The organism is Myxococcus sp. AB025B, assembly GCF_006518215.1.
Lineage (GTDB): Bacteria > Myxococcota > Myxococcia > Myxococcales > Myxococcaceae > Myxococcus > Myxococcus fulvus.
In genome coordinates this window covers 1-42,100 of sequence record NZ_SRLW01000051.1, presented here as the reverse complement: position 1 = coordinate 42,100, position 42,100 = coordinate 1, and the positions used below count along the sequence as shown (strand labels likewise).

At 70.6% G+C, this 42,100-nt stretch carries 37 protein-coding genes; 21 read left to right on the top strand and 16 right to left on the bottom strand.

Going from position 1 to position 42,100, the window contains the following annotated elements:
- On the bottom strand, positions 1–922 hold a 922-nt coding region (locus FL311_RS11215), incomplete at its 3' end, for a general secretion pathway protein GspE (RefSeq protein ID WP_141325035.1).
- Positions 923–1,211: 289 nt separating this feature from the next.
- Between FL311_RS11215 and FL311_RS11210 the strand changes: the two genes are divergently transcribed.
- Positions 1,212–2,918: a serine hydrolase gene (locus FL311_RS11210; RefSeq protein ID WP_141325034.1), complete on the top strand. Its 1,707-nt coding sequence runs from the start codon at positions 1,212–1,214 to the stop codon at positions 2,916–2,918.
- Positions 2,919–2,979: 61 nt separating this feature from the next.
- Here FL311_RS11210 and FL311_RS11205 read toward each other — a convergent pair whose 3' ends face one another.
- Positions 2,980–3,738: a 2OG-Fe(II) oxygenase gene (locus FL311_RS11205; RefSeq protein WP_141325033.1), complete on the bottom strand. Its 759-nt coding sequence runs from the start codon at positions 3,736–3,738 to the stop codon at positions 2,980–2,982.
- 193 nt (positions 3,739–3,931) lie between these two features.
- On the opposite strand from FL311_RS11205, the gene FL311_RS11200 reads away from it, so the two are divergent.
- Together FL311_RS11200 and FL311_RS11195 are read left to right on the top strand one after the other, a co-directional pair.
- Positions 3,932–4,546: a TetR/AcrR family transcriptional regulator gene (locus tag FL311_RS11200; protein ID WP_194869160.1), complete on the top strand. Its 615-nt coding sequence runs from the start codon at positions 3,932–3,934 to the stop codon at positions 4,544–4,546.
- On the top strand, positions 4,543–5,676 hold the full coding sequence (locus FL311_RS11195; protein WP_194869159.1) for an FAD-dependent monooxygenase: 1,134 nt from the start codon (positions 4,543–4,545) through the stop codon (positions 5,674–5,676). The genes FL311_RS11200 and FL311_RS11195 overlap by 4 nt, the downstream gene beginning before the upstream one ends.
- Before the next feature lie 60 nt (positions 5,677–5,736).
- Here the strand turns inward: FL311_RS11195 and FL311_RS11190 are convergent, their stop codons facing one another.
- Entirely contained in the window at positions 5,737–6,612 is an 876-nt protein-coding gene (locus FL311_RS11190; RefSeq protein WP_228556813.1) for an oxygenase MpaB family protein, read from the bottom strand.
- Positions 6,613–6,892: 280 nt separating this feature from the next.
- Between FL311_RS11190 and FL311_RS11185 the strand changes: the two genes are divergently transcribed.
- The gene (locus FL311_RS11185; protein ID WP_141325029.1) at positions 6,893–7,144 is read left to right on the top strand and encodes a hypothetical protein; all 252 of its coding nucleotides are present in this window, start codon (positions 6,893–6,895) and stop codon (positions 7,142–7,144) included.
- The gene (locus tag FL311_RS11180; RefSeq protein WP_141325028.1) at positions 7,144–7,557 is read left to right on the top strand and encodes an Imm70 family immunity protein; all 414 of its coding nucleotides are present in this window, start codon (positions 7,144–7,146) and stop codon (positions 7,555–7,557) included. Before FL311_RS11185 ends, FL311_RS11180 begins: the two co-directional genes overlap by 1 nt.
- 75 nt (positions 7,558–7,632) lie before the next feature.
- On the opposite strand, the gene FL311_RS11175 is transcribed toward FL311_RS11180, so the two are convergent.
- Positions 7,633–8,841, bottom strand: a complete 1,209-nt coding sequence (locus FL311_RS11175; RefSeq protein ID WP_141325027.1) for an RICIN domain-containing protein — start codon at positions 8,839–8,841, stop codon at positions 7,633–7,635.
- Positions 8,842–9,181: 340 nt separating this feature from the next.
- Here FL311_RS11175 and FL311_RS11170 point away from each other — a divergent pair, with 340 nt between their 5' ends.
- Both FL311_RS11170 and FL311_RS11165 read left to right on the top strand, forming a co-directional pair.
- Positions 9,182–9,397: a hypothetical protein gene (locus tag FL311_RS11170; RefSeq protein WP_141325026.1), complete on the top strand. Its 216-nt coding sequence runs from the start codon at positions 9,182–9,184 to the stop codon at positions 9,395–9,397.
- An 18-nt stretch (positions 9,398–9,415) separates the two neighbouring features.
- Positions 9,416–13,450, top strand: a complete 4,035-nt coding sequence (locus FL311_RS11165) for a PPC domain-containing protein (protein ID WP_141325025.1) — start codon at positions 9,416–9,418, stop codon at positions 13,448–13,450.
- Positions 13,451–13,544: 94 nt separating this feature from the next.
- Here the strand turns inward: FL311_RS11165 and FL311_RS11160 are convergent, their stop codons facing one another.
- Together FL311_RS11160 and FL311_RS11155 are read right to left on the bottom strand one after the other, a co-directional pair.
- A complete protein-coding gene (locus FL311_RS11160; protein ID WP_141325024.1) occupies positions 13,545–14,252 on the bottom strand; it encodes a TetR/AcrR family transcriptional regulator in 708 nt (235 codons plus the stop codon).
- 93 nt (positions 14,253–14,345) lie between these two features.
- Positions 14,346–15,758, bottom strand: coding sequence for an amidohydrolase family protein (locus FL311_RS11155; protein ID WP_141325023.1), 1,413 nt, complete (start codon positions 15,756–15,758; stop codon positions 14,346–14,348).
- Positions 15,759–15,965: 207 nt separating this feature from the next.
- Between FL311_RS11155 and FL311_RS11150 the strand changes: the two genes are divergently transcribed.
- The 4 genes from FL311_RS11150 (at position 15,966) to FL311_RS11135 (ending at position 20,996) form a co-directional block, all read left to right on the top strand.
- Positions 15,966–17,612, top strand: a complete 1,647-nt coding sequence (locus FL311_RS11150; protein WP_141325022.1) for a serine hydrolase — start codon at positions 15,966–15,968, stop codon at positions 17,610–17,612.
- Between the two features lie 99 nt (positions 17,613–17,711).
- Entirely contained in the window at positions 17,712–17,882 is a 171-nt protein-coding gene (locus tag FL311_RS11145) for a hypothetical protein (RefSeq protein WP_153882678.1), read from the top strand.
- Between the two features lie 49 nt (positions 17,883–17,931).
- A complete protein-coding gene (locus tag FL311_RS11140) occupies positions 17,932–18,273 on the top strand; it encodes a PadR family transcriptional regulator (protein ID WP_141325021.1) in 342 nt (113 codons plus the stop codon).
- A gap of 17 nt (positions 18,274–18,290) precedes the next feature.
- Complete coding sequence (locus tag FL311_RS11135; RefSeq protein ID WP_141325020.1) at positions 18,291–20,996, top strand: ABC transporter permease; 2,706 nt, start codon at positions 18,291–18,293, stop codon at positions 20,994–20,996.
- A gap of 7 nt (positions 20,997–21,003) precedes the next feature.
- Here the strand turns inward: FL311_RS11135 and FL311_RS11130 are convergent, their stop codons facing one another.
- On the bottom strand, positions 21,004–21,870 hold the full coding sequence (locus FL311_RS11130) for a hypothetical protein (protein ID WP_141325018.1): 867 nt from the start codon (positions 21,868–21,870) through the stop codon (positions 21,004–21,006).
- 81 nt (positions 21,871–21,951) lie between these two features.
- Here FL311_RS11130 and FL311_RS11125 point away from each other — a divergent pair, with 81 nt between their 5' ends.
- A complete protein-coding gene (locus FL311_RS11125; RefSeq protein ID WP_228556812.1) occupies positions 21,952–22,359 on the top strand; it encodes a helix-turn-helix domain-containing protein in 408 nt (135 codons plus the stop codon).
- On the opposite strand, the gene FL311_RS11120 is transcribed toward FL311_RS11125, so the two are convergent.
- Both FL311_RS11120 and FL311_RS11115 read right to left on the bottom strand, forming a co-directional pair.
- Positions 22,337–24,163 (bottom strand): aspartyl protease family protein, encoded by a 1,827-nt coding sequence (locus tag FL311_RS11120; RefSeq protein WP_141325014.1) that lies wholly within the window; start codon positions 24,161–24,163, stop codon positions 22,337–22,339. The two genes, FL311_RS11125 and FL311_RS11120, sit on opposite strands and share 23 nt — an antisense overlap.
- Positions 24,160–24,990 (bottom strand): TrmB family transcriptional regulator, encoded by an 831-nt coding sequence (locus FL311_RS11115; protein ID WP_141325012.1) that lies wholly within the window; start codon positions 24,988–24,990, stop codon positions 24,160–24,162. The genes FL311_RS11120 and FL311_RS11115 overlap by 4 nt, the downstream gene beginning before the upstream one ends.
- Before the next feature lie 212 nt (positions 24,991–25,202).
- Here FL311_RS11115 and FL311_RS11110 point away from each other — a divergent pair, with 212 nt between their 5' ends.
- Positions 25,203–26,132 carry a DUF808 domain-containing protein gene (locus FL311_RS11110; protein ID WP_141325010.1) on the top strand — a complete coding sequence of 310 codons (930 nt, stop codon included), beginning with the start codon at positions 25,203–25,205 and terminating at the stop codon, positions 26,130–26,132.
- 221 nt (positions 26,133–26,353) lie between these two features.
- On the opposite strand, the gene FL311_RS44030 is transcribed toward FL311_RS11110, so the two are convergent.
- On the bottom strand, positions 26,354–26,515 hold the full coding sequence (locus FL311_RS44030) for a hypothetical protein (protein ID WP_194869162.1): 162 nt from the start codon (positions 26,513–26,515) through the stop codon (positions 26,354–26,356).
- 3 nt (positions 26,516–26,518) lie between these two features.
- On the opposite strand from FL311_RS44030, the gene FL311_RS44025 reads away from it, so the two are divergent.
- Positions 26,519–27,034 carry a hypothetical protein gene (locus FL311_RS44025; RefSeq protein WP_194869161.1) on the top strand — a complete coding sequence of 172 codons (516 nt, stop codon included), beginning with the start codon at positions 26,519–26,521 and terminating at the stop codon, positions 27,032–27,034.
- 181 nt (positions 27,035–27,215) lie between these two features.
- Positions 27,216–27,494, top strand: coding sequence for a hypothetical protein (locus FL311_RS11095; RefSeq protein WP_141325004.1), 279 nt, complete (start codon positions 27,216–27,218; stop codon positions 27,492–27,494).
- Between the two features lie 95 nt (positions 27,495–27,589).
- Here FL311_RS11095 and FL311_RS11090 read toward each other — a convergent pair whose 3' ends face one another.
- Positions 27,590–27,919, bottom strand: a complete 330-nt coding sequence (locus FL311_RS11090; RefSeq protein ID WP_153882677.1) for a hypothetical protein — start codon at positions 27,917–27,919, stop codon at positions 27,590–27,592.
- On the opposite strand from FL311_RS11090, the gene FL311_RS11085 reads away from it, so the two are divergent.
- Positions 27,912–29,312 carry a hypothetical protein gene (locus FL311_RS11085; RefSeq protein WP_153882676.1) on the top strand — a complete coding sequence of 467 codons (1,401 nt, stop codon included), beginning with the start codon at positions 27,912–27,914 and terminating at the stop codon, positions 29,310–29,312. The two genes, FL311_RS11090 and FL311_RS11085, sit on opposite strands and share 8 nt — an antisense overlap.
- A 44-nt stretch (positions 29,313–29,356) precedes the next feature.
- On the opposite strand, the gene FL311_RS11080 is transcribed toward FL311_RS11085, so the two are convergent.
- Positions 29,357–30,244, bottom strand: coding sequence for a sigma-70 family RNA polymerase sigma factor (locus FL311_RS11080; protein ID WP_141325000.1), 888 nt, complete (start codon positions 30,242–30,244; stop codon positions 29,357–29,359).
- 53 nt (positions 30,245–30,297) lie between these two features.
- Between FL311_RS11080 and FL311_RS11075 the strand changes: the two genes are divergently transcribed.
- The gene (locus FL311_RS11075) at positions 30,298–33,450 is read left to right on the top strand and encodes a tetratricopeptide repeat protein (RefSeq protein ID WP_141324998.1); all 3,153 of its coding nucleotides are present in this window, start codon (positions 30,298–30,300) and stop codon (positions 33,448–33,450) included.
- A 105-nt stretch (positions 33,451–33,555) separates the two neighbouring features.
- Complete coding sequence (locus tag FL311_RS11070) at positions 33,556–34,620, top strand: hypothetical protein (RefSeq protein ID WP_194869158.1); 1,065 nt, start codon at positions 33,556–33,558, stop codon at positions 34,618–34,620.
- Positions 34,621–34,787: 167 nt separating this feature from the next.
- Here FL311_RS11070 and FL311_RS11065 read toward each other — a convergent pair whose 3' ends face one another.
- Positions 34,788–35,765 carry a hypothetical protein gene (locus FL311_RS11065; protein ID WP_141324996.1) on the bottom strand — a complete coding sequence of 326 codons (978 nt, stop codon included), beginning with the start codon at positions 35,763–35,765 and terminating at the stop codon, positions 34,788–34,790.
- Positions 35,762–37,045 carry a radical SAM protein gene (locus tag FL311_RS11060; protein WP_141324994.1) on the bottom strand — a complete coding sequence of 428 codons (1,284 nt, stop codon included), beginning with the start codon at positions 37,043–37,045 and terminating at the stop codon, positions 35,762–35,764. The genes FL311_RS11065 and FL311_RS11060 overlap by 4 nt, the downstream gene beginning before the upstream one ends.
- Before the next feature lie 119 nt (positions 37,046–37,164).
- On the opposite strand from FL311_RS11060, the gene FL311_RS11055 reads away from it, so the two are divergent.
- Complete coding sequence (locus FL311_RS11055; RefSeq protein ID WP_141324992.1) at positions 37,165–37,542, top strand: hypothetical protein; 378 nt, start codon at positions 37,165–37,167, stop codon at positions 37,540–37,542.
- Positions 37,543–37,795: 253 nt separating this feature from the next.
- A complete protein-coding gene (locus FL311_RS11050) occupies positions 37,796–38,041 on the top strand; it encodes a DUF1272 domain-containing protein (RefSeq protein WP_141324990.1) in 246 nt (81 codons plus the stop codon).
- A gap of 98 nt (positions 38,042–38,139) precedes the next feature.
- On the opposite strand, the gene FL311_RS11045 is transcribed toward FL311_RS11050, so the two are convergent.
- Complete coding sequence (locus FL311_RS11045; protein ID WP_141324988.1) at positions 38,140–39,045, bottom strand: LysR family transcriptional regulator; 906 nt, start codon at positions 39,043–39,045, stop codon at positions 38,140–38,142.
- Between the two features lie 101 nt (positions 39,046–39,146).
- Between FL311_RS11045 and FL311_RS11040 the strand changes: the two genes are divergently transcribed.
- Positions 39,147–39,551 carry a RidA family protein gene (locus tag FL311_RS11040; RefSeq protein WP_141324986.1) on the top strand — a complete coding sequence of 135 codons (405 nt, stop codon included), beginning with the start codon at positions 39,147–39,149 and terminating at the stop codon, positions 39,549–39,551.
- A gap of 67 nt (positions 39,552–39,618) precedes the next feature.
- On the opposite strand, the gene FL311_RS11035 is transcribed toward FL311_RS11040, so the two are convergent.
- Positions 39,619–42,060 carry an excinuclease ABC subunit UvrA gene (locus FL311_RS11035; RefSeq protein ID WP_141324984.1) on the bottom strand — a complete coding sequence of 814 codons (2,442 nt, stop codon included), beginning with the start codon at positions 42,058–42,060 and terminating at the stop codon, positions 39,619–39,621.
- Positions 42,061–42,100: the final 40 nt, after the last annotated feature.

Here is a 42,100-nt window from a genome sequence, read left to right as displayed (position 1 = left end):
GGACGGGGGCCGCGCGGGCTGTCGGCGCGGGGGGCTCGTAGAGCCGGGTGACGCCCCGTTCTCCGAGCGACGCGAAGAGCGCGCGCAGCTCCACCTCCGCGAGCTGGGTGATGAGCGACAGGTCCGACAGCGACGTGTGCCCGTCGACGAGGGAGAGCACATACGCCTCGAAGGGGCTGAGCCGCAGGTTCGTCACGCTCAACCCGCCGACCAGGAACGGCCGGGCCTGTGAGCCCTCCTGGGCCGCGTCGAACGGCGCCAGCCGCGTGGCCTCCGACTGTGGAGTGCGAGGGGTGCCCGAGGTGCCCTGTCGCTCGGGCTGCGTCAGGAGCGCGCGGACCAGGGAGACGTTGTCGCGGGGCGGCAGGTCCTCGACGTGGCGCACCAGCAGCAGCTCACAGCGGGGGCACTGGAAGTCCTTGGGGAGCGTGGGCGCACCGCAGTGGGGACAGGCCTCGTCCTCCGGCGGGTGCTCGAAGGCGTCCGCCACCGCGTAGTAGTGCTTGCGGATGGCCGCGCGGATGGACCTGCGCACCGCGATGAAAGGCAGCACCTGCGTGACGCCCACGGTGCGGACAATCTCTTCCAGCGCGCGCTGGCGCTGCGGCTCCGCGATGGCCACATAGAGAACGCCTTGCGCCAGTCGCAGGGGCATGAAGTCGAAGCCCTCCGCCAGGCGCACGGAGACCTTCTCCAGCAGGGCGGGGTCCACCTTCGCCAGGCGGAGCTTCTCGGTGGAGACGAAGCGCGTCGAGAGCGTCTGCGCCAGCAGCCGCAGCACCGGCGTCTCGTCCACGCCCAGCCGCACCAGGCACTCGCCCAGCTTCTGGCCCGTCTCCTGTTGATGCGCGAGCGCTCGCGACAAGAGCTCCGGCGTCAACACGCCATCCAGCACCAGCCGCTCGCCGAGTCTCCGCGTCATGCGGCGGATTCAAGGACGGCATCCCTCGTCCCGTCCACCTCGGAGAAGGTCTTGTCGTCGGAAGGATGGGGGAAGGGGCCTTCCTGAATCGTGACTCAGGTCTCACCCGAGGGGCTCCCTATGATTCCGCGCGCTTATGGGCAGCGGATTGGGGGACACCTGGGCGGGGCCGAGGGGACTCGCCTCCAGGGGGAGTCGTCCACCGCCGGAATCGAGGCGCTCACCGATGCCGGGCGGCGCTTCGCAGATGGGCGGCACCTGGCGGAACGGCTTCCGGAATCCTCCGTGCATGCGACCTTCCCTTTCCCTAATGCTGTGGGTGGCCCTCGTCTCGTGGGGCCTGGTGGCTCCTGTCGCCCGCGCCCAACCGGCGCGAGAGACACGCGCCCAGCGTCACGCCCGTGTCGATGCGCTCTTCGCGACCTGGCGTGGCAAGGCGTCGCCCGGCTGTGGCGTGGGCGTCTCGCGCGACGGTGTGCGCGACTACGTGAAGGGCCATGGCCTGGCGAACCTGGAGTTCGGCGTGCCGCTCACGCCTCGCTCCTCGTTCAACCTGGCGTCCATCACCAAGCAGTTCGTCGCGTTCTCCATCGGCCTGTTGGCGCAGGAGGGGAAGCTGTCGCTGGATGATGATGTGCGCAAGCACGTGCCGGAGCTGCCCGACCACGGCAGGCGCATCACCGTCGCGCACCTGATGCACCACATCAACGGGCTGCGCGAACAGGGCCAGCTGCTCTCCCTGGCGGGATGGCGCGGCGAGGACCTGTACACCGAGGAGGATGTCCTCTGGGTCCAGTCGCGGCAGCGCGGGGTGAACTTCGCGGCGGGCGAGGAGGTCCTCTATGGCAATGCCGCGTACTCGCTGCTGGGTGTCATCGTGCGGCGCGTGTCCGGCAAGTCGCTGCGGACGTTCGCCCACGAGCGCATCTTCAAGCCGCTCGGCATGGCGGACACCTCGTTCCGCGATGACCAGGCGCCGCCCATCCCCCAGCGCGTGACGGGGTACATGCCCCGCGCGGAAGGGGGGGGGCGGTTGAGCTCGGCGGACCTCGGGTACAAGGGCACGAGCGCGGTGTATTCGTCGGTGAACGACATGCTGACGTGGCAGCAGAACCTGCTCGATGGCCGCCTGGGTGGAACGGCGCTGCGGGACCTGCTCCAGACCTCGGGTCGATTGAACGACGGCCGGGAGACGGGCTACGGCGGCGGGCTGCGGCTGGGGGCGTATCGGGGTCTTCGCACGGTGACCCATGACGGGTACGTGGCGGGCTTCCGTACGGAGAGCATCCTCTTCCCCGAGCAGAAGCTGGCCATCACCGTGTTGTGCAACGACGGGAAGGTCGACCCGACGGTGCTCGCGCGGAAGGTGGCCGAGGTGTACCTGGGCAACCTCCTGAAGGACACGACTCCGCCCGCCGTGGTGGTGCCCGCGGAGGAGCTGGCGGCGCTGGCCGGCAACTACTGGAGCCCCCAGACGGACGAGGTGGTGCGGCTGGAGGTGAAGGACGGCGCGCTGCGCGAGGTGGGCTCCTCGGCAGCGCTGACGCCCATCGGCCAGGGGGCGTTCCTGCCGGCCGAGCCGACGCCCGGGGTGTGGCGCTTCAACGCGTCGGCGGCGCCGGGTGTGCCCGTGCTGGGCATCCAGGACTTCTGGCCGACGACGCGAGAGTTCGTCCGGGTGCGCGAGCCGATGCCCACGGTGGGCGAGCTGGAGGCCCTGGTCGGGAAGTACCGCAGCGACGAATTGGACATGACGTACACGGTGCGGCTCGTCGACGGGAAGCTGGCGCTGAGCTGGTTCCGTCGGGACGACCTCCTGCTCGAGCCCGTGGGAGGCAATCGCTTCGTGAGCTCGTTCGGCGCGGTGTCCTTCACGAAGGGGGCGTCAGGCGGCGTCGATGGCATGTTGGTGAGCAGCCGGCGCCTGCGTCGCTTCCGCGCGGAGCGAATGCCCTCCGTGGCCGCCACGGCGACCAGTACCCCGGGCAAGCCCTGACAGGGGCATGGGCACGTGGAAGCCGGGTGGAAGAGGGCCGGTGGCACGCGCGGCCCCCTTGTCATGTGCGGGGCGTCACCCAGATGGCGCTGTGTGGCTCGGGCGCGTTCGTGGAGGCTTCCGCGGTGTAGAAGTAGGCGGCGACCGCGGCGCGACCTCGTCCCTCGGGACAGTCCAGTGGGGTGGGGTGGCCGTGCCAGTGGTCATCGCCATGGGCCATGACCACCAGCCGGTCGAGCACCGGTGAGATTCGCGTCTCGCATCGCGTGAGGTCGGCGTTCCACAGCTCCAGGTCGCCGCCCCAGGCGGGCTGCCAGTCCGGGTTCAGGTAGTAGAGGACGGTCAGTCGACGGGTGAGGGCTCGGAAGCGGTCGCGGTTGAAGTCGGCGTGCAACGCAAGGTGCCCGCCGCGCAGCGTGAGGTGCAGGCCGGCGCCTCGGAAGTGCGGGTCGGGGATGAGTCCCTGCACGCCGGTGACGGTCTCCAGGAAGTCGATGAACGACATGCCGGAGAACTCCGAGAGCAGGTGCCGGAGCGGGCCGGGGACGTCCTCGAACGCCTTGCGCTGGAGCTGACCCAGGCGGGCCGCCTGCTCCACGTGGTCCCTGCGCTTCCACTGCGCGTCGTTCGCTCCCGGGAAGACCGAGGCCAGCTCGGACGCCAACCGTGTCCCGAGGAAGCCGTCGATGACGACGTGGGGATGGGGCTTCGCGAGGCCGTAGCGGTCACGATGGGCCAGCGCGACCGCCCGCAGCGCCGTGCGGTCGAGAAAGAAGCTCGGCCCCCTGAGCGGGCCTTCTTCGAGGGTTGCGACTGTCACCCGTCCTCCTCCGCCCGAGCAGGTCGGGCACGGCGCATCCCTACCTCGCCGCCTCGCGAAATCCCACGCCGGCGGCACGCTCCTTCCTTCAACGCCCGGCGGGTCGCCAGCGCCTGCCCGTGTGGTTCCCGATGCGGTCCGGGGAGCGAACTCCTGGAAATATTGAACGCGTTCAATTATGAATCTGTTCAATATGTCCCTACGGGAGCGAGCCAAGAGCGAGAAGTGGGAGCGCATCCGGGCGGCGGCGAAGCGGCTGTTCGCGGAGCGTGGCTATGAGGGGACGACCGTGCGCGCCATCGCCGAGGCGGCGGGCGTCGCGACGGGCACGGTGCTGGTGTACGGCGAGACGAAGGACGCGCTGCTGCACGAGCTGTGGCGCGCGGAGGCGATGCCGCTCGTGGAGCGGGCGGTGACGTCGCTGCCGGGGGAGGGGCCCTTCGTGGACCGGTGCATGCACCTGTTCTCACCGCTGCTGACCCACTACGCATCGCAGCCGGAGCTGGCGCGGGTGGTGGTGAAGGAGCTGCCGTGGCTCACGGGCGCTGCCGAGGAACTGCATCGTCCGGCGCTGGCGAGGTTGGTGGGGGCGCTGGCGTCGGTCGTGTCGGACGCGAAGTCGCGAGGTGAGCTGAGAGCAGAGGTGGACGGCGAGCGGGCGGCGGAGCTGGTCTTCGGCGTCTATTACGCGGCGGTGATGCGGATGCTCGTGCCGATGGCGGGCTCCACGGTGGCCACGGCGCGAACACGCCTGCGGCGTGATTTGGAGATGCTGCTCGTGGGGCTGGGTTCGAGGAGGTCATCGTGAAGGTCCTCGTGGTGGGTGGAGGAATCGGTGGGCTCGCGCTGGGGGCCGCGCTGGCGAGGCGGGGCGTGGCGGCGGAGCTGGTAGAGCGGCGGCCCTCATACGGGGACGAGGGCGCGGGCATCGTGCTCGGTCCGAATGTGATGGCCGTGATGAAGGGGCTCGCGCTGCATGAGGAAGTTCTCGCCGCTGGGCATCCGGTGGGACTGGCGCGCATCACGGATGCATCGGGGCGTGTGCTCCAGCAGACGCCGTACTCCGTGCCGGGGCTGTCGCTGCCGGCGACCACGCTTCATCGGAACAAGCTGCTCCAAGTCCTGCGCTCCGTGTCGCCACCGCCGCGCCTGGGCGTGACGGTGATGGGCTTGCGGAGTGGGGCGGACGGCGTGGACGTCGAGTTCTCCGATGGAACCGCGGGACGCTACGACGTCGTGGTCGGCGCTGATGGAATCCGTTCCATCGTGAGGGAGCACGTGTGCGGTGCCGAGCTGCACCCTCGCTACTCCGGTTACACGTGCTGGCGCGGCGTGGTGGAGGGGCACTTCGAGGACGCGGTGGTGGAGATGTGGGGCACGGGCAGGCGCGTGGGAGTGGTGCCGTTGGGCGAGCGGAAGTCCTATGTCTTCCTCACGCTCAATGCCCCACGTCGCGCGCCGGCTCCGTGGAAGGACCTGTCCGGCTTCCAGGCGCTGTATGCCGGCTTCGCGGACCCGGCCCGCTCGGCGTTGGCGGCGTTCGATGGGCTCGACGGGCTGCTTCACAACGACCTCGAGGATTGCTCGGCTCAGCGATGGTGGAAGCCTCGCGTCGTGTTGCTCGGTGACGCGGCCCACGCGGTGACGCCGAACCTGGGGCAGGGCGCGGGGCTGGCCATCGAGGATGCCGCCGCGCTCGCGCAGCTCCTGGTGGCGATGGGCCCTACGGACGAGGCGCTGGCCCTGTACGAGCAGCTCCGTCGTCCGCGTGCGGAGCGGATTCGCGACCGCTCGTGGATGATCGGCCGGGTTGCCCAATGGGAGAACGGCTTGGCGCGGAGCGTTCGCGACACGCTGATGCGGTGGACGCCGGAGTCGGTGGCCCGCTCGGAGCTCGAGAAGGTCGTTCGCGACATGCCCGGTGTTCCCGTGGGGTGAGGTGGAGTGGCACCGAAGCCTCCGTACCCGCCGGACTCCCGGCGCTGACGGCCGACGAGGTCAGAACAGCGGGCGCCCCTCGGCCAGGCGCCGGCGCACGTCCCGCAGCTGACGGCGCAGCGGCGCCTCGCGTACGGCGGCGGGGACCAGACGCATGAAGCTCGCCAGACGCCGGTTGAACTTCTCGAATGCTCGGGCGTCGGCCTCCGTCCACGGCAACTGCATCAGCGCGCGGAACTCCGGCCCCAGGTAGCCAGCGACGAGTCGCTGCCGCAGCCGCAGGACGGGCGCGGGGATGCGGCGACCGAGGTACTCGAGTCGCACGATCCGGGAGAGGTAGTCGCGCGTGCGCTCGTCCATCGTGAGCCCCGCGACCTCTGCCTGCCAGTACGCCTCGAAGTCGTCGCGGGTCGGCGGCCACGATTCGGGAGGCATCTGCAGGGTCGTGCCGAACACGCTCCCCTGCTGGTAGAACCGCTCCCGGAACTCGCCCAGCAGCGGGCCGTGCACCCGTTGGTACGCGTCCTCCGCGCCGACGTACAGGCACGCCGTCACCCAGCGCTGGTGCGCGGGGTCGAACGCGTTGTAGCCGACCGGATGCCCGGGCTCGGAGCGGACGCGCGCGTGGGAGACGTTCGTCGCCCGGCGTATCGCGGCGCGCTCCTCCGCTCCGCCGAGCATCGTCACCGCGAGGTACGCCAGGGTCGTGCGGGCCCGCCGCTTCGGGTTCTTGAAGAGGTTGCCCTCTTCGACCTTGCTCTCCATGACGCCGTAGGCGACGGCTGGCCGGGAGAGCTGCATGATCACGTTCGCCGTGCCGGCGGCGAGGATGAACCAGTTGGCCGCCTGTCGAAGCGCATCGTTCTCCATGGCGTCCAGTTGCTGCCGCAGATGTGCCTTCGAGGTCGAGCCTTCGGCCTCATCGCTCATGGTCATGAACGCACCTTGGTGCATGGGTGAACCGCGATTCACAAGTCACGGTGCACGGGTCAGTCGCTCTTCGGCTCCACGAGCGTAGCCATGAACGGCGCGGTGCGCTTATTGGCAGTTCGATGCTCGAGAACCGCCGCGGGGCGGACCGCCGAGGGCAAAGCCCAGTTCACGCCGAGCGACTCATGGTGCCCATGATTTTCACGAACAGGCCCATCCAGGGGGCGTGCCGCGCGTGGTAGGAGCGCCGGGGCGTCACCGTCAAACCCCTACCCGGCTCGAACCCATGACCTTCAAGTACACGCGACACCAGGTCCCGCGTGGGACGCGCCCTGATGCGGAGATCAACGACAAGCTCTACTTGATAAAGAAAGTGTCCGTCCTGCGCGCGACCTACCAAATCCGCCTCCTGGCGTTCAGGGCGGTGGAAATTCGCAAGCGGCTCGTGCTGGTGGTTCCAAAGCACTGCAAGTTCCATTCGTCGCTCAAGACCCTGATCCGGACGACGGGACGAACCATCCAGCGGGAGGCGATGTAATGGGGCTCTATCTCTGTGTCTTCGAGGACGAGGAAGAACTGGAGGGCGTCGAGGTGGGCTCCTACGCGGACTTCGGCGAACTGCGGGACTACGTCACGCGCGAGCTGGAGGGTGGGATGCAGGGCTCCCGGTTTCCCACGCTCATCCTCCACTCGGACTGTGATGGCGAGTGGTCCGCCGCGGAGTGCCAGACGCTGCGGGATGAATTGACGACCATCGCCACGGAGCTGAGCGCTCGCCCCGTGGTCGCGTTCAATTCGGAGTGGCAACGGAACGTGGCGAAGTCCATCGGGCTGGTGCCGAAGAACGCGTTCGAGTCGTTCATCGACGTGGATGGGGAGTTCTTGCTGGAGCGGCTGCGGTGGCTGGCCGACTTCGCGTACCGGCAGCAGCTTCCCATCTTGTTCCAGTGATGTTGGCGCAGGCGCCCCCGTGGGGTGAGGCCGTCGATTCTCCGGCCCCACTCCACGAGAGTTGGGACTTGCCTCTCAGCAGCCCAGGTTGCCGCCAGGGCTCACGCCGAGCAGGTTGGCGATGTCCTGATACTTCTGGATGCGGCTCTGCACCTGTCCCGGGTTTCCACCGTTGCACTCCAACGCGCCATTGATGGTGCGGATGGTCTCACCGAAGCCAGCCCCGTTCACCATGGCGCTGTGCGGGGTCATGCTTCCGGCGCCCGTCTGGGTGGTCCAGAACCAGAAGGCGGAGCGCCACGAGGCGTTCGCGTCCTGGGCCAGCAGGTCGGGGTTCGTGTGCAGGGGCAGGTTCAGCGCGGCTCCGGCGGCGCAGTAGTTGCCGTTCCAGGACAACTGGATGGGCCCACGGCCGTAGTACTGCTTGCCCGCGACGCAGTTGCACCCCGGCGGGCCCCAGGTCCCACAGTAGGGGCCACGGGCAATCTCCTCGATGTAGACATAGTTCCCGGTCTCGTGCGCCGTGTTGGCGAAGAAGGCCGCCACCTCGCGCTTGCGCGTCTCCAGCGAGCCTGTATTGGCGAAGGCCGGGAAGGTGCTCGCGGCGGCGATGAGGCTGCTGTAGGTGTAGAAGGGGTTCCGGTTCGGGAACATGGCGTTGAACGTGGACTCGCTCAGGATGGCCGCCAGCCCCGTGCCGCCGCCTCCATCGACACGGTCGAACGTCCAGCGCTGGTTCGTTCGCTGCTCGTAGGGGTACTGCACCAGCTCCGTGCCGTTGGCCGTATTGCCCCAGTACACGTCGATGGCCATGTCCGTGTGGCGGGCGCGGATGCTGAACTCACTGCCCACCTCCTTCACGAAGCGGAACTGCTGGTTCGTTCCACCTCCATAGCTCCACTGGTGGACCAGCGCGTTCGCCGCGACGCTGGCCTCCTTGATGTCGAGCGCCTTGTTGCTGTTCACGTTGATGATGCTGAAGTAGCCGCCGGACGTCGGCGTGACGACGAAGCGCTGTGCATTGGTTCCATTGCAATCCCATTGCTGCACCTTGGCGCCGTCCGCCGTGCTCGACGAGGCGACGTCGATGCACTTGTTGGTCATCACCGAGCGGATGACGTAGGTGCCCGCGGTGATGGTGTCGACGATGGCGGCGCTCTCCACCTGGCCCACCGGGTCGAGGTCCGCGGACGCTGGCTCGGCGCGCTCACAGCCTCCCAGAACGCTCAGGCCCCCACAGACTCCCAGCAACGCCAGACTGCGTGAAACAAGATGGCCAGACATGATGGTGCTCCTTGTGGTCGACGGTTTCTCGGGCGCTCCACGCCAAGGGAGAGCGGAGGCGCTGGCTCCGGATGGCCGAGCCGCCAACATCATGCATAGACATGTAAAACAAGATTAAGCTAATTAAGCTGTTGAGCGAGGAGCGTTGACCAGCAGACGCGCTGTGGCGGCGCAGGTCGACTGATGAGCAATGCAAATGCCCTGGGGTCGCAAGCCACTTCGTGAGCGTTCACCGCTTCCTGCTGCAGCCGCGCGATGAAGTCGCCGGGCACGAGATGGCTTCCATGCCATGGCGCCCAGTCCGGCCTGTCGATGTCGCGCGCTCGGAAGTCCGGTGGAGATGGAGACCTCGAGAACCCGAGACGTCGAGGAGGTGGTCGTGTCCTCCGAGGGCGGCTCCGAGACCTCGTGGGTCCTCCTCGTCTGGAACGCCCGGTGGAAAATCCTCGCGGCGCGACGCGACAATCCGCGCCCGGGTCCGTTCGAGGGTGACGGAAGCAAGTGTCACCTGATTGCAAATTCCAGCGGCTTCGCGGCCCTCACCGCGAGGCCCTGACTCGATTCGAGGACCCCTGTGAAAAGTCTTCAACGCATCTTCCTGCTCGCGGGAGCGCTGCTCCTGTGGAGCGGCTGCAGTGGTGAGTCACGCGATTCGGACCCGGATTCCACCGACGGCCGCTCGCAGAAGCTGGTGGACGGGGTGCTCACCCCGGGCACCCCCATCCCCTTCATCGCGGCCCCCTTGGGCGGGCAGCGGCTCTACACCCTGGACGTCCCGGCCCACCAGAGCACGGTGACCTTCGCCACGACGGGAGGGCCCGGCAACCTGGACATGAAGGTGGCCTTCGGCGCCGCACCGACGGCCACCACGGGTGATTGCACGTCCGCGGGAGCCGACAGCGTGGAGCGCTGCACCGTGTCCGGCCGCGATGTCGCCGGGACCTGGTACGTGCTGCTCACCGCCACGAGCTCCTTCTCCAACGTGACGCTCACGGCCACCGTCTCCGCCTACGGCACGGGCACCAGCCCCGTGCGCGCGCTCACCAGCGGCCAGGCCATGACGGCTGTGTCCGGCGTCGTGGGCGACTGGCTCATGTACTCGCTCCAGGTGCCCGCGGGACAGACGCGGCTGAGCGTGGCGCTCTCGGACGGTACGGGCAACGCGGACCTCTACCTCCGGCATGGCTCCACGCCCGATCTCGCGAACTACCACTGCCGCTCCAACACCCCCGGCAACACGGAGGCCTGCGAGGTGTCGGCCCCCCAGGCGGGGACCTGGTACGTCATGCTGCGCGGCTACACGGCCTTCAGCGGTGCGAGGCTGGTGGGCACGGTGGTGCCTCCCGTGACGGCGCTCATCAATGGCCAGCCGGTGACGAACCTCTCGGCGGCCAAGGACGCCATGCTCTTCTTCACGCTGGAGGTGCCCGCGCAGCAGTCCTCCCTGAAGGTGACGCTCTCGGGAGGCACCGGCGACGCGGACCTCTACGTCAAGCGGGGCGGGAACCCCTCGACGACCAGCTATGACTGCCGCTCGTGGGTCACCGGCAACACGGAGACCTGCACGGTGACCGCGCCGGTGGCGGGGACGTACCACGTCATGGTGCGGGCCTACGCGGCGTTCAGTGGTGTCACGCTGCTCGCGCAGTCAGTGAGCCTGGAGCTGGCCGTTCCGCTGGTGAACGGTCAGGAAGTGTCCCGCCTCGACAGCGAATCGGGCGGGCCGTTCCTGTTCCGACTGGACGTCCCCGAGTCCGTCGCCACGCTCTATTTCGAGGTGCCGTCCCTCTTCTTCGGCTCCTTCCTGATGACGGTGAAGTACGGCAGTCCGCCCGAGGGCACCGACTACGACTGCAGCCGGTCGAGCACCGGGAGCCGCTGCACCTTCGAGGAGCCTCGCGCCGGTGCCTGGTATGTCCGGGTGGCTCCGGAGTACCCGTATCGCAAGTTCGAGTACCTCTCGGTCCTGGGCCGCTACAAGGGCGTGGTCAGCAACACGGCGCTCACGAACCTCCAACCGGTGACGGGCGTGGGCGGCCACAGTGATGACCGCCTCTACTACACGCTGGAGGTCCCACCGGGCCAGGCGCGGCTGGCCATCTGGGCCCAGGGTGGGACGGGCTCGGGCTACGTGTCCGCGCGACGTGGCAGCAGGCCCGTGCACGATGGTGGCTATGCCTGCAGGAAGCCCTTGCCGGGCTCGTGTGTCATCGATGCGCCGGCGGCGGGCACGTGGCACTTCTGGGTCGAGCCGAGCGGCTACGGCGACTTCGCGGGCCACACGCTCACGGCCGGCTACACCAGTGCCGTGCCCGTCTCCACCGGAGAGCTGGTGCTCGACCAGCCCTCGGCCCCGTTCTCCGGCATGCCGCTGGAGGACCGGCTGTTCACCCTCCAGGTGCCGCCCCACCAGGTGAAGCTCGAGTTCACCCTGAGCAGCCCCACCCTGGACGTCATGGTGGATGCACAGCCGGGCAGCCCGCCCCCCGCGACGGGCACCACGGGGTGCTTCATGCTCACGCCCTGTGTCATCGAGCGCCCCGCGGGTGGCACCTGGTACGTGCGCGTCCGCTCGCGCGCGGCCTTCACGGACCGCACGCTCACCGCGAAGGTGACCGCGCCGCTCCCCCTGTTCAACGGCGTCACCGTGAACGGCATCGCCGAGACCTTCCAGGGGACCTACTACCGCTTCGACGTACCTCCGGGGCGTACCGGCCTGACCTTCGTCACGCAGGGCTACAGCCAGGCGGACGCGAACCTCTACGTCAAGCGCGGCGCCCTGCCGACGAACACGGACTACGACTGCGCCTCCACCCAGTCGTACTCGTCCTACGAGCGGTGTGACTACTTCGACCCCCAGGAGGGCCCCTGGTTCGTGCTCGTGCGCGTCACCAGCATGTGGCCGCCTCCGGGCTCGGGCTCCAACGCCTCCCTCGTGGCGAGGCACTCGGAGACGGGGCCCATCTCCTCCGTCGTCGCCGACACCGCGACGCCCGTGCCGTCCTCGGCGAACGTCTTCCGGACCTACCGCCTGGAGCTCCCCGAGGGCCTGCCCTATCTCCTGGTGGAGATGCTGGGCCGCCAGTACCACGACTCCGTCGGGCCGGAGCTCTGGATCCAGCACGGGGCCTATCCGACCGAGTTCTCCTACAAGTGCAAGGCCTGGCGCTCCTGTGACATCCCCACCCCCGCGGGAGGCGTCTGGTACATCACCCTGTCTGGCAGTACCGCGTTCAACGGCGCCATGCGCATCACCACGACGAACCGGGAGGCGCGCGCGCTGGTCAACGGCATGTGGGAGCAGCCCGTCCAGAACGTCCCCGTGTCCACCATGACCGTCTATCGGCTGGAGGTCCCTCCGGGCGCGAGCCACCTCAACTTCAACCTGAAGGGCGAGGGCACGCTCACCAGCGACGCGAACCTCTACGTGCGCTACGGCGCTCCGCCGACCACCTACAGCTACGACTGCGCGTCGAGGAACGCGATGGGTAGCGAGGAGAACTGCGACTTCGTCCAGCCTCGCGCCGGCACGTGGTACGTGGGGCACTGGACGCAGACGGTGACGAACCTGTCGTCCATGGCGCGCCTGTCGGGGACGTACTCGATGACGCAGGCGGAGGGGATTGCCCCGCTGTCGTCCCACGTCGCGCTCTCCGGGCTGACGGCGGAGGGCGGCTCGCAGCAGGTGTGGCGGATGGAGGTTCCTCCTGGCCAGGGCCTCTTGTGGTTCGGCACGGGGAACGGCGTGGGCAACCCGACCCTCAAGGTGAAGCTTGGAGGTCGGCCGGTGGGCAGCGTGAGCGTGGACTGCACCGGCTCCACCACCACCCACGGACGGGTGTGCGTCATCCCCAACCCGAGCGCGGGGACGTGGTTCGTGTCGCTCACGGGGACGGCGCGGTATCGCGGCCTGTCGCTCACCGGCGGCATGCTCGCCGCGCAGACGGTGACGGCGCTCACCAACGGCGTGCCCCTGCCCAACCTGGTCATCAAGCCGGGTCAGCCCCAGTTCTTCACGCTGGAGGTGCCGGCGGGGGAGACGGAGCTGCTCTTCGAGGTGTCCGGCCAGCAGGCGGCGACGACGGGCGACCTGGCGGTCTTCCTCGCGAAGGACGCGCTGCCGACGACGGCGAGCACGCGCTGCGCGGAGCCCACCGCGGGCACCGTGCGGTGTCAGGTGTCGGCGCCCGCGGCGGGCACGTGGTACGCGCTGGTGAGGTCCACCTCGGCGACCTTCACCTCGGCGCGCATCGTGGGCTTCCATGCCCAGCAGGTGGACGCCGTCGCGCTGGTTCGCAGCGGCACCTATACGAAGGGGCTCACCGCCTCGACGGCGCTCGCGAGGACCTTCAAGGTCATGGTGCCTCCGGGCATGGACCACCTCGCGGTGGAGGCGGCGGGCATGGACACGGGCTCTCCCGCGGGCAGCATGAAGGTCGCGGCGCGCAAGGGCAGCCCGCCGACGGCCACGGAGTACGGATGCATGTCGTCGGACTTCCGCAGCTACAACTCCTGCTGGGTCTTGGACCCCGAGCCGGGCGTCTGGTACGTCACCATGACTCCCTCCGGTGCCTATCGCGACCTGGCGATGTTCGTGGAAGCGCTGTAGCGCGCTTCATCACACGCGGGGGGCGCGAGATGCGCGGCGCCCCCCGCCGTCCGTCCGTGCCCTGGACGTCGGCTTCAAGCGTTGTGCCGTCCGACTATCGCCCCCGGGGCTTCCTGGCGCGGTGTTGCTCCAGGCGTCGGCCGATTCCCTCCAGCATGAAGTCGAGGCTGTTCTGGAACTCGGCCTCGACATCGAGGGTCCGCATGCGCGTCAGCGTCTGCGCCACACCCGGGTAGTCCTTGGCTGGGAGCGCGAGGGCGGCGGCGTGGAAGCGCTGGAGGGGAGGGGGCGCATCCTCCTGCCTCGCGGCCCACTGCTCCTGGCGACGGATGGTGCCCGCGAGCCAGGAGAAGAACGTGTTGTGCAGGTCCCCCGCCTCGTGCCACGGCACGCCCGCCTCGTGCAGCTTCGTGACGGTTCTGTCCAGGACGACCAGCGCCCCGTGCACCGCGGGCCCTTCTTCCAGGAGGAAGTCCATCACCCCTCGATGCTCCAGCCCCAGCGCGCGCACCCGCATCGCCACTTCACGCAGCCAGTCCAGCGGCGCGAGGCTGGCGTCGGGGAGCACGAGCTGCTCGAAGATGTGCTCCACCACGTGGGCCACCAGCGCGTCGCGGTCTCCGACGTGGTGGTAGAAGGCCATGGGCGTCGCGCCGAGCCTGTCCGCCAGCGCGCGCATCGAGAGGTTTCGCAGCCCGTTCTCCCGCACGAGCTTCGCGGCCGTCTCGATGACGAGCGGACCCGATAGCCGAGGCGGCCGTCCCCTCGGCCTGGGTGTCTTCACTCCGCTCGGACCGGCCATCCCTCACCTCGGGTCCCGTGAGAGGCACACGGCGACGAGCGCGAACGTAGTCGGCTCCCCGAGGCGCGCAACCGGGTTCTGCGCCTCGTGTCGTCAGCGCGTGACAGTCGTCCCAGGTGCACGTCCCGCGCCCAGGTCCCAGTGCTCCTCCAGCCTCGCGTGTTCGGCGAGGAGCGCCGACATCCCGCCGACCCGCTCGAGCACCGCGTCGCGGGCCCGCAGCACCTGTCGTCGGACACCGGACACCTCCGTCCCCAGGAGGACGCCTCGGTGCTTCACGAGCTTTCCGCGCACCATCACCGACTCGACATTTCCCGCATGCGCCTGCATCACGATGGCGTCTCGCGGGGCCCCCAGCGGGCTCAGGTTCAGCGAGTCCGCCGAGAGCACGACCAGGTCCGCCTGCTTCCCGGGGCGCAGTGAGCCCGTGACGGCCCCCAGGCCGATGGCGTCCGCCGCGTCCTGCGTCACCATGCGAAGCAGCTGGCGGGCCTTCAGGTCCAGTCGTCGAGGCAGTCCCGCGAGCGCGTTCGCGCGTCCCCGCTCCGACTGGAGCGCGAGCCGCATCGCCGTGAACAGCTCACCCCCGTTGCTCGCCACGACGTCACAGCCCAGCGTGGTCCTCACCCCCGCGCGCAGGGCGCGCCCGACGATGGGGAAGCCCATGCCCATCTGCAGCTCCGACTCCGGCGTCGCGCTGATGGAGCCGCCGCTGTTCGCGATGCGCGCCAGGTCCTCGTCACTGCTGAACGTGCAGTGCACGAAGAGGAGGTCCGGACCGAGCAGCCCCTCTCGCGACAGTTGTTCGACCTCGCTCGGCCCGGTGACGGGCCATGCCGAGCAATGCAGGCTGATGGGAACTCCCAGCGCGCGCGCCGCGTGCACCTCCGCGCGGCTCTGCTCCCAGGGGACCTGCATCTCGGTGAGCGCGATGCCCAGGCGCACCCGCCCGGAGTCCGAGGACAGGGGGCCCGCTCGCAGTCTGCGCGCATCCGCGAAGCGATGTTCGGGGGAGGGGAAGGCCGGGCTCGGCGCGGGGCCCGGCGCGAAGCCGTAGGCGAAGAGGGCCTGGATGCCGGAGTCCTGGAGCCCCTGGAGCGCCGCGTCCGCGTGCTCCGGCGAGCTGATGCAGTGCGAGTAGTCGACCAGCGTGGTGATGCCCGCGTCGAGCGCCTCGAGCGCCCCCGCGAGCGTCCCCGCATGGAGGTCCTCGGGGCGGAACACCGGGGAGAGCTTCACGCGGACCGCGGCGAGGTAGTCCATCACCGTCCAGTCCGCGCCCAGCCCGCGCAGCGGCGTCTGCCAGGTGTGTCGATGCGTGTCGATGAGCCCCGGCATCACCAGCTTCCCGGTGAGCGGCAGCACCCGACATCCCTCCGTGCTCAAGCCGCGCCCCATCGCCACGATGAGGCCGTCCTCGATGAGCAGGTCACCGCACGGGAGGTCTTCGTGCTCGGGGTCTCCCGTCACCACCGTCGCCCCCTGGAGAAGCCAGCGCTCCGCCATGTGTCTCTCTCCCGGGCCACGTCGGCGGCCCCATGACGCGTTTCCAGGATGATTTGTATATGCCGTATATAAAGTCAACGTGAGGCCCTGCCGTGAGGGCCGCGCCGCGCAACTGGACTTCGGGACGTTGCATGCTGGCCGGCTGCTTCCCACCCTCCGCGCGCCGGTTCGTCGAAACCTCTTCGACGTCAGACCGAGGAGGCCGACATGGGGCAGGACGATGTGAACGGCTCGACAGCCGTGTTGCCGCGCAGGGCGGTGTTGCGGGGGCTCGGCGCCGCGGGTGTCGGGGTGGCCGTGACGGGAGGACCCTCGACGGCCCAGGCCGCCGTGCCCGCGCAGGTCTCTCGTGGGCCCACGGCCGCGCCGGTGCCGACCTGCGGCGAAATCACCGCGGAGGGCGTGACGCGCGCGCTGGCGGTGCTCGAGGACATCATCAAGAAGGACAAGGCGGCCACCACCGTCCCGGGCATCGCGGTCGCCGTGGTGTACGACGGCGTCGTCCGCTACCTGAAGGGAATCGGGGAGAAGCAGGCGGGAGTCGCGGGCGACGTCGACCCGGACACCGTCTTCCAACTGGCCTCCGTCTCCAAGCCCCTGAGCTCCACGGTGATTGCCGCCGCCCTGACGCGGCAGCTGTCCAAGGGGCAGGACTGGAACGACACGCTCCAGTCGCTGCGCCCCGGCTTCACTCTGGCGGACCCGTGGGTGGGCCAGCACGTCACCGTCGCCGACATGTTCTCGCATCGCAGCGGCCTGCCGGACCATGCGGGAGATCTGCTCGAGGACCTCGGCTACACCGGCGAGCAGATCATCTCGAAGCTCGCGCTGTATCCCCTGTCACGCTTCCGCGACACGTATGCCTATACCAACTACGGGCTCACGGCCGGCGCGGTGGCGTTCGCCGCGTCCACGGGGCGCTCGTGGCAGGAGCTGGCGCGCGAGGTGCTCTTCGCTCCCTTGGGGATGACCAGCGCGAACTATTCCTTCGCGGAGCTGCAGGCGAGCAAGAACCGCGCGGCGCTGCACACGCTGGTGAACGGTCGGTGGACGCCGGACCTGGGCGCGAACAATGACGGCCAGGCGCCCGCGGGGGGCGCCAACGCGTCCGTGCGAGACCTGGCCCGGTGGCTGACGATGCTGCTCGCGGGCGGCGTCGTCCCGGGCCTCCAGGGGCCGCTCGTGGACACCGCGGGGCTGCAAGCCATCTGGCGCCCGCGGAGCGTCACGCATGGGCCGGAGGAGCTCGGAGGCCGCAGCGGCTTCTACGGCCTGGGCTGGAACGTCGACTACGAGAACACCGGGGAGCTGCGGCTGAGCCACTCGGGGGCGTTCGGGCGTGGCGCCGCGACGAGCATCCTCCTGTATCCGTCGAAGAAGCTGGGCATCGCCGTGCTGACGAACGCGGACCCTCGGGGACTGCCGGAGGCCATCGCCGCCGAGTTCGTGGACATCGTCCGCTACAACGCCTCGACGCGGAACTGGCTCGCCTACCTGGGGCCCATCGTGTCCGAGCCCGTCACCGAGGACCAGACGAAGTACTCGCGGCCCGCGGTGAACCCGACGCCGCCGCGAAACCTGGGCGCCTACGTCGGCACGTATCCGAACCGCGTCTACGGCGACCTCACCGTGTCGCTCCAGCAGGGCATGCTGTCCTTCACCGTCGGGCCCGCGGGCAAGCGCTTCCCGCTCATGCACTACAGCGGCGACGAGTTCTTCTTCCAGACCACGGGAGAGAACGCGTCCGGGTTCTCTGGCGCCATCTTCACCTTCGCGCGCAACCGGGCCGCCTCGCTGACCATCAACGCGTGGAATCGCGACAAGCTGGGCGTGTTCACCCGCCGGCAGGCATGACGCGGAGGGCAGGCGGGCGGGCCCGTTGGCTGCACGCCGGTGCCCGTTGGCTGCACCCGCTCGGAGGCGGCCGGGTTCGGGCGTAGACTCCGACGCCGCGTGGAATCCACCTCTCCCTCCCTGCTCATCTACGGCACCCTGGTCGCCATCGGCTATGCCGTCGAGTACCACCACCGCTATCGCGAGGGAGCGCTGGCCCAGTCCCAGCTCGAGACGCGCCTGGCGCATGCGCAGCTCGATGCCGTGAGCGCCGACACCCGCTCCCCTTGACGTTCTAGGGGAGTGGCGTTATCTACCCCTAGACATTCTAGGGGACACGATGCAGACCGAGCTGCTGCAGGGCACGTTGGACATGCTCATCCTCAAGACGCTGACCGGCGGGCCGATGCATGGCTACGCGGTGGCGAGCTGGCTGCAGCGCACGACGGACGACGCGCTGCGGGTGGAGGAGGGCTCGCTGTACCCGGCGCTGCACCGCATGACGAAGCGGGGCTGGGTGAAGGCGGACTGGGGTGTGTCCGAGAACAACCGCCGCGCGAAGTTCTACACGCTGACGGCGGAGGGGCGCAGGCAGCTCGCCCAGGAGTCCTCCTCCTGGGCGCGGATGACCGAGGCCGTGTCGAAGGTGCTCCAGGCCCGGCCCGTGATGCAGGGCGCCTGAGGAAAGGACCGCGTCCCATGCGCTGGATGAAGGACCGCTATCACGCGCTGCGCGCGCTCGTGCGTCGCGGGCAGCTGGAGGACGACGTGGCGGAGGAGCTGGAGTTCCACCTCGCCATGCGCACCGAGGAGTACGTGGCCCAGGGGATGACCCCCGAGGCGGCGCGCGCGGAGGCGCTCGCGCGCTTCGGTGATGTGAAGGCCTATCGGGAGGAGACCCACGTGATTGACGAGCGCATGGCACGCGAGGAGCGCCGCACGGAGCTCTGGGACATGGTGGCGCGCGAGACACGGCAGGCGCTGCGCTCCCTGGCTCGCAGCCCGTCCTTCGCGGTGATGGCGGTGCTCACCCTCGCGCTCGGGTTGGGGGCGACGACGGCGCTGTTCTCCGTGGTGGACGCGGTGGTGCTGCGCCCGCTGCCGTACGCGGACCCGGAGCGGCTGGTGTGGCTGGACAGCCCGGTGCCGAAGCTCGCGCCGGAGGCCCGGTGGGACCTGTCCGTGGCGGGCTACCACCACTTCCAGAAGGAGGCCCGCGGCTTCGCGTCCCTGGGGGCGCTCGACACGTCCACCGGCAGCCTCGCCGCGGAGGAGGGCGCGCTGCGTGTGGACGTGGCGCTGGTGTCGGCCAGCCTGATGGACGTGCTGCGCGCGAGGCCCGCGCTCGGCCGCATCATCACTCCGGAGGTGGATGCGCCCGGCGCGCCTCGCACCGTGGTGCTCGGCTACGACTTCTGGGTGCGGCAGTACGGCGCGGACCCGAAGGTGCTGGGCACGTCGATACGGCTGGATGACGAGCCCACGGAGGTCATCGGCGTCATGGCGCCGGGCCTCCAGCTCCCGGATGACACCGTGGACCTGTGGCGGCCGCTGCAACTGGACCCGACGAGCCCGCCGGAGAACTCGCACTGGGTCCGGGCCGCGGGCCGGCTGAAGGACGGCGTCACGCTGGAGCAGGCGCGGGCCGAGCTCGCCACGCTGACCACTCGCCTGCCGGAGCTCTTTCCGCTCGCGTACACCGAGGGCTTCATGCGGGACACGGGCTTCACCACCCGGGTGTCGCCCCTGGCCCGGCACGTGGTGGGGGACGCGGACCGCGTGTTGTGGATCCTCCTGGGCTCGGTGGCGCTGGTGCTGCTCATCGCGTGCGCCAATGTCGCCAACCTCTTCCTCGTGCGCTCGGAGGCGCGCTCGCGGGAGCTGGCGGTGCGCTCCGCGCTGGGCGCCGGGCGCTGGGACCTGGCCTGGCATGCACTCACGGAGAGCCTGCTGTTGTGTGGCGTCGCCGCGGGGCTGGGGCTCGTGCTCGCGCATGGGGCGCTGAGCCTGCTGGTGTCGATGGAGCCCTCGGGGCTCCCGCGCCTGCGGGAGATTGGCCTGGACTGGCGCGGCGGGGTGTTCGCCGGAGGGCTGGCGCTGCTCGCGGGGGTCGTCTTCGGGCTCTTCCCGCTGCTCGGGGGCGACAGGGCGCTGGCGCGGCTGCGCGAGTCGGGCCGGGGGCTGACGTCCTCGCGTCGCAGCAACCTGATGCGCGGAGGGATGGTGGTGGGGCAGGTGGGGCTGGCGGTGGTGCTGCTGGCCGCCGCGGGGTTGATGCTGCGCAGCTACTGGACGCTGCACCGGGTGGACCCGGGGCTGGACTCGCGCGACGTGCTCACGTTCGACATCGTGCTGCCGCGCACGCGCTACACGAGCTACGACCAGGTGAACCGCTTCTACGGCGAGCTGCTGTCGCGCATCGAGGCGCTGCCCGGGGTGAAGAGCGCCAGCCTGTCCACGCACCTGCCGCTGGCCCGCTTCGGAGGCTGCGCGGCCATGGCCGTCGAGGGGATGGCCCAGGAGCCCTCCAAGATGCCCTGCGTCACCGCGCCCGGCGTGGCGCCCGGGTACTTCAAGGCCCTGGGCATCCCGCTGGTGCAGGGGCGCGAGCTGACGTGGGATGAGCTGGAGCAGAAGTCAGATGGGGTGGTGGTGACGCAGGCGCTCGCCGAGCGGCTCTGGCCGGGGCAGGACCCGCTGGGCAAGGGCATCCGGGGCAATGGCTTCGGTCCGCCGTTCTACAAGGTCGTCGGCGTGACGGGGCCGCTGCGGGCCCACGGGTTGGACCAGGCGCCGTCGGAGGCGGTGTTCTTCCCGCTCGCGCCGGCCGCGGACCTGCCGCTGTGGGGACCGCGCCGCTCGCCCGCCGTGGTGGTGCGCACGGCCACCTCCCGCCCGGAGTCGCTCACGCCCGAAATCCGGCGCATCCTGGCGGAGCTGGACGGCACGGTGCCGCTGGCCAACGCGCAGACGATGGACCGCGTGCTGGCGAAGTCGCCGTCGGTGGCGCGGGCGTCCTTCACCCTGTTCCTGCTCGGCATCGCCGGGGGGATGGCGCTGCTCTTGAGCGCGGTGGGGCTCTACGGCGTCATCGCCTTCATCGTGGGCCAGCGGCGCGGGGAGATGGGCATCCGGCTGGCATTGGGGGCCCGCGCGGCGCAGGTGGCGGGCATGGTGGTGCTCCAGTCGCTGCGCTTCACGGGGCTGGGCATCGTGCTCGGGCTCTTGGGGGCGCTGTTGATGGGGCAGGTGCTGGGGGCGCTGCTCTTCGAGGTGAGCGCCACGGACCCGCTGGTGCTGGCGGGGGTGTGCGCGCTGCTCGCCGCCCTGGCGGTGGTGGCGAGCTTCGGGCCCGCGCGCCGTGCCGCGCGCGTGGACCCGGCCGAGGTGCTGCGCTCGGAGTAGCCTCCCGCTACTTCACTTCGATGAAGGCCACGGGCGCGCCGCCGTTGGACCAGGACAGCGCCTGGTCGCAGGTGAAGGCCCACTGCGCCGCGGCCCAGACGGGATAGAGGCCCGGCTGGGTGGGCGCGGTGAGCGAGAAGGTGCGGTTCGTGGCGCTCGTCGTGCCGATGCCATTGTAGATGCACGTCTTGGAGCCCTGGTCGATGCCGAAGACCAGCTGGGCCCAGCAGTTCGGGCAGCCGCCCGCCCCTGGGTCGAGCTTGTAGTCGGTGGTGATGTCGACGCGAGCCCCCGGGAAGACGTTGATCTTGTGCGAGCTGTTCCCGTTCAGCCGGAGGTTGCTGACCCCGCCCCAGCTCCACTCCCACGGGTCGGTGTAGACGCCGATGAGCCCGAAGGCCGGTCCGCCCTCCGCCATCCCGAGCGCCGCGGCGCAGTCCGGCGCGCGCGTGTGATTGCCGTGCACCTTGTGGATGCCCGGGGTCGTGGGCGCGATGAGCTCCACGTCAGCGTGGCTCTGCACGGGACCGACGCCATCGAAGGCGCACGCACCGGTGCCACCCTGCACGCCGAACACGAGCTGGTTGTTGCACCCGATGCACGGGTCCGCCCCCACGAAGTAATCCGTGGAGAGGGAGAAGGGCTTGCCCGGCGCCACCGCCACGGTGCGATGCCCCGACCCCAGGGACACGTCCGTCACGTTCGCGAACGGGGGCCAGTCGAAGGAGCTGGTGGGGGGAATGACCACGGCGCTCACCGACTCGCCCAGCGTGGCCTCCGACTCCATTCCAGGCGGCGGCGCCGCCTCGCAGCCCACCAGCCCCAACCCCACCACGAGACTCCAGCTCCACAGCCTCGACGCGTTCAAGGACATACGTCCTCCGGGATGTGGTGCTTCGTCGACGGGGCCTGTTCCCCGTGCGCGAGCACCACACCTGGACGACGCGGGCCTGGGTTGTTTGTTATTTCGCGCGCGCTGAAGGTGATTGGCGGGCGCTGGAAGAGCTTCGTCCTCTACTTCCTCTTCGAGGGGCCCAAGCGGCTGTCGGAGCTGCGGCGGGTGATTCCGGGCGTGAGCCAGAAGGTGCTGGTGCAGCAGCTGCGCGAGATGGGGCGGCACGGCGTCGTCGCGCGCGAGGTGTTCGCGGAGGTGCCGCCGCGCGTCGTGTACACGGCCACCGCGCTGGGGCTCAGCCCGCGGCCCATCGTGGGCGCGCTGGGTGATTGGGGCAAGCACCACGCCGCCGAGCTGCGCGCCCTCGACGAGCCGGCGCCGACGGGCGCGTCATCGAGGCGACGGGCACCCGCGCCGCGAGCGGGTACCGCCGCCCGCCCGGCCGTCAGTAGTAGTCGCGCAGGGTGAGCCGGCGCTGCTCGCCGCCCTTCACCGTGAGGACCACCGTCTGGCCGCTGGCGCGATACCGCCAGCTGGACCGCGCCTGGTTCGACGCGTCGGGGCCGAGCGGCTTGCCGTCGATGGCGACAATCTCCTCGCCCACCTTCCAGCCCGCGGCCTCCGCGGGGCTCCCGGGCGCGACCAGCTTCACCTCGAGCCGGCCCTCCGAGGAGGGGAGCACGAGCAGGCCGGACCGGTCCTTGCGGAAGGGCTGACGCAGCGCCCGCGTGTCGGGCACGAGCATCAGCGTGTCCATCTGGTAGTCGGTGAGCATCCGGAAGCGCGCGAGGACGCCCAGGCCCAGGTTGCCGAGCAGCCGGTCCGAGGTGGAGATGCTGTTGCCGGCGTCGTCGAAGACCGTGGGCACGTTCTCCAGCGTGACGCCCGCCAGCTCGATGCGCTTCAGCGTCGCCACGTCGCGCTCCCTCAGGCCGCCCACGGCGCCAGACAGCGTCTTGGAGCTGGGCCGTCCCTCCAGCAGCCGGGCCTCCTGCCAGTACGCGGGGAAGAGCGAGAGCGCGCCGCCATTGCCCACGTCGAACAGCACGGGGATGGCGGGCCGGCCCTCGACGGAGAGCTGTACCGCGCGCTGCCCGCCCGCGGACTCCACCAGCGGTAGCCGCACCGCCTTCGCGGGCGGCTTGAAGTGGGCGCGGTCGTGGAAGGCGACGCGCCGGTTCGGGAAGTCCACGTCCACCACGAGCTGATGGAAGGCCTCCTTGCCCAGGATGACGGGCAGCGGGTGTCCCAGCATCCGCGCGACGGGGGCCAGGTCGATGACCGCCACCGTCAAGCCCGTCAGCCTGAGGTTGCCCATCCCGATGTCCACGCCCGACGCGAACTGGGCCTGCGCCTGTCCGCCGCTGCCCACCGCCGCGACCTGTCCCTCCGTCTTCAGCCCCAGCGTGCGGGCGTAGGCCGCGTCCACCACCGTCATCTCCGCGCCGCTGTCGAGCAGCACCTGCGTCGGCTTGCCGTTCACCCTGGCCGGGATGAAGACGCGGTTGTCGTCGAAGAACTCGAACGGGAGGAAGCCCGTGGTGTGGCGGCCGTTCGTGAAGCGCGCCTTGCGCACGTCCTGGGGCCGCGCGAACACGGCGGGCGCGATGGGCACGTTCAGCTCCAGCGTCTCCACCACTGTGCGCGAGTCGGAGTCCGGGTTGTCGGTGAGCTCCTCCTCCAGGAAGGGCATGCGCACGCCCTCCACCTGCCGCCAGTCCCCCAGGCGCACGAAGCGCGTGACGTTGTTCTCGCGGATGCGCAGGCCGTGGAGCGCTCCAGTGGCGTCATCGAGGAACAGGTCATAGAGGTCCTCGTCGCCGAAGGTGACGCGCACCACCTTCCAGGCGCGGCCATCCCGCGTCTCATCGGCGCGGGGCTCGAGCTTCGCGCCGTCTCCCCCTCGCAGCGCGGTCCCCAGCTCCAACGCCAGCTGGTGCCGCGCGTCGCGGGCGTCGGTGGGCGAGGCATCCTCCACCTGACCGCTGGCGTTGAGCTTCCAGCCGCCCTCGGGCGTGAAGGCCATCGAGTGGCGCACCACCCCGAAGTCCTCGTCGTGACGGACGCGTCCGTCGCGATGGCTCCAGGACTCCATCGTCCCCTGGAGCCCGGAGGTCGAGGCCTTCCCCCGGACATGAAGGCTCTCCAGGCGCGTGAAGGCGTCCCCACCGCGCCACGCGAGGTGACGCTCGATGAGCGTCCGCGTCGCCTCCGCGGTGGCCGCGAAGGGGAGGAGCACGAGGGCCAACAGGAGCGGGAGCAGGGGTCTCATGGGGTGTTTCCGCGCTTGGGGGTGGAGGGCTGGCCCACGAGCCGCCGCAGTCCGGGCGGGCTCGAGCCGACGAGGGAGAAGGCGCGTGACAGCCGGGCGCGCGTGGCCAGGGGCGCGCTCAGGCGCACCTCCGCGGACAGCCCGCTGTGTTGCAGACAGGAGAGGTATCCGCTGTCGCTCCAGATGGCCTGCTTGACGCCGGTGCCGTCGGGGGTGAGCAGCGCGACCAGGAACTCGCGTGCGTCGACCACGAGCGTGAGCTGCGCGCCCGGCCAGCGCTCGCGCACGAACTCCGCGTTGGAGGACAGCACGCAGTCGAAGGGCACCTTGGGCGTCTCGTCGTAGACGAGCCCCGCGATGGCCACGTCGCGCGCGCTCGCCTCCGTGAGGGCGGGGACGAGCGCGGTGAAGGGGGGAGGGAAGAGGTCGAAGAGCACCTGCTCGGTGGCCGAGGCAATCATCGCCCGCGCCCGCTCCATCACCTGCGCGGTGCTCTTCAGGTGGTAGATGCGGTCGTCCTGCGCGGGGGCGTGCAGCTTGCGCAGCGCGCTCGCCGCCTCGCTCCTGCGCGTCTCGAAGCCCCGCTGCAGCGCGGCGAGCACCTCGTCCGGAGGCACGGGACGAAACGAGCGCGGCTCGCCTTCCTCCACCAGCACCGCCCCCTTGTGCTCCAGCGACGCGAGCGCCTGGTAGATGCTCGGCGGCGCCTTCCCCAGCGCCTGCGCCAGGCGGTAGCCCGTGGCCGGCGCCCCCTTCAGCAGCTCGCAGTACACCCGCGCCTCGACCTCCGTGAACCCGAGCGCCACCAGCCCTTCATCCGCGTCCATGGGATCTGTTATTACTCGCGGATAATAATAGTCAAGCCAATGAAGCGGCCCGGGGGTGCTCGCCTGCCTTCCCGGGGAGGACTTTCGCGTTCCGGGGCGCCTGCTTAGGGAGGCCCGAGGGCCCCGCGCGAAGCCGTGCCCCGGACTCCCCGCTGTGCTAATCCGTCCTGGCGGTACAGCGACGTCCCTCACCTCCCTCGGGAAGACACTTCATGGCCGGCAGCAGTCTGATTGCGCTCATCGACGACATCGCGACCATCCTGGATGACGTCTCCATCCTGACGAAGGTGGCGGCGAAGAAGACGGCAGGCGTGCTCGGAGACGACCTGGCGCTCAACGCCCAGCAGGTGACGGGCGTGAACGCGGACCGCGAGCTGCCGGTGGTGTGGGCGGTGGCGAAGGGCTCGCTGGTCAACAAGGCCATCCTGGTGCCCGCGGCGCTGGCCATCAGCGCGCTGGCGCCCTGGCTGGTGACGCCGCTGCTCATGGTGGGCGGCGCCTACCTGTGCTTCGAGGGCTTCGAGAAGATCGCCCACAAGTTCCTGCACGGCGCGGAGGACGAGGCGCACAAGGCGGAGCTGCGCGAGGCGCTGGCGAACCCGGCCGTGGACCTGGTGGCGCTGGAGAAGGACAAGATCAAGGGCGCGGTGCGCACCGACTTCATCCTCTCCGCTGAAATCATCGCGATTACCCTGGGCACCGTGGCCGCGGCGACCTTCGCCACCCGCGTCTCGGTGCTGGTGGGCATCGCGCTCATCATGACGGTGGGCGTGTACGGGCTGGTGGCTGGCATCGTGAAGCTGGACGACGCGGGGCTCTACCTGAGCCGTCAGGCCAGCGGCTTCCAGCGCGGCCTGGGCGCGGGCATCCTCCGCGCGGCGCCGATGCTGATGAAGTTCCTCTCCGTGGCGGGCACGGCGGCCATGTTCCTGGTGGGCGGCGGCATCCTCGTGCACGGCGTCTCCACGCTGCACCACCTGGAGGAGTCGTTCGCTGCCTGGGCCTCGTCGGCGCCCGGCGTGGGCAGCATCCTGGGCGGCCTTGCGCCCATGCTGCTCAACGGCGCGGTGGGGCTGGCCGCGGGCGGCGTGCTGGTGCTCCTCTTCACGCTGGGCCAGAAGCTGGTGAAGAAGAAGCAGTAGCGGCGCGCGCGAAGCCCTCGACGACGCGCGTCAGGCTCCGCGTCGTCCGAGGGCACGCCGCCCCGGTGGTTGCGTCACGCGTGCGAAGTCGGGTGAGCTGCGCGGAGGTCGCAAGCTCCACCCCGAGGTCGGGAGGATGTCCCGATGACGCGCGCGCTGCTCCAGCGAGTCGCCCTGTGGTTCCTGGCCCTCCTGTGTCTCACGGAGGCGGCGCCGCGCGGCTACTGCTTCAAGTCGCCGGAGGCCTGGATGAAGGCCTTCACCGCAGCGACGTCGCCGTAGTCTCGCTGAATCATCTCCCGGAGGGCCGCGCGCTTGTCAGCGGCCCGCGCGTGGTAGCCCCGGGCAATCTCGTAGCCCACGTGGTAGCCGGCGTCCGACACGCCATGGCGGCCACTCTCGACCCCGTCGAGCTTCGTGGCGCCGTCCCGGATGCCGAGGCGCCCGAGCTGCGCGCGTTGCTCGAGTCGATGCTCGATTTGACGGTGTCGGTGGGGGGGGCGAGGCGTGCTGGCGGAGTTCGCCTCGACGGCGAGGTGCGGTGCTGCCTGTGGGAGGAGCGCCATCGGGCGCTCCTGGTGCCCCATGAGGACCGTCGGGTGAAGACGGACTTCGTCTCGCTCCAGAAGCACCTCCGGGAAGAGGTGCTCCGGTACGAGCCACCCGAACTCGAGGTGGGCACGCCGTGGTGCTCGTGTGGCGCTCCCGTCGCAGCGGACGATGAAGCCTGTCGGACCTGCAAGCGCCACTTCACCGCGCCGCTGGGGATCGAGTCTCGTCCGGAGGACTTCGAGCGGCTGCGGCCCCTGCGCACCCGGCTGCTGGAGCTGAACGTGCGGCTGCCCGACAAGGACGTGTTCCGGCCAATGTGTTCCGGCCGAGCAACGCCTTCGAGATGCTGACGTTGGAGGAACTGCTTCCCGCGGCGGGGCCCGAGCTGACTGAGCCGGGCGAGCTGCGCCGGCGCGTGGAGCTGCTGGAGGAGGTCGAGCAGTGGCCCTGGCGCTACCGTCTTCCGTCGTGTCGGTCACCTCGGCCTTCGCTTCGTGGTGCGACGCCCTGGCGGAGCTGAAGAGGCCCGCCGTGAGCAAGGTCCTGGAGCAATTGGCCCGGGAGCAGGAACATCGCTTCAAGGCGCTCGCCGGCATCGTCCCTGATTCGCTGGGGTGGCATGCCGCGGGAGAGCTCAGCTTCAGCTCGTTGCCCATCCTGTTCGCGTACAAGCAGGAGCAGATCCTCGATGCGCTGGACTTCGTCCGTCGCTTCGCGGGAGCCAAGGTCGCGCTGTCCGAGCGGTTCCTGGGCGTCCTGCTGCGCATCGCGCCCGAGCGCGTCTCGGCGAAGGAGCGCAAGCGCCCCTGAGACGCGCCCGTGCGAAGATCGACGCGGGAAATGGGACGAAATCCCGGACGCGCCGTCCTGGGAAATATGAAGACTTCGAAGAAATCGAGTGTCCTTTACACGCCACCCGCGTCGTCCCAGAAGCCGTCGAAGACGAAGGGAAAGGGCGTGACGTCCCAGGCCACGAAGGCGCCCCAGGGCGCCAAGGCCCATGCACCGCCGAAGCCCGCGCCGGCACCCACGCCGACGGCCGCGCCAACGCCGACGCCGACGCGGCCTCCCACGCCGACGGCCGCGCCAACGCCGACGCCGACGCGGCCTCCCACGCCGACGGCCGCGCCAACGCCGACGCCGACTCCCGCGCCGACGCCAACGGCCGCGTCCGCGACCGCGCCCACGCAGTGCTCGCCGAAGAAGAACTGGGGCGCGGAGTTCGGCATGGGCATGGCCGAGGCGCTCGGCGTCGACGTGTTCTTCAAGCAGGACACGTGGCGCGAGGCGGGGGAGGGGCTGCACCTGCTCGCCACGCAGCCGGGGCGCGCGGCCGCCGTGCTCGGGGACGAGTTCAAGGCGAACGTCGCCGACCCGCTCCGGGCGGCGGGCTTCACACGGGAGGCGGTCAGCAATCCCAGCGGCCCCTCCGGCGTGGCCCTGCGCAACACCCTCGGCTCGCTGGCCAGCCAGGCGGGGCAGGCGGTGATGGACGTCGGCCACAGGTCGACGGTGGGGTTCCAGACGCTGCTGGCCCATCCGGGGGCCTCCCTGCAGGTCATCGCGAACAGTCCGCGGGAGCTGGGGCAGGTGTTCGGCACGGCGACCGGCGTGGGGCTGGACATGATTTCGGGAGGAAGCTCCGCCGTCGTGCGCGGCTCCACGCGCGTGGGCACCGAGGTCGCGGGCTCCCTGGTGCAGACAGCGCTGCGTACCGGCCCCCCCAACCCGTCGACGGTGGTGGATGCGCTCACGCCGGATGTGCCGCACCCGCTGCTCGCGGGGAGCGTCGACGAACTCGCGGCTCCCCTGGCCAGCACGGCGCAGGTGCCGCGCCACATCGATGGAGCCTCGGGGCCGGTGAGCTTCCGGCCTGGCGCGGCGGAGGTCATCGACATCGACCTGCGGCTCGGAGACATCGTCGGACAGACCCGCTTGGAATCCAGCGTCACGCTCCCCACCGGACTGGCTCCTTCAGTCATTGCCGACCAGGTGGCCGCCAGCGCCGCGTCCTACCGGGAGTTCTTCAGCCCCGTCGGGCCGCCGGGTCGGGTGGAGGTCTTCATGAGCGACGTGCCTCCCGTGGGCGCCTTCGTCTTCGGGGATGTCGTCAGGGGCACGAAGGGGACGTTCGAGTTCAACTTCGTGCCCGGTGCGGCGGTTCCTTCGCCGGCTCCACCACGTCCCGCGGGTCCACTGGCGCAGCCCGTCTCCCAGGCGGCCGCTGCGCCACATTCGTCCATGGTCGACTTCGGGAGAGGACAGGTCTTCGGTGACATCCACATCGGAGATGTCGCGTCGGGCTCCATCGTCTCCATGGGCTTGAATGTCCCCGTGGCGATGACGCGAGAGCCCCCGGTGGCCGCGGCGCTCGCGGCCTTCAGGGAGACCCTCTCTCAACACATGGAGGACTGGGCACGTGTGCGCTCCTCCGTCCATATCGACATGGGGCATGAGGACTGGGGTGGCCCCGACGTCGTCATCCGGGATGTGGCGCGGGGGAACATGCTCGAGGTGCGCATCAACGTGCCCCAGAACGTCACGCCCGACGAGGCCGCGCGGAGCGTCCAGGGGGTCCGCGAGGGCTTCGAGCAGCTCTGGGCCCAGTGGTACAGCGAGCAGCCCTGAGTCCGCGTCGCGCGGGAGTGGGCCCATGGGGGAGGGCCCCATCCTCACGACTGGAGCAGCCGGTGGAGGCTCACCTCCAGGTGGCTGCGGAACACACCCAGCAGGCTCTCCAGCTCGGGCGGCGCCAGCGCGAGCCGCGCGGCGAGCGACTGGCGTGTCCCCTCGACGAGGCGCGTGCGTGCCTGGAGAATCCAGCGCGAGGCGGTGGAGCGTGAGGTGCGGTACATGATGGCCACCGAGCCCACCGAGAGGTTGTCCACATGGTGCAGCCGCAGCAGCGTCCGCTCATGGGGCGTGAGCGTCCCGAGCGCCTCCTCCAGGGCGTGCCGGAAGTCGTCGCGGTGACGCGCGAGGATGAGGCTCAGCTCGGGGTCCTGGGCCACCAACGCCTCTGTCTCCGCGGAGGCCTCCTCCAGGGGGAGCTGCACCGGGTCCCTCTGCTTGAGGTCGATGAGCAGCCGCGTGGCGATGGCGCGGGCCCAGCGCGCGAGCGGTCCCCGACCCGAGTAGCTCGCGATTCGCGGCGGCTGCGTTGCCTCGGGAACGAGCAGGCGCTGACGCAGGTGCTGACGGACCTCGGCGACCAGGGTGGCATCCTCGCGGGGGAACCAGGTGTCGACCTGCGAGAACAACCGCTCCTCCAACCGCGCCAGCGCCCGCGCATCGCCGCGAGCACACGCGTGGGCCAGCAGCAGCTCGTCCGCGCGCACGTGGCCCAGGGCCTCGCCCACGTTCCCTTCCGTGGGCAGCCGCGTGGCCAGGTGCCGCACGAAGTCCTCGGGGGCGATGGTGAGCGTCGGGTGGGCTTCACGGGCGCTCCCCACCAGCGTGAGCAGCGTGGCCTCCAGCTCGGGCAGCGCGCGCAGGGCCTCGATGCACGACGGTGGCGCCGCGCGGAGGAGTGCCTCGCTCAAGGCAAGCTCATCGCTCATGTCGACCCATCCTACCAGGATGGCTCGCGCCGCCAGGTCCACGGAGCCCCAGGGTGAGTCGACTTCACACTTCGACACCGTGCCCGGACGAAGGCGCGCTCGCGGACCTGGTGGAGGGGCTGGTGACAGGCTCCGCCCTGGCCCGGCTGGAGCAGCACCTGGATGGGTGTGCGCGCTGTCGTCAGTTGGTGGTGGTGCTCGCCGGGGACGAGGACTCGAGGGACCGGCTCCAGCCGCGGCTCGCGCCCGGCGCCCGAGTGGGCCGCTATGTGCTCCTGGAGCACATCGGCCTGGGCAGCATGGGCGTGGTCTTCGCCGCGTATGACCCCGAGCTGGACCGCAAGGTCGCGCTGAAGCTGCTGCGGCCGGATTGGGACGCGGGGCCGGGCGCGACGGAGGCCCGCGCGCGGCTTTCGCGTGAGGCCCAGGCCCTGGCCCGCTTGTCCCATCCGCACGTGGTCGCGGTGCACGACGTGGGCGGACATGACGACGGGCTCTTCATCGCCATGGACTTCGTGGCGGGGACCACGTTGCGCAAGTGGCTGAAGGCCGCACCCCGGCCGTGGACGGACGTGCTGGAGTGCTTCCTCCAGGCGGGGAGGGGCCTGCAGGCGGCCCACGCGCGCGGGCTGGTCCACCGGGACTTCAAGCCCGACAACGTGCTGGTGGGGCTGGACGGGCGCGTGCGCGTCACGGACTTCGGCCTGGCGCGGCTCGTCCGGGAGCCGGAGCCCCTGGAGCTCTCCACGGGGACGGCCGCGCCCCGCGGGCCCTCGGTCGAGGTGACGCAGGACGGAGCCCTGCTGGGCACGGTGGCGTACATGTCGCCCGAGCAGCTCGAGGGCCGACCCGCGGACGCGCGCGGTGACCAGTTCAGCTTCTGCATCGCGCTCGTCGAGGCGCTCTGTGGCGAGCGTCCCTTCCGGGGGAGCACGCCCCGGGAGCTGCACCAGGCCATCCTCGCGGGCACACCCTCGTTGCCCCTGCCCTCGCGCGTCCCTTCGCGGGTGCGTCGCGCGCTGTTGCGCGGACTGTCGGCGGACCCGTTCTCGCGTCACCCCTCGATGGAGGCGCTCCTGTCCGCGCTCACGCACACGTCGCGCTGGATGCGCTGGCGCTGGATGATGGCGGGCGCGTGCGCGACGGCGGTGCTCGGCGTCGCGACGGGGTTCTGGCTGCGCGAGGCCACGCGCTGCGCGGGCGTCGAGGGGCGCCGCGCGGTGGAGTGGAGCGAGCAGCGGCGCGCGCGCCTGGTGGCGGCGCTCGAGTCCGCCAGCCCCAGGTTGTCCGAGCAGGCCCGCGACCACACCCTGAAGCGCCTGGGGGCCTATGTCGACTCGCTCGTGGCGATGGAGCGCGAGTCCTGCGAGGCCACCCACGTCCGCGGCGAGCAGTCCGAGCGGATGCTGGACCTGCGCGGCGCGTGCCTGTCGCGGCGGTGGGGCTCGCTGGGGGCCACGGTGGAGCTGTTGTCGCGCGCGGACCCCGCCGTGCTGGAGGCGGCCCCGCGGGCGGTGCATGCCCTGCCGGACATCCTGCCGTGCGCGGACCGCGTGGCGCTGGCGAGCGTGGTGCCTCCGCCGGCCTCGGCCCAGGCGCGAGCGCGGCTCGAGAAGCTCCGCCTCCAGCTGGCGGAGTCGACGGCGCTCCACGAGGCCCGCCAGGAGGACGCGGCGATGGCGCTGACCCAGCAGGTCCTCCAGGGGGCGCGCGAGGTGGGCCACCGGCCCGATGAGTCCGCGGCGCTGCTGGTGCTGGGCTACATCGAGGGCGCGCTGGGGCACTACGACAAGTCCTGGGAGGCCTTCCGCGCCTCGCAGCGCGCGGCGCTCGCGGGGCGGGACGACGAGATGCTCGTGCGCTCGCTGACGGGGATGGTCAGCGCGGAGCTGAACCGGAAGGACCGTCACGAGGAGGCCGGGCACGCCGCCGAGATGGCGGAGGCGGCGCTGGAGCGCATGGACACCACGCTGACGCCGAGCGCCGCCAGTGAGTTCCATGCCACCCGGGGACTGCTTCGCTTCAGGAAGGGGGCCTATGACGCGGCCCTCGAGGACCTCCGCGCGGCCGTGGCGATTCGCGAGAAGTCGCTGGGCGCGGAGCATCCCCTCGTCGCCCATCCCCTGTCGACCGTGGGCATCGTGCTCAATGCCCAGGGGCGCTACGCGGAGGCCCTGGCGAGCCATGAGCGCGCGCTGGGGCTCTTGGAGCGGGCCTATGGCACCGAGCACCTCGGCTGCATCGAGTACCTCAACAACGTGGCGACCTCGCTGCGGTTGCTGGGGCGGGTGGAGGAGGCGGTGGCGCGCTACTCGCGGGCGCTAAAGCTGGCGGAGCGGCTGCCCCACGACGAGCATCCGCGGGCCCTCATGGTGCGGCTGAACCTGGGAGATGCGCTCCAGCGACAGGGCAAGCTGAGCGAGGCGCTGGCGCACTATGCGCGAGTGTTGCCGGACCTCAAGCGCATCCACGGAGAGGCGCATCCCCGCGTGGTGTCGGTGCTGACGAGCATGGGCAATGCGCACGCGGACCTGGGGCAGTCCGCGTCCGCGGAGCAGGCCTATGGCGAGGCGCTGGCGCTGCAGCGGCGCTACCTGGGCGACACCCATCCGGACCTGGCGCTGACGTACAACAACCTGGGCACGGTGAAGCTGGACCTGGGGGCCCATGCCGAGGCGCGGTCGCTGCTGCTCGCCGCGCGCAAGTCGTGGGAGCAGTCGCTGGGGACCGAGCATCCGAAGGTGGCCTCCGTCATCCAGAACCTGGCGAAGGTGGACCTGGCGGAGGGGCGCCTGCCCGCGGCGCTCCATGGCTTCCTGCGCGCGCTGGAGCTGCGGCGCAAGGCGCTGGGCCGCGAGCATCCCCGGGTGGTGGTGACGCTGACGCTGGCGGGGGATGCGACGCGCCGGTTGCGTGGGGCGCGAGCGTCGCTGGAGTTGTTGGAGGAGGCCGTGGCGCTCGCGGGCAAGGTGGAGCTGGCGCCCGTCGAGCGGGGGATGGCCGAGTTCGCGCTGGCGCGTGCGCTGTGGGAGGTGGGCGAGGAGCAGCGCCCCAGGGCGTTGACGCTGGCGCGAGAGGCGCAGCGTCGCTTCGAGCAGGACCCCCTGGGCGCGGCGAAGGAGCGCGGCGCGCTCGACGCGTGGCTCGCGGCCCCGGCGAGGTCACCGCGAAGTGGCGGTGGCACCCGCGTAGGGGGCTCGCCATGACGCCCCTGTCACGAAAGGACGGGCCCTGCTCCGCGCCTCCAGAGGGAGCGGCCCCTGCGCCAGAACTTGCAATGAAGCCCCGGCTCATTGGCCAAGGGGGTTCCCATGCGATGGATTCGCGCGTTGACACTGGGTGGTTTGACGTGGGTGGTCGGCTGTACCGAGAGCAAGGTCGCGGATGACCTGGACATCGTCCTGAAGGGGCGCCTGGTCGACGAGGCGGGCGCGGCGTTGCCCGAGGCGATGTTGAAGGTCTACCGCAGCGACAACTCGTCGTGTGCGTTCGCGGGCTTCACGGCGAGCTGGAAGTCGGTGAAGGCCCGCGCGGATGGCACGTTCGAGCTGGACCTGTTGGGAGCGGACACGCGCAACGGGAGCATCGCGCGCTGCTTCGTCCTCCGCTCGCCGGCGCAGCGTGAGGGGCGGAGCGTCTCCGCCGCGTTCCTCGTGCAGGAGTCGGAGGTCCAGCTGCCCGTGCTGCAGGAGTGGACCGGCACGATGACGGCCACCGAGGAGGCGGGAGGGGTGAGCGTGGGCTTCCGCTCCCTGCGCGCGACGCACGGGCTGGAGAGCGATGGGCACGTGTTGTCCGTGCGTCCCTCGCTGCGTGAGGCCTGGCGGGTGACGGATGCCGTGTCGCCCGTGCGCCTGAGCGACTACGTCCTCGAGGACGCGGCGGGGCTCCAGGCGTTCGTCAGCGTCGAGCGTGACGCGAAGGCGGGCTCGGAGTCGGTGAGCCTCACCTATGTCAGCGACGAGCGGGCGCTGCCTCGCCGGGCGCTCGTCCCCGTGAGCCGTGGCGCGACGTGCACGTACCTGAACGCGGAGACGCCGTGCCGCCTCACGAACGGAGAGCTGGATGGGCTCGTGCTCTTCCAGACGGGCGTCCAGGAGGTCGTGGTGCAGCTGGCCAGGCCGGTGGTGCCACGCAAGGCGGTGCTGCGCAACTTCGACGTGTCCGGCGCCGTGAACGAGCTGGTGCTGGAGGGCAGCGCCGACGGCACGCAGTGGGTGCCCCTGGCCAACCTGCTCGAGGGCACGGGCGCGCGGCCCTTCGTGGAGGTGGACCTGACCGGCACGACGGCCGTGTCCCAGGTCCGGGTGAAGGCGGTCCCGCGCGAGACGACCGGGCAGCTGCGCTCGCTGGGGCAGCTCTCCCTCTTCGAGTAGCGACGGCTTCACGGGAGCGGGCGCACCGGTCGCGGGAGAGGCCCGGCGCTCCCGAGGGCTGGGTGCCAATACAGGCCGCGCTGGCGGTTGAGCCGTGCTGCGTGAAGAACCGCCGTGTCGGGAGGGCTCGGAGTTGCTCGCCCAGGGGGCGGGGCGTGGGCGACCGGTCAGGTCGCTCGTGCCGACGGCGCGGCGGGGAGGCTCGAGAGGATGCTCAGCGCCTCGGGGCCGCCGAAGACGGACGCGGGCACGCCGAGGACGCCTTGCTCCAGCAGCGCATCGAACGAGCACCGTGACGTGGCGAAGTATCCGATGCAGCGCGAGGCCTGCAGCTCGGGCCTGCGGGTGGTGAGCGCATCCAGTGCGCGCGCATGCTCGACCAGACGTGCTCGGACCTCGGTGGGACGCGCTGCGTGCTCGGTGAGGGCCGCGTAGCCGATGCGCAGCTTGCGCTCGTCCTTCGGCAGCGGCGCGAAGGCGGCGCGCATGTCCTCGCGCCACCGCGACGGCGTGATGCACAGCCCCGCGTGGTCCGGGATGAGCCAGCCCTTCGACAGCGAGACGAGGACGAACGCGAGCTCCTCTTGCATGAGCCGCAGGACCCACGGCGCCGGAGGTGTCGCGTACGCGGAGTCGATGAGCAGCACCCGCTCCCCCGGCTCGGCGCGGACCCACGCCTCCACCTGCTCGGCCTCCTCGCGTCCGAGCTCGCGTCCCCAGGGCTTGAGCGGCTCGCACAGCAGGAGCGCGTCGCAGTCCTGGAGCACGGGCAGGCCCTCGTGCGAGGCGTAGCGAACGACCTGGACACCTGCTTCGTCGGCGAGCTGCAGGTACACCGGGTACACATCCTCGGGGACGCCGAGGCGCGCCCGTCGGGACGCGAGCCAGCCGAACAGCGCGCGCAGGGAGCGCCGCACCCCGTGGCTGACCTGCGTCCGCGCCTTGAGCCCCGCGTCGAGCCCCAGGTGCGCGAGATAGCGCTCGGCGAGGTGACACCGGTAGGGCGCCTCCGCGTGGGTCGAAGGCGCGATGGGCGCGAAGCCAGGCCCGAGGCTCCGGTAGACGTTGAGCTCCGCCAGGTCGATGAGCCCGGGCCGCTTCGCGCGCCACGCGTCCCGCAGCGCGAGGAAGTCCTCGTGTCTCATCCGCGCAGCTCCGAGGCGGGGTCCTCGAGCGAGGCGAGGCAGGTCCCATCGCTCATGAGGTTCCACGAGCGGACCTTCCGGTGCGTGCGCTCCCAGCCGACGGACGGCTCCGTGTACGCCGCCACGCGCAGCACCCGCCCCGCGACTTCCCCCTCGAACACGGGGCTTCCCCACGGGAGCGCGTCGACCTGCGTGAAGCCTCCGACCTCCATGGCGTGGAGCACGAGCGCGAGCGGCACCTGATGCGCCGCGCAGTACTGGTTCGCGGCGCTCGGCGCCCACGCGTTCTCGGAGAGGCTGGAGACGTAGAGCTCCTTGAAGCAGACCTCGTGGAACCCGTCGCGCGCGCTGCGCTCCAGGTAGGCGAGGACCTTGGGGACGTCATCCACGCCGCCCCGCTGGAGGACGCAGATGGCGCGGCTGCGCAGCCCGAAGGCCCGCGCGAGCGCACCCGAGTCCACCGACAGGCCCATGATGCGCGCGTCGTCCTCGCGCGTGACGCCGTGGCGACTGACGGCCAGCGTGGTGAGGCCCTCGTCGCGCAAGGCGTGCAGTTGCCCCGCATCCAGGCGCGCGCCGTTGGTGATGAGGAGCGTCTTCGGGAACCGCTCGGCGAGGCCGCGCACCAGCGAGCGCAGCGGGCCCGGGGCCATCAAGGTGGGCTCGCCCCCACCGGTGATGACGGCGCGCTCCGCCCCTCGGGCGCGGGCGAGGTCCGCCCAGTGCAGCTGATGTTCGAGCGAGGCGCTGCGCTGCCGCGCCAGGTCGGAGACGCTGGCCTTCGAGAAGCAGAACGCGCACTTCGCCTGACAGGCCTTCGCCACGGGCAGCACGGAGAAGGAGCGGGGACGGCAGTCCTCCCACGGCGCGAGCCCCGTGTCGTCCAGCTGGAAGGCCTGCGCGGTGACCTCCTCGTGGAGGGTGGGGCGCAGCGTCCCGTCCTCCTCGACCCACGCGACGCCGCTCAAGGGGACCTCGGGCGAGGGCCACCGCCAGCCGATTCCCGTGCCCGTGGTGTCGTTGGGGCGCATCGCCCGCTCACCCGACGTGGGCAGCCGGGCGCGCAGCGCGACGACGCGGTCCTTCGCGCGGCCGAGCTTCGCGACGAGCCGCCGCGCCTTCGCGAGCCCCGGCGCCCAGGGCTCGTCCTCCCTCAACATGTAGAACGCGTCGGGGAAGGTCGACTCGGCGATGGACGCTTTCGAGTACCGCATGCGGTAGCGATCGAATCCGCGCAGCCAGTTCGAGAGCGGAATGAAGGCGACGAAGGCGGTGTCCATGACGTCGGCACTCTCTCAAGCTCCAGGCTTCGTGTCAAATCGACACAAAGTTCGGGCGGGAAGGGGAGCGCCTGGTGGGTTGCCTTGAGTGTTCGGGTGGGGACCTCTACGGTGGGCGGATGAGGACCGTGGAAGCCTGGAAGGGGCGGTTGCGGGTCGCGCTCAAGGATGCGCTGAAGGACAGGAACGCGGCGGCGGTCGCGGTGCTGCGGGAGACGCTGGCCGCGCTCGACAACGCCGAGGCGGCGGACCTGAGCGTCGCCCCCAAGGCCGTCACGGGGGTCGTCGCGGGGGGTGTAGAGGGGCTGGGACGTGGAGACGTGCCGCGTCGGCTCCTGTCGCCGGAGGCGGTGGATGCGCTCCTCCAGAAGGAGCTCCAGGCGCGACGGGAGGCGGAGGCCCTCTACGTCAAGCTGGGCAAGCACGAGGAGGCGCGGACGCTGCGCGCCCAGGTGGAGCTGCTCCTCGCGCTTCGGGCGGAGCCCACGGGCGACTGAGCTTCGTCAGCGCGCGCCATCCAGGAGCGCGGCGAGCGCTTCTGGCTGGGAGGCGAACGGCGGGTGAGGGGACTCCAGGGCGAGTTCTCCGATGTTCATCCGGCTCTCCTGGGGGCCACGCCAGCCCCTGCCACCCGTGGCAAGGTCAAGCGCTCCGGTTAACGGGCAGCGGGGCTTCGCGCTGGGGCCGGGGAGATTGCACCGGTCGCGTCCCCGTGTTTCGTTGGGTCCCGACGCCCAGGAGGTCTCCCTCGTGCTGCAGCTCCGCCCCGGCTGTGAGTGTTGTGACCGTGACCTGCCGCCCGACGCGACGGACGCGTTCATCTGCACCTTCGAATGCACGTTCTGCGCGAACTGCGTGTCGGAGCGCTTGAAGGGTATCTGCCCCAACTGCGGCGGTGACCTCACGCCGAGGCCGCGCCGGCCCGCCAGCAAGCTCGCCCGGTTCCCCGCGTCCACGGAGCGAGTGTTCAAGCCGCAAGGCTGCGCTCCGCGCTGAGGCGCGGGAATCGCGGGTGACGCTGGCCGAGGATGGGCCGGACGCCGTGGTGGCGCGCCTGGGCCTTCCCGCCCGGGTTCGCGTGGCGGCGACCCGCGTCAGCGCGACTTCGGCTTCCAGCGCTCGACCATCAGGTCGATGAGGCGCCGCACCTTGGCGGGCAGGTGGGTCTTGCTCGGGTAGAGCGCGGTGATGCGCACGGTGCCCGTCTCGACGGAGGGCAGCAGCGCCCGCAGGCGCCCTCGCGAGAGGTCCGCGTCGACGAGGAAGCCGGGGAGGAACGCGACGCCCATCCCGGCGACCGCCGCGTCACGCAGCGCCTCGCCGCTGTCGAGCCGGAGGCGGCTTCGTCCCTCCACGTGGACCCACGAGCCGCCCTGCTCACGCAGGCGCCAGCGCTGCCTGCGCGCGCGGCTGCTGAAGAACAGGCAGTCATGCGCGGACAGCTCCTCCAGCGTCCGGGGCTCTCCACGCGCGGCGAGATAGGTCGGGGAGGCGCAGAGGATGGCGGGGTACTCGGCCACGAGCCGGGAGACCAGGCGCGTATCCGTATGGGTCGCCTGGATGCGCACGGCGAGGTCGTAGCCCTCCTCGATGACGTCCGCGACGCGGTCGCTGAAGCTCACCTCCGCCTGCACCTCGGGCCACATCCGCAGGTAGTCCCGCAGCACCGGGAGCACCAGCAGCCTGCCGAACGCGTCCGGCACGGTGAGGCGCAGGACGCCTCGCGGAGTCCCCGTGTGCTGTCCGACGCTGGCCTCCGCTTCCTCCAGCGCGGCGAGGACCTGCTGGCAGTGCTCATGGAACACGCGGCCATCGTCGGTGAGGCTCACGTGGCGCGTGGTGCGGTGGAGCAGGCGCACGCCGAGCCGCGACTCCAGTCGGGCCAGCGCCTTGCCCGCGGCCGAGCGCGTCAGTCCGATGGCCCGCCCTCCCGCGACGAAGCTGCCCGCGTCCACGACGGACATGAAGGCGAGGATTTCGTCGAGGTTGGCGCGCTTCATGGGCCCCACGATTGTAGCGGCCTCATCGCTGGAGTGGGGAACACCGTTCGTCAATCCCAGCGCTATAGGGTCATGGCATCGCCAACCCCAGGAGAACCGCCATGCCCGTCACGCTGCTCAACCCCGATGGAATGATGAAGCCCGAGCTCTACCACCAGGTGTCCATCTCCACGGGCTCCCGACAGGTCCACATCGCCGGTCAGGTCGCCTACGACGCGGAGGGGAAGCTCGTCGCGCGAGGAGACCTGGCGGGGCAGGTGGCGCAGTCGCTGCGCAACGTCGGCCTCGCGCTCGCGGCGGCCGGAGCCTCGTTCAGCGACGTGGTCCGCTTGAGGTTCTACGTGGTCGGCTGGAAGCCCGAGCAACTGCCCCAGTTCGGCGCGGGTGTTCAGCAGGTCGCGCAGGAGCTGAAGTTCGTCCCCGCGCCGGCCTCGTTGATTGGCGTCAGCGTGCTCTTCGAGCCGGACATCCTCGTGGAGGTCGAAGCCACCGCCGTCCTGCCTTGAGCCATCGCCTCGGCAAGGCTCCGTGTCCCTCGCGTTGGGAGCACGGAGCCTTCGTGGGAGGCCGCGACTACGAGCGCCGCGCCGCGCGCCCCCGGGGAGCTTCCGGCTTTCCGCCTCCGACCTTCGCGCCCGAGGCCCCGCCGACATACGCCGCCAGATGCTGCCCGGTCAGCGTGGCCTTCGCGGAGACGAGGTCCGCCGGCGGCCCCTGGAACACGATGGTCCCGCCGTCGTGCCCCGCGCCCGGGCCCAGGTCGATGATCCAATCCGCGTGCGCCATGACGGCCTGGTGGTGCTCGATGACGATGACGGACTTGCCCGAGTCGACCAGCCGGTCCAGCAGCCCCAGGAGGTTCTCCACGTCGGCCAGGTGCAGGCCCGTGGTCGGCTCGTCGAGCACGTAGACGCCGCCCTCCTCACCCATGTGCGTCGCGAGCTTCAGCCGCTGCCGCTCGCCGCCCGACAGCGTGGTGAGGGGCTGGCCGAGCCGCAGGTAGCCCAGCCCCACGTCGTTCATCCGCTTCAGGATTTCATGCGCGGCCGGCGTGCGCGCCTCCTTGGAGCCGAAGAAGGTCGCCGCGTCCTTGACGGGCAGGTCGAGCACCTCGGCGATGTTGAGCGCGCCCAGCCGGTACTCCAGCACCGCCGCCTGGAAGCGCTTGCCCTCGCACTCCTCGCACAGCGTGCTGACCCCCGCCATCATCGCCAGGTCCGTGTAGATGACCCCGGCGCCGTTGCACGTGGGGCAGGCGCCCTCCGAGTTCGCGCTGAACAGCGTGGGCTTCACGCCGTTGGCCTTGGCGAAGGCCTTGCGGATCGGCTCCAGCAGCCCCGTGTACGTCGCCGGGTTGCTGCGCCGCGAGCCGCGAATCGCGCTCTGGTCCACCGTCACCACGCCCTCACGCCCCGACACCGAGCCGTGGATCAGCGAGCTCTTCCCGGAGCCCGCCACGCCCGTCACCACCACCAGCACGCCCAGCGGGATGTCCACGTCCACGCCCCGCAGGTTGTGCGCCTTCGCCCCGCGCACCTTCAGCGCCCCCGACGGCTTTCGCACCGAGGGCTTCAACGACGCGCGGTAGCCCAGGTGCCGCCCGGTGAGCGTGTCGCTGGCGCGCAGCCCGTCGACGGTGCCCTCGAACACCACCGCGCCACCGGCGGTGCCCGCGCCCGGGCCGATGTCCACGACGTGGTCCGCGATCTCGATGACCTCCGGCTTGTGCTCGACCACCAGCACGGTGTTGCCCTTGTCGCGCAGGCGCAGCAGCAGGTCATTCATCCGCTGGATGTCGTGCGGATGCAGTCCGACGGTCGGCTCGTCGAACACGTACGTCACGTCGGTGAGCGACGAGCCCAGGTGGCGAATCATCTGGATGCGCTGGGATTCGCCGCCCGACAGCGTCCCCGACGGACGGTCCAGGCTGAGATAGCCCAGGCCAATCTCCACGAACGAGTCGAGCGTCTGGCGCAGCGTGGCCAGCAGCGGCGCGACGGAGGGCTCGTTCAGCCCGCGCACCCACTCGGCCAGGTCACTCACCTGCATCGAGCAGGCCTCGGCGATGTTGATGCCCTTCACCTTGGAGGACCGGGCGGCCGCGTTGAGCCGGGTGCCTGCGCACTCGGGGCAGGGCGTGAAGGTCACCGCGCGCTCCACGAAGGCGCGGATGTGCGGCTGCATCGCCTCCTTGTCCTTGGACAGGAACGACTTCTGGATGCGGGGCACCAGGCCCTCGTAGGTGAGGTTCATGCTCTCGAACTTCACCTTGGTGGGCTCCTTGTAGAGGAAGTCCTCCAGCTCCTTCTTCGTGTACTTGCGGATGGGCTTGTCCGGGTCCAGGAAGCCCGAGTTCGCGTAGATGCGCACCTGCCACCCGTCCGCGTTGTAGCCGGGGATGGTGAGCGCGCCCTCATTGAGCGACTTGCTGTCGTCGTAGAGCTGGCCCAGGTCGATGTCCGTCACCGAGCCCATGCCCTCGCACCGGGGACACATGCCGCCGGAGATGGTGACCACGCGCTCCTCGACCTGGCCCTCGCCCTTGTCGACGGTTATCTGCCCCGACGCGCGCGCCGACGGGATGTTGAAGGAGAACGCGTTGGAGGAGCCGATGTGCGGCTTGCCCAGGCGGCTGAACAGCACCCGCAGCCTCGCGTTGGCGTCCGTCGCGGTGCCGACGGTGGAGCGGGAGTTGGCGCCCATGCGCTCCTGGTCGACGATGATGGCCGTCGTCAGGCCCTCCAGCACGTCCACCTCGGGCCGTCCCAGGGACGGCATGAAGCCCTGGACGAACGCGCTGTAGGTCTCGTTGATCATCCGCTGGGACTCGGCCGCGATGGTGCCGAAGACCAGCGACGACTTGCCCGAGCCGGAGACGCCGGTGAACACCGTCAGCCGGCGCTTGGGGAGCTCGACGCTCACGTCCTTGAGGTTGTTCTCCCTGGCGCCCCGGACGCGGATGAGGTCGTGGCGGTCCGCGGGATGCGCGGGAGTGGAGTGCTTGGGCTCGGTCATGACAGGGGTACCAACGGCGAACGGGTGGGGTGTGGGGACG

Coding starts and splice junctions, on each gene's coding strand:
- FL311_RS11210 (WP_141325034.1), top strand. CDS start 1,212: ATGCGACCTTCCCTTTCCCTAATGCTGTGGGTGGCCCTCGTCTCGTGG.
- FL311_RS11200 (WP_194869160.1), top strand. CDS start 3,932: ATGTCCCTACGGGAGCGAGCCAAGAGCGAGAAGTGGGAGCGCATCCGG.
- FL311_RS11190 (WP_228556813.1), bottom strand. CDS start 6,612: ATGACCATGAGCGATGAGGCCGAAGGCTCGACCTCGAAGGCACATCTG.
- FL311_RS11185 (WP_141325029.1), top strand. CDS start 6,893: ATGACCTTCAAGTACACGCGACACCAGGTCCCGCGTGGGACGCGCCCT.
- FL311_RS11180 (WP_141325028.1), top strand. CDS start 7,144: ATGGGGCTCTATCTCTGTGTCTTCGAGGACGAGGAAGAACTGGAGGGC.
- FL311_RS11175 (WP_141325027.1), bottom strand. CDS start 8,841: ATGTCTGGCCATCTTGTTTCACGCAGTCTGGCGTTGCTGGGAGTCTGT.
- FL311_RS11170 (WP_141325026.1), top strand. CDS start 9,182: ATGGAGACCTCGAGAACCCGAGACGTCGAGGAGGTGGTCGTGTCCTCC.
- FL311_RS11160 (WP_141325024.1), bottom strand. CDS start 14,252: ATGGCCGGTCCGAGCGGAGTGAAGACACCCAGGCCGAGGGGACGGCCG.
- FL311_RS11155 (WP_141325023.1), bottom strand. CDS start 15,758: ATGGCGGAGCGCTGGCTTCTCCAGGGGGCGACGGTGGTGACGGGAGAC.
- FL311_RS11150 (WP_141325022.1), top strand. CDS start 15,966: ATGGGGCAGGACGATGTGAACGGCTCGACAGCCGTGTTGCCGCGCAGG.
- FL311_RS11140 (WP_141325021.1), top strand. CDS start 17,932: ATGCAGACCGAGCTGCTGCAGGGCACGTTGGACATGCTCATCCTCAAG.
- FL311_RS11135 (WP_141325020.1), top strand. CDS start 18,291: ATGCGCTGGATGAAGGACCGCTATCACGCGCTGCGCGCGCTCGTGCGT.
- FL311_RS11130 (WP_141325018.1), bottom strand. CDS start 21,870: ATGTCCTTGAACGCGTCGAGGCTGTGGAGCTGGAGTCTCGTGGTGGGG.
- FL311_RS11120 (WP_141325014.1), bottom strand. CDS start 24,163: ATGAGACCCCTGCTCCCGCTCCTGTTGGCCCTCGTGCTCCTCCCCTTC.
- FL311_RS11115 (WP_141325012.1), bottom strand. CDS start 24,990: ATGGACGCGGATGAAGGGCTGGTGGCGCTCGGGTTCACGGAGGTCGAG.
- FL311_RS11110 (WP_141325010.1), top strand. CDS start 25,203: ATGGCCGGCAGCAGTCTGATTGCGCTCATCGACGACATCGCGACCATC.
- FL311_RS44025 (WP_194869161.1), top strand. CDS start 26,519: ATGGCGGCCACTCTCGACCCCGTCGAGCTTCGTGGCGCCGTCCCGGAT.
- FL311_RS11085 (WP_153882676.1), top strand. CDS start 27,912: ATGGGCATGGCCGAGGCGCTCGGCGTCGACGTGTTCTTCAAGCAGGAC.
- FL311_RS11090 (WP_153882677.1), bottom strand. CDS start 27,919: ATGCCCATGCCGAACTCCGCGCCCCAGTTCTTCTTCGGCGAGCACTGC.
- FL311_RS11080 (WP_141325000.1), bottom strand. CDS start 30,244: ATGAGCGATGAGCTTGCCTTGAGCGAGGCACTCCTCCGCGCGGCGCCA.
- FL311_RS11070 (WP_194869158.1), top strand. CDS start 33,556: ATGCGATGGATTCGCGCGTTGACACTGGGTGGTTTGACGTGGGTGGTC.
- FL311_RS11065 (WP_141324996.1), bottom strand. CDS start 35,765: ATGAGACACGAGGACTTCCTCGCGCTGCGGGACGCGTGGCGCGCGAAG.
- FL311_RS11060 (WP_141324994.1), bottom strand. CDS start 37,045: ATGGACACCGCCTTCGTCGCCTTCATTCCGCTCTCGAACTGGCTGCGC.
- FL311_RS11055 (WP_141324992.1), top strand. CDS start 37,165: ATGAGGACCGTGGAAGCCTGGAAGGGGCGGTTGCGGGTCGCGCTCAAG.
- FL311_RS11045 (WP_141324988.1), bottom strand. CDS start 39,045: ATGAAGCGCGCCAACCTCGACGAAATCCTCGCCTTCATGTCCGTCGTG.
- FL311_RS11040 (WP_141324986.1), top strand. CDS start 39,147: ATGCCCGTCACGCTGCTCAACCCCGATGGAATGATGAAGCCCGAGCTC.
- FL311_RS11035 (WP_141324984.1), bottom strand. CDS start 42,060: ATGACCGAGCCCAAGCACTCCACTCCCGCGCATCCCGCGGACCGCCAC.